52 protein-coding genes, 1 other RNA gene and 6 pseudogenes (2 of these 59 running past the window's edge) are annotated in these 55,532 nt (G+C 64.9%); 22 read left to right on the plus strand and 37 right to left on the minus strand.

Annotation, left to right across the window (positions count from 1 at the left end; all coding sequences use genetic code 11):
• The 7 genes from ACVWW1_RS33465 to soxX form a co-directional block, all read right to left on the minus strand.
• Positions 1 to 89, minus strand: the 5' portion of a protein-coding gene (locus tag ACVWW1_RS33465; protein ID WP_456658830.1) for a DsrE family protein. It extends 367 nt beyond the left edge of the window; the window shows 89 of its 456 coding nt (coding positions 1-89); its start codon is at positions 87 to 89; the stop codon falls past the left edge of the window.
• On the minus strand, positions 86 to 1,834 hold the full coding sequence (gene soxB / locus ACVWW1_RS33470; protein WP_456658831.1) for a thiosulfohydrolase SoxB: 1,749 nt from the start codon (positions 1,832 to 1,834) through the stop codon (positions 86 to 88). The genes ACVWW1_RS33465 and soxB overlap by 4 nt, the downstream gene beginning before the upstream one ends.
• Before the next feature lie 192 nt (positions 1,835 to 2,026).
• Positions 2,027 to 2,341 carry a hypothetical protein gene (locus ACVWW1_RS33475; protein WP_456658832.1) on the minus strand — a complete coding sequence of 105 codons (315 nt, stop codon included), beginning with the start codon at positions 2,339 to 2,341 and terminating at the stop codon, positions 2,027 to 2,029.
• Entirely contained in the window at positions 2,338 to 3,198 is an 861-nt protein-coding gene (soxA, locus tag ACVWW1_RS33480) for a sulfur oxidation c-type cytochrome SoxA (RefSeq protein WP_456658833.1), read from the minus strand. Before soxA ends, ACVWW1_RS33475 begins: the two co-directional genes overlap by 4 nt.
• On the minus strand, positions 3,195 to 3,506 hold the full coding sequence (gene soxZ / locus ACVWW1_RS33485; protein WP_050419904.1) for a thiosulfate oxidation carrier complex protein SoxZ: 312 nt from the start codon (positions 3,504 to 3,506) through the stop codon (positions 3,195 to 3,197). Before soxZ ends, soxA begins: the two co-directional genes overlap by 4 nt.
• 221 nt (positions 3,507 to 3,727) lie before the next feature.
• A complete protein-coding gene (gene soxY, locus ACVWW1_RS33490) occupies positions 3,728 to 4,222 on the minus strand; it encodes a thiosulfate oxidation carrier protein SoxY (protein WP_456658834.1) in 495 nt (164 codons plus the stop codon).
• Positions 4,223 to 4,254: 32 nt separating this feature from the next.
• Positions 4,255 to 4,539: a sulfur oxidation c-type cytochrome SoxX gene (gene soxX / locus ACVWW1_RS33495; protein ID WP_456660734.1), complete on the minus strand. Its 285-nt coding sequence runs from the start codon at positions 4,537 to 4,539 to the stop codon at positions 4,255 to 4,257.
• A gap of 372 nt (positions 4,540 to 4,911) precedes the next feature.
• Here soxX and ACVWW1_RS33500 point away from each other — a divergent pair, with 372 nt between their 5' ends.
• From ACVWW1_RS33500 to ACVWW1_RS33515, 4 genes are all read left to right on the plus strand, one after another.
• On the plus strand, positions 4,912 to 5,601 hold the full coding sequence (locus ACVWW1_RS33500; protein WP_456658835.1) for a DUF938 domain-containing protein: 690 nt from the start codon (positions 4,912 to 4,914) through the stop codon (positions 5,599 to 5,601).
• Positions 5,602 to 5,915: 314 nt separating this feature from the next.
• Positions 5,916 to 6,413, plus strand: a complete 498-nt coding sequence (locus ACVWW1_RS33505; RefSeq protein WP_456658836.1) for a type II toxin-antitoxin system HicB family antitoxin — start codon at positions 5,916 to 5,918, stop codon at positions 6,411 to 6,413.
• A gap of 290 nt (positions 6,414 to 6,703) precedes the next feature.
• A complete protein-coding gene (locus ACVWW1_RS33510) occupies positions 6,704 to 7,948 on the plus strand; it encodes an MFS transporter (RefSeq protein WP_456658837.1) in 1,245 nt (414 codons plus the stop codon).
• Between the two features lie 117 nt (positions 7,949 to 8,065).
• A complete protein-coding gene (locus ACVWW1_RS33515) occupies positions 8,066 to 9,283 on the plus strand; it encodes an MFS transporter (protein WP_456658838.1) in 1,218 nt (405 codons plus the stop codon).
• Positions 9,284 to 9,397: 114 nt separating this feature from the next.
• On the opposite strand, the gene ACVWW1_RS33520 is transcribed toward ACVWW1_RS33515, so the two are convergent.
• Positions 9,398 to 9,838, minus strand: coding sequence for a helix-turn-helix domain-containing protein (locus ACVWW1_RS33520; RefSeq protein ID WP_456658839.1), 441 nt, complete (start codon positions 9,836 to 9,838; stop codon positions 9,398 to 9,400).
• A gap of 95 nt (positions 9,839 to 9,933) precedes the next feature.
• On the opposite strand from ACVWW1_RS33520, the gene ACVWW1_RS33525 reads away from it, so the two are divergent.
• The 3 genes from ACVWW1_RS33525 to ACVWW1_RS33535 are packed head-to-tail and all read left to right on the plus strand — an operon-like array spanning position 9,934 to position 11,294.
• Positions 9,934 to 10,797: a class I SAM-dependent methyltransferase gene (locus ACVWW1_RS33525; protein ID WP_456658840.1), complete on the plus strand. Its 864-nt coding sequence runs from the start codon at positions 9,934 to 9,936 to the stop codon at positions 10,795 to 10,797.
• Complete coding sequence (locus ACVWW1_RS33530) at positions 10,790 to 11,074, plus strand: DUF2938 family protein (RefSeq protein ID WP_456658841.1); 285 nt, start codon at positions 10,790 to 10,792, stop codon at positions 11,072 to 11,074. The genes ACVWW1_RS33525 and ACVWW1_RS33530 overlap by 8 nt, the downstream gene beginning before the upstream one ends.
• Entirely contained in the window at positions 11,049 to 11,294 is a 246-nt protein-coding gene (locus ACVWW1_RS33535) for a DUF2938 family protein (protein ID WP_456660735.1), read from the plus strand. The genes ACVWW1_RS33530 and ACVWW1_RS33535 overlap by 26 nt, the downstream gene beginning before the upstream one ends.
• Before the next feature lie 106 nt (positions 11,295 to 11,400).
• Here the strand turns inward: ACVWW1_RS33535 and ACVWW1_RS33540 are convergent, their stop codons facing one another.
• Together ACVWW1_RS33540 and ACVWW1_RS33545 are read right to left on the minus strand one after the other, a co-directional pair.
• The gene (locus ACVWW1_RS33540; RefSeq protein ID WP_456658842.1) at positions 11,401 to 11,895 is read right to left on the minus strand and encodes a VOC family protein; all 495 of its coding nucleotides are present in this window, start codon (positions 11,893 to 11,895) and stop codon (positions 11,401 to 11,403) included.
• A 149-nt stretch (positions 11,896 to 12,044) separates the two neighbouring features.
• Positions 12,045 to 12,578, minus strand: a pseudogene (locus ACVWW1_RS33545) (carboxymuconolactone decarboxylase family protein); the annotation flags it as partial.
• A gap of 168 nt (positions 12,579 to 12,746) precedes the next feature.
• On the opposite strand from ACVWW1_RS33545, the gene ACVWW1_RS33550 reads away from it, so the two are divergent.
• Together ACVWW1_RS33550 and ACVWW1_RS33555 are read left to right on the plus strand one after the other, a co-directional pair.
• Positions 12,747 to 13,931: an acyl-CoA dehydrogenase family protein gene (locus ACVWW1_RS33550; protein WP_456658843.1), complete on the plus strand. Its 1,185-nt coding sequence runs from the start codon at positions 12,747 to 12,749 to the stop codon at positions 13,929 to 13,931.
• Positions 13,932 to 14,081: 150 nt separating this feature from the next.
• Positions 14,082 to 15,223 (plus strand): annotated as a pseudogene (locus tag ACVWW1_RS33555) (acyl-CoA dehydrogenase family protein).
• A 270-nt stretch (positions 15,224 to 15,493) separates the two neighbouring features.
• Here the strand turns inward: ACVWW1_RS33555 and ACVWW1_RS33560 are convergent.
• The 9 genes from ACVWW1_RS33560 to ACVWW1_RS33600 form a co-directional block, all read right to left on the minus strand.
• Positions 15,494 to 16,531: an amino acid ABC transporter substrate-binding protein gene (locus tag ACVWW1_RS33560; protein ID WP_456658844.1), complete on the minus strand. Its 1,038-nt coding sequence runs from the start codon at positions 16,529 to 16,531 to the stop codon at positions 15,494 to 15,496.
• 63 nt (positions 16,532 to 16,594) lie between these two features.
• Positions 16,595 to 17,188: a L,D-transpeptidase gene (locus ACVWW1_RS33565; RefSeq protein WP_456658845.1), complete on the minus strand. Its 594-nt coding sequence runs from the start codon at positions 17,186 to 17,188 to the stop codon at positions 16,595 to 16,597.
• A 170-nt stretch (positions 17,189 to 17,358) separates the two neighbouring features.
• Positions 17,359 to 17,487 (minus strand): DUF2474 domain-containing protein, encoded by a 129-nt coding sequence (locus tag ACVWW1_RS33570; protein ID WP_092122578.1) that lies wholly within the window; start codon positions 17,485 to 17,487, stop codon positions 17,359 to 17,361.
• 101 nt (positions 17,488 to 17,588) lie between these two features.
• Positions 17,589 to 18,599, minus strand: coding sequence for a cytochrome d ubiquinol oxidase subunit II (gene cydB / locus ACVWW1_RS33575; protein WP_456658846.1), 1,011 nt, complete (start codon positions 18,597 to 18,599; stop codon positions 17,589 to 17,591).
• Positions 18,596 to 20,002, minus strand: a complete 1,407-nt coding sequence (locus ACVWW1_RS33580) for a cytochrome ubiquinol oxidase subunit I (protein WP_456658847.1) — start codon at positions 20,000 to 20,002, stop codon at positions 18,596 to 18,598. The genes cydB and ACVWW1_RS33580 overlap by 4 nt, the downstream gene beginning before the upstream one ends.
• Positions 20,003 to 20,122: 120 nt before the next feature.
• Entirely contained in the window at positions 20,123 to 20,701 is a 579-nt protein-coding gene (locus ACVWW1_RS33585) for a redoxin domain-containing protein (RefSeq protein ID WP_456658848.1), read from the minus strand.
• 18 nt (positions 20,702 to 20,719) lie between these two features.
• Positions 20,720 to 21,415: a cytochrome c biogenesis CcdA family protein gene (locus ACVWW1_RS33590; RefSeq protein WP_176534114.1), complete on the minus strand. Its 696-nt coding sequence runs from the start codon at positions 21,413 to 21,415 to the stop codon at positions 20,720 to 20,722.
• 414 nt (positions 21,416 to 21,829) lie between these two features.
• Complete coding sequence (locus ACVWW1_RS33595; RefSeq protein ID WP_456658849.1) at positions 21,830 to 22,441, minus strand: sigma-70 family RNA polymerase sigma factor; 612 nt, start codon at positions 22,439 to 22,441, stop codon at positions 21,830 to 21,832.
• Between the two features lie 246 nt (positions 22,442 to 22,687).
• Positions 22,688 to 23,755, minus strand: a complete 1,068-nt coding sequence (locus ACVWW1_RS33600; protein WP_456658850.1) for an acyltransferase family protein — start codon at positions 23,753 to 23,755, stop codon at positions 22,688 to 22,690.
• Positions 23,756 to 23,970: 215 nt separating this feature from the next.
• Here ACVWW1_RS33600 and hrpB point away from each other — a divergent pair, with 215 nt between their 5' ends.
• The 3 genes from hrpB to ACVWW1_RS33615 all read left to right on the plus strand — a co-directional run bounded on the left by hrpB (position 23,971) and on the right by ACVWW1_RS33615 (position 28,999).
• Positions 23,971 to 26,439, plus strand: coding sequence for an ATP-dependent helicase HrpB (gene hrpB / locus ACVWW1_RS33605; protein WP_456658851.1), 2,469 nt, complete (start codon positions 23,971 to 23,973; stop codon positions 26,437 to 26,439).
• A 153-nt stretch (positions 26,440 to 26,592) separates the two neighbouring features.
• Positions 26,593 to 28,059, plus strand: a complete 1,467-nt coding sequence (locus tag ACVWW1_RS33610) for an NCS1 family nucleobase:cation symporter-1 (protein ID WP_456658852.1) — start codon at positions 26,593 to 26,595, stop codon at positions 28,057 to 28,059.
• Positions 28,060 to 28,498: 439 nt separating this feature from the next.
• A complete protein-coding gene (locus ACVWW1_RS33615) occupies positions 28,499 to 28,999 on the plus strand; it encodes a TIGR02281 family clan AA aspartic protease (protein ID WP_207840464.1) in 501 nt (166 codons plus the stop codon).
• A 293-nt stretch (positions 29,000 to 29,292) separates the two neighbouring features.
• Here the strand turns inward: ACVWW1_RS33615 and ACVWW1_RS33620 are convergent, their stop codons facing one another.
• Positions 29,293 to 29,778 (minus strand): hypothetical protein, encoded by a 486-nt coding sequence (locus tag ACVWW1_RS33620; RefSeq protein WP_456658853.1) that lies wholly within the window; start codon positions 29,776 to 29,778, stop codon positions 29,293 to 29,295.
• A gap of 9 nt (positions 29,779 to 29,787) precedes the next feature.
• Positions 29,788 to 30,513, minus strand: coding sequence for a hypothetical protein (locus tag ACVWW1_RS33625; RefSeq protein WP_456658854.1), 726 nt, complete (start codon positions 30,511 to 30,513; stop codon positions 29,788 to 29,790).
• Positions 30,514 to 31,192: 679 nt separating this feature from the next.
• Between ACVWW1_RS33625 and ACVWW1_RS33630 the strand changes: the two are divergent.
• Positions 31,193 to 32,693, plus strand: a pseudogene (locus ACVWW1_RS33630) (phosphomannomutase/phosphoglucomutase).
• A gap of 118 nt (positions 32,694 to 32,811) precedes the next feature.
• Here ACVWW1_RS33630 and ACVWW1_RS33635 read toward each other — a convergent pair.
• The 4 genes from ACVWW1_RS33635 to ACVWW1_RS33650 form a co-directional block, all read right to left on the minus strand.
• A complete protein-coding gene (locus ACVWW1_RS33635; RefSeq protein WP_456658855.1) occupies positions 32,812 to 33,312 on the minus strand; it encodes an Lrp/AsnC family transcriptional regulator in 501 nt (166 codons plus the stop codon).
• 76 nt (positions 33,313 to 33,388) lie between these two features.
• The gene (locus ACVWW1_RS33640) at positions 33,389 to 34,336 is read right to left on the minus strand and encodes a sugar kinase (RefSeq protein ID WP_176534106.1); all 948 of its coding nucleotides are present in this window, start codon (positions 34,334 to 34,336) and stop codon (positions 33,389 to 33,391) included.
• 80 nt (positions 34,337 to 34,416) lie between these two features.
• On the minus strand, positions 34,417 to 35,367 hold the full coding sequence (nudC, locus tag ACVWW1_RS33645) for an NAD(+) diphosphatase (protein WP_456658856.1): 951 nt from the start codon (positions 35,365 to 35,367) through the stop codon (positions 34,417 to 34,419).
• A gap of 6 nt (positions 35,368 to 35,373) precedes the next feature.
• Positions 35,374 to 35,793 (minus strand): HIT domain-containing protein, encoded by a 420-nt coding sequence (locus tag ACVWW1_RS33650; RefSeq protein WP_456660736.1) that lies wholly within the window; start codon positions 35,791 to 35,793, stop codon positions 35,374 to 35,376.
• A gap of 97 nt (positions 35,794 to 35,890) precedes the next feature.
• On the opposite strand from ACVWW1_RS33650, the gene ffs reads away from it, so the two are divergent.
• The 5 genes from ffs (at position 35,891) to ACVWW1_RS33675 (ending at position 39,470) form a co-directional block, all read left to right on the plus strand.
• Positions 35,891 to 35,987, plus strand: an RNA gene (gene ffs / locus ACVWW1_RS33655) — signal recognition particle sRNA small type.
• A gap of 112 nt (positions 35,988 to 36,099) precedes the next feature.
• Positions 36,100 to 37,947, plus strand: coding sequence for a DNA polymerase III subunit gamma/tau (locus tag ACVWW1_RS33660; RefSeq protein ID WP_456658857.1), 1,848 nt, complete (start codon positions 36,100 to 36,102; stop codon positions 37,945 to 37,947).
• Positions 37,948 to 37,968: 21 nt separating this feature from the next.
• Positions 37,969 to 38,289, plus strand: a complete 321-nt coding sequence (locus tag ACVWW1_RS33665; protein WP_092122614.1) for a YbaB/EbfC family nucleoid-associated protein — start codon at positions 37,969 to 37,971, stop codon at positions 38,287 to 38,289.
• Positions 38,290 to 38,895, plus strand: coding sequence for a recombination mediator RecR (gene recR / locus ACVWW1_RS33670; RefSeq protein ID WP_028335942.1), 606 nt, complete (start codon positions 38,290 to 38,292; stop codon positions 38,893 to 38,895).
• A gap of 146 nt (positions 38,896 to 39,041) precedes the next feature.
• On the plus strand, positions 39,042 to 39,470 hold the full coding sequence (locus ACVWW1_RS33675; protein ID WP_176534102.1) for a hypothetical protein: 429 nt from the start codon (positions 39,042 to 39,044) through the stop codon (positions 39,468 to 39,470).
• A 179-nt stretch (positions 39,471 to 39,649) separates the two neighbouring features.
• On the opposite strand, the gene ACVWW1_RS33680 is transcribed toward ACVWW1_RS33675, so the two are convergent.
• The 3 genes and pseudogenes from ACVWW1_RS33680 to ACVWW1_RS33690 form a co-directional block, all read right to left on the minus strand.
• A complete protein-coding gene (locus tag ACVWW1_RS33680; protein WP_456658858.1) occupies positions 39,650 to 41,014 on the minus strand; it encodes an AmpG family muropeptide MFS transporter in 1,365 nt (454 codons plus the stop codon).
• Positions 41,015 to 41,092: 78 nt separating this feature from the next.
• A pseudogene (locus ACVWW1_RS33685) lies at positions 41,093 to 41,391 on the minus strand (GIY-YIG nuclease family protein).
• A 72-nt stretch (positions 41,392 to 41,463) separates the two neighbouring features.
• Positions 41,464 to 42,672 carry a DNA recombination protein RmuC gene (locus ACVWW1_RS33690; RefSeq protein ID WP_456658859.1) on the minus strand — a complete coding sequence of 403 codons (1,209 nt, stop codon included), beginning with the start codon at positions 42,670 to 42,672 and terminating at the stop codon, positions 41,464 to 41,466.
• Between the two features lie 170 nt (positions 42,673 to 42,842).
• Here ACVWW1_RS33690 and def point away from each other — a divergent pair, with 170 nt between their 5' ends.
• The 4 genes and pseudogenes from def (at position 42,843) to ACVWW1_RS33710 (ending at position 46,487) form a co-directional block, all read left to right on the plus strand.
• Complete coding sequence (gene def / locus ACVWW1_RS33695) at positions 42,843 to 43,370, plus strand: peptide deformylase (RefSeq protein ID WP_342708391.1); 528 nt, start codon at positions 42,843 to 42,845, stop codon at positions 43,368 to 43,370.
• A gap of 167 nt (positions 43,371 to 43,537) precedes the next feature.
• Positions 43,538 to 44,475, plus strand: a pseudogene (gene fmt, locus ACVWW1_RS33700) (methionyl-tRNA formyltransferase).
• Positions 44,475 to 45,212 (plus strand): tRNA pseudouridine(38-40) synthase TruA, encoded by a 738-nt coding sequence (gene truA, locus ACVWW1_RS33705; protein WP_176534097.1) that lies wholly within the window; start codon positions 44,475 to 44,477, stop codon positions 45,210 to 45,212. The pseudogene fmt and the gene truA overlap by 1 nt, the downstream one beginning before the upstream one ends.
• A gap of 309 nt (positions 45,213 to 45,521) precedes the next feature.
• A complete protein-coding gene (locus tag ACVWW1_RS33710; RefSeq protein ID WP_456658860.1) occupies positions 45,522 to 46,487 on the plus strand; it encodes an IS110 family RNA-guided transposase in 966 nt (321 codons plus the stop codon).
• Positions 46,488 to 46,795: 308 nt separating this feature from the next.
• On the opposite strand, the gene dapE is transcribed toward ACVWW1_RS33710, so the two are convergent.
• The 9 genes and pseudogenes from dapE to yidC all read right to left on the minus strand — a co-directional run.
• Entirely contained in the window at positions 46,796 to 47,962 is a 1,167-nt protein-coding gene (dapE, locus tag ACVWW1_RS33715) for a succinyl-diaminopimelate desuccinylase (protein ID WP_456658861.1), read from the minus strand.
• A gap of 49 nt (positions 47,963 to 48,011) precedes the next feature.
• The gene (locus tag ACVWW1_RS33720; RefSeq protein ID WP_456658862.1) at positions 48,012 to 48,599 is read right to left on the minus strand and encodes a DUF805 domain-containing protein; all 588 of its coding nucleotides are present in this window, start codon (positions 48,597 to 48,599) and stop codon (positions 48,012 to 48,014) included.
• A 213-nt stretch (positions 48,600 to 48,812) separates the two neighbouring features.
• Positions 48,813 to 49,658, minus strand: a complete 846-nt coding sequence (gene dapD, locus ACVWW1_RS33725; protein WP_021079579.1) for a 2,3,4,5-tetrahydropyridine-2,6-dicarboxylate N-succinyltransferase — start codon at positions 49,656 to 49,658, stop codon at positions 48,813 to 48,815.
• Between the two features lie 127 nt (positions 49,659 to 49,785).
• Positions 49,786 to 50,475 (minus strand): pyrimidine 5'-nucleotidase, encoded by a 690-nt coding sequence (locus ACVWW1_RS33730; protein ID WP_456658863.1) that lies wholly within the window; start codon positions 50,473 to 50,475, stop codon positions 49,786 to 49,788.
• 183 nt (positions 50,476 to 50,658) lie between these two features.
• A complete protein-coding gene (locus ACVWW1_RS33735; protein ID WP_456660737.1) occupies positions 50,659 to 51,645 on the minus strand; it encodes a DUF1036 domain-containing protein in 987 nt (328 codons plus the stop codon).
• A 71-nt stretch (positions 51,646 to 51,716) separates the two neighbouring features.
• A pseudogene (gene argB / locus ACVWW1_RS33740) lies at positions 51,717 to 52,611 on the minus strand (acetylglutamate kinase).
• Positions 52,612 to 52,702: 91 nt separating this feature from the next.
• Complete coding sequence (locus tag ACVWW1_RS33745; RefSeq protein WP_456658864.1) at positions 52,703 to 53,071, minus strand: DUF423 domain-containing protein; 369 nt, start codon at positions 53,069 to 53,071, stop codon at positions 52,703 to 52,705.
• Positions 53,068 to 53,721 (minus strand): ribosome biogenesis GTP-binding protein YihA/YsxC, encoded by a 654-nt coding sequence (yihA, locus tag ACVWW1_RS33750; RefSeq protein ID WP_173639330.1) that lies wholly within the window; start codon positions 53,719 to 53,721, stop codon positions 53,068 to 53,070. Before yihA ends, ACVWW1_RS33745 begins: the two co-directional genes overlap by 4 nt.
• Before the next feature lie 157 nt (positions 53,722 to 53,878).
• Positions 53,879 to 55,532, minus strand: partial view of a membrane protein insertase YidC gene (yidC, locus tag ACVWW1_RS33755; protein ID WP_176534091.1) — the 3' portion only. Its footprint extends 218 nt past the window's final position; 1,654 of the gene's 1,872 nt are visible here — the last part of the coding sequence; the start codon falls outside the window, past its right edge; its stop codon occupies positions 53,879 to 53,881.

Raw genomic sequence — 55,532 nt, forward strand, 5'->3', positions numbered from 1 at the left:
TGCAACGGCGCGAGCTGGGCGCGGGCCGGCGGCGTTGCCAGCGCGATCGCCGCAAAGCCGAGCGCCGCGATGAACGCGCGCCGCGTCATCCGTGCCTCGCAATGCCCGGGTTGTCCTCGACGCCTTTCAGCGTCACGCCGGGTTCGTCGCGGTTCGGCGGCCGGCCGGAGCGCAGATGCCTGGCCACGACATCCCATATCGGTGCGCCGTTCTGCTGGTTGACCGAGGCCCAGCCCGCGACCTTGTAATGCTTGCCGGCTTCGAGATGCTTGCCGTTGCCGAGCTTCAGCTCGGAAATGCGCTTGCCGACGGTCTCGCCTGGCGTGCAGGTGTAGGCGAGGTCGCCAACACGGACCATGTCACCGCCCTGCTGATAATAGGGATCGACGTTGAACAAATTGTCGCAGACGTCTTCCAGCACATCCTTGATCTGGCTGCCGGTCATCGTGGCGACGTAGGTCTCGGGATAGGTGATCGCGGTTTCCGACAGCACGTCTTCCATGGTCAGCGGCTGGCCGGCGAGTGTGGTGAGGCCCCAGCGGAAGCCGGGCGACAGCGCGATTTCGGCGTTGAGCTCGTTCAGCAGCGCATCGCAGATCAGCTGGTCGATGGTGCCGGAGAAATTGCCGCGGCGGTAGAGCAGGCGGTCGGCCGTGCCGAGCTTGTCGCTCCATTCGTCGGCATGCGGATCGCGCATCTTGTCGATCAGCGCCTGCATCGCCGGATCGGGCTTCAAGAGCTCGGCAAACACCGGCAGCAGGCGATAGCGGAGATTGGCGACCTTGCCCTTGGCGAGCTCGAGATCGAGCACGCCGATGAACTTGCCGTTGGAGCCGGCATTGGTGACCAGCGTGACGCCGCCGGCATTGGTCACCGTGATCGGGATCGGGATCGCGTCATGGGTGTGGCCGCCGAGGATGACGTCGATGCCGGTGACACGGCTGGCGAGCTTGAGGTCGACGTCCATGCCGTTATGCGACAGCAAAATCACCGCCTCGACCTTGTCGTTGTTGCGATGGCCGTCAACGAGCTTTTGCAGCTCCTCATCGCGGATGCCGAACTTCCAGTCCGGCGTGAAGCGCTTGGGGTGCGCGATCGGCACGTAAGGAAAGGCCTGGCCGATGATCGCGACGCGATGGCCGCCGATCTCCTTGATGACAGACGGCTTGAACACCCGCCCCGAGGCTGGATCGAACGCCTTGGCGTCGTTGAACGCGGCTTCCTCGGTCAGGAATACGTTCTGCGCCAGAAACTCGCCCTTGAAGCGGGAGAGATTGTCGCGCAGCACCTGCTCGCCATAGGTGAACTCCCAATGCCCGGTCATTGCCTCGATGCCGAGCAGATTGGCGGCCTCCACCATGTCGGCGCCGTTCATGGCGTTGGCGAGCCCTGAGCCCTGCCAGAGGTCGCCGCCGTCGAGCAGGATCGAACGCTTTTCGCCGACATCGGCGCGCAGCTTGTCGATCAGCGTCTTGAGATGGGCAAAGCCGCCGAGCCGGCCGAAGCGGACGGCGGCCTTCTCGAACTCGACGCAGGTAAAGGCATAGGCATCGGCGCTGTCGGGCCGGATGCCGAAGCGGTCGAGGAACGCCTTGCCCACCAAATGCGGCGGCTGGCCGGCCATCGCGCCGACGCCGATATTGACGCCGGGCTCGCGGAAGAACACCGGCTTGAGCTGCGCATGCGTGTCGGTCATGTGCAGGATGCGGGCGTTGCCGAAGCGTTCGAAGTCGTAGACGCTGGCGGTATCGGCACTGCGCGCGAGCCGGGGCAGGCCGGCCACAAGCGTTGCGGCGGCCGAAGCTCTCAGGAAATCCCGGCGGCGGATGATCATCACTCTCTCCGCGCCCCTCTTCACCTCTCCCGCTTGCGGGCGAGGTCGTATCGCATCGCAGATGCGATACGGGTGGGGGCTCTTTCCACACAATGAACGGGGTGAATCGCGGCGAAACCCCCAGCCCAACCCTCCCCCGCAAGCGGGAGAGGGGGCGCAGGGAGCTCGCGGGTCAACCTCATCCCAAACTCATCAACGAACTTCCATGTCCTTCCAGCGTTCCTTTTCGCTGGTCGCCTGGAAGATCGATGCCTTTGCCAGCGCCTCGGCCTCCTTGGCCTGGGTGACTGCGGCGTCGAAATCACCAGCCTCACCGGCCTTTTTTGCGGCGGATAGCGTCGAGGCTGTCGTGGTCCACTGGTTGCGCAGCAGGCCTGCTTCCTTGTTGGCGGCCTCAGCCGCGGCGTAGGCCGCGTTGTAGTCGGCTTCGGAGGCGGCGAGGGCTGCGGTTGCCGTTGCGATCAGCAGGGCCGATGCCGCGAAGATGGCTCTGATGGCCGCGCTCATGGCCTTGCTCCCGGACCCGAAATCGGCAGGCCATTACTGACATAGGACAGGTAGTATTCGAGGTTGCGGTACTCGTCGTCCTGCGGATTGAGCGGCACGCCGCGGATCTGGCTGTTGCAGGTGGTGAAGCGGCGGCTGGTCGTGCCCATGCCTGACCATTCCGAGCGGTAGATCGGCATCGCGTTCAGGATGCCGAGCGCCGGCGCCAGCACCTCGGCGCGGATCCGTTCGCCCGGGCTCTGGATATGGCAGGTGGCGCAGGAGAAATTGAGCTGGCCGCGGCGGGTGTAGAAATACTCCTTGCCCTTCTGATAGGCCTCCAGCGCGCGCGGATCGTCCGGGATCTTGATGTCCATCGGCTTGCCGCGCGAGGTGAAGGCCATGTAGGCGGTGAGCGCCGCCATGTCGTCCTTCACATAGGAGAACGGCGCCTCGCCATTGGCCTCGCGGCAGCGGTTGAGCGCGAGCTCGAGCGTGACGACCTTGCCTTCCTTTTCGTCGAAATAGGGATAGTTCTGGCGGATGCCGATGCCCTGGTTCGGGAAGCAGTCGGCGTAGGTCTTGCCGTTCTTGAACGGCGTCGAGAACATTTCCTTGCCGGCCTCGAGCGAGAACTCGTAGGGCGGAAACTGTTCCTTCTCTTCCCACTGCTTGTGCAGGTCCTCATTCATCGAATAGGGACCGTTGACGAAATCCTCGGGCTTCAGCTTGGGGAATTTGCTGGTGAAGAATTTCTGGAACGCGGCCTTGTCGGCGGCGGGATCGACGGCGCCGGCTGCGTGCGCGGCCGGCGCCAGCGCCAGCACGCCGAGGGCGAGCGTGGCAATCGCTGCGCGGATTGCGGACCGCCGCGTCATTGAATCTTCGCCGTGGTGGTGTCGGTCGCGCCCTTGTTGTCGACCCAGCTGACCTTCAGATCGTCGCCCTTCTTGCCGCCCTTGAAGGCGAATTTGACATAGGGGTCCTTGGAGACGCCGCCGCCCCAGTCGGCGACGAACACCGGCTTGCCGTCATACTCGAAGGTCAGCACCTGGATGAAATGCGGCGGGATGATCTCGCCCTTGGCGTCCTTGACGAAGCCGGAATCCATCGGATGCTGGATCAGCGCCTGCACCTCGGTGGTGTCGCCGTTTGACGTGGCGCGCACGCGAATGCTCGATGCCATTTGGTTTATTCCTCTGTTATCGCAACGGCCCGTCCGGCGGGCTCGCTTCACCTCTCCCGCTTGCGGGGGAGGTCGGATCGCATCGCAAGATGCGATCCGGGTGGGGGCTCGCTCCAAACGAAGAGCATCTATCGTGGCAAAACCCCCACCCCGACCCTCCCCCGCAAGCGGGAGAGGGAGCGCAGCGAGTTTGCGGGTTCGATCGATGCTCATCATGTGCACTAGCCGCCGCAGCCGCCGACGGTGACCTTGATTTCCTTGCTCGCGCTGTAGAGCTTGCCGCCGGCCTCGACGATCACGGTGACGTTGCTGGTCTTGGCCATCTTGATGCGGTTGGCGACGCTCGGCAGCGTGCCGGCCGGAATCCTGTACGAGGCGATCAGCGAGATCGGGTTCTCGCTCACCAGGAACGAGATCGAGGTGACGTCGGCCAGCGTCGTGGTGGCGTTGATCGGCACCACGGCGCCGTTCTCGGCGATCTCCGGTGCGTCCATCTTGACCTTGTCCGAGGGCTCGGCGGTCTTGCCATAGAGCGCCTTGATCGCATCGGCCTCGTTCTTCTGCTTGAACGCCTCTTGCGGATATTTGTCGTTGGCGGCGGCGAGCGCCTGCGGCACGTCGAACGGAATGACGCCGAGGCCGATCAGCGCGGCGACGCCCGCGCCCTTCAACACCAGGCGGCGCGTTCCGGAAAATTCGCTGGTCGTGATGTTCATCGAGAAAATCTCCTCAAGCTGATGTCGCCGCGTCACAGCGTCTGCAGGAAGTCCACCACCGCGCCGATTTCCTTCTCGCTCAAAATCCGGTTTCGGCCGAACGGCGGCATCACCGTCTGCGGGTTGCGCTTGGTCTCGTCGGTCACGATCGCGATCAGCTCGTCGCGGCTGTATTTCGCCTTGAGGCCGGTTAATTCGGGGCCGATCGTGCCGGGCAGCTCGCCGCCCTTGATGACATGGCAGGTCAGGCAATTGCCCTTGCCGCGGTCGAAGGCGAGCTTCTGGCCCTCGGCGGCGGATTGGGCCTGCGCGGCCATGGCGGTGCCCGCCAGCAGCGCCAGGACAAGGGCTGGCTTGGAGAAAGTGGCGATCAAGGACGTTTCCCGGGCTTCAATCTCGATGATCCCATCGCAATATAAGAGTGGAAAGCACAAAGGCCATCGGCTGGCAACTCGGAGAATAGGCGCGTCGCGACGGGGTTAATGCCAGAGCGACATAGACGAAGTTAGACCCGTCACCCTGAGGTGCGAGCGGAGCGAGCCTCGAAGGGTCGACGGCCTGACTGTGGCCGATTCATCCTTCGAGGCTCGCAAGGGCTCGCACCTCAGGATGACGGGAAGGGCATCTGTCGGTTCCGTTTTGCCCATCGTGGCTGCACTGTCTACATTAGGCTAACAGGAGAAGGCGCGGTGGCGGAGTTTGTCGTGGAGTTCGGCAAGGACGGCAGGCCGGTCGAGGCGGACGGGCGGCTCGACGCGGCGGCATTCCACCGCAATCACCAGCCGATCTGGGCGGTCCTCAAGGACTACCTTGCCGGCCGATCCGGCGGCGTGCTGGAAGCCGGCAGCGGCACCGGCCAGCACGTCGTCTATTTCGCCGGTCGAACGCCCGACATCATCTGGTGGCCGAGCGACCTCCATGCGGCGCATCTGCGCAGCATCGAGGCCTGGCGCGTCCATGCCGGCTTGGCCAACATCCGACAGCCGCAGCCGATCGATCTGTCCGACCCCGCCTGGTCGCCGACGCCGTCGGACGGCAAGGGTCCGGACAAACTGCTCGCGATCTTCTGCGCCAATGTGATCCACATCGCGCCGTGGCGCGTCGCCGAGGGCCTGTTCGCCGGCGCCGCACGGCATTTGCGCGCTGACGGCCGGCTGTTCCTCTACGGCCCGTTCAAGCGCGGCGGCAAGCACACCGCGCTCAGCAACGCCGTGTTCGATACGTCGTTGCGCGAACGCGACGCCGAGTGGGGCGTACGCGACATCGCCGATGTCGAGGCTCTTGCGGAGAGTGTCGGCCTGAAGCTCGACGGCACCTTCGAGATGCCGGCCAACAACATGATCCTGATGTTCGTCCGGAAGGATGCGGCTCAATCGTAGAGGGATTAGCCGACTGCGTCCGCCGTAGCGCAGCGTGCGAAGGCGGAAGGCGTAATCCACCACTGTGACGTGCCGCGAACGATGGCGGGTTATGCTTCGCTAGCCCGCCCTGCAAGACCAATATTGGCTTAGCTATCAGCCGGGCACCATCAGTCCCCGCGCAGCCGGCAACGTTCGTCGGCAATCCCGGCACTGCTGCGTCACCTTCTGTCAGCCGCCGTCGTCGATCGCCAGGCTTTCCTCGTTGATCCAAGATGTGTCATTTGACACACCGGTAGTGTGTGAAATAGCATACTCGGACGACGGAGGCCAGAATGACGAGGCGACTTTATCCGGCCGTGCTGGAGCGCGGTCCGCGCGGCGCGTTCGGGGCGTGGTTTCCTGACTTTCCGGGTTGCGTTGCCGGCGGCAAGTCGCAGGAAGAGGCGATCGAGCGGGCCGAGCGGGCGCTGGCGCAGGCGGTCGACGGCTGGGTCGAGCAGGGCCACGGGTTGCCGGAGCCGACGCCGATCGAGCGGATCGTGCCGCCCAAGGGCTCCGACGTCGCCGCCTTCTTCATGGTCGGCGTAGATCCGCCCGATCCATCCGAGCGCGTCAACGTCTATCTGCCGAAAAGCCTGATTGCGCGCATCGACAGGCGCGCCGCCGAGCTCGGCATGAGCCGTTCGAGCTTCTTCGGCTTTGCGAGCTCGCTCGCGCTCGAATGGCCGGGCGGCTATCCGCGCGGCGCTCCAATCGCGCCGCGCTCCAAGGTCCACAAGACCGGAGCGCTGCGCGCCGAGAAGCGGCCGGGCAAGAAGCCGGCGCGGTAGGTGTCTCTCGTCAAGCTCTATCACCGTCACCCTGAGGAGCGCGTAGCGCATCTCGAAGGGTCGACGGCCCGGCTGGTGGCCGTGCATCCTTCGAGGCTCGCTCCGCTCGCACCTCAGGATGACGGGAATAATAGAGGTGCGGGCCTGCGATAGCGCGTGAGAGCAGGGCTAACCCTCGTGCGCCTCCCGCATGGCCTACGTCCGTTTGCGCCGGTTGATCGGCCTGCACCTGCTCTCCATAGTGCCCGCGATTTGGGGGCTCCCGCCGGGGCTTCAAGGCGGGACGACCGATGATCGACGTGACGGCTGCGGATGAGACGAGCGACGACGCGCGGGCGCGCAGCAATGTGTGGCGGCTTGCGGCGGCGCAGGCGCTGACCGGCGCCAATTCGGCCGTGATCTTCGCCACCGGCTCGATCGTCGGTGCGACGCTGGCACCCGACATCTCGCTCGCGACGGTGCCGCTCTCGATGTATGTGCTCGGGCTTGCCGCCGGCACGCTGCCGACCGGCGCGATCTCGCGCGCCTATGGCAGGCGGATCGCCTTCATCGTCGGCACCTTCTGCGGCACGCTCACCGGTGCGCTCGGCGCCTGGGCGATCCTGCGCTCGTCGTTCTGGCTGTTCTGCGGCGCGACCTTCCTCGGCGGGCTCTACGGCGCCGTCGCGCAGTCCTATCGCTTTGCCGCCGCCGACGGCGCCAGTGTCGCGTTCCGGCCCAAGGCGGTGTCGTGGGTGATGGCCGGTGGCGTGTTCGCCGGCGTGCTCGGGCCACAGCTCGTGCAATGGACCATGGATATCTGGCCGCCTTATCTGTTCGCGTTCTCCTTCGTGATGCAGGCGCTGGTCGCGCTGGTGGCGATGGCGGTGCTGTCGGGTGTCGACGCGCCGAAGCCCGCGGCGGCGGATCTGCATGGCGGCCGCCCTCTGCGCGAGATCGCCAGGCAGCCGCGTTTCATCGCCGCCGCGCTGTGCGGCGTGATCGCCTATCCGATGATGAATCTGGTGATGACCTCGGCGCCGCTCGCGATGAAGATGTGCGGGCTGGCGGTCAGCGATTCCAATTTCGGCATCCAGTGGCACATCGTGGCGATGTACGGCCCGAGCTTCTTCACGGGCTCGCTGATCGCCCGCTTCGGCGCGCCCGTCATCGTCGCGCTCGGGCTGGCGCTGGAGGCGGTCGCCGCGATGATCGGCCTGTCCGGCATCACGGCACCGCACTTCTGGGCGACGCTGTTCGTGCTCGGCATCGGCTGGAACTTCGCATTCGTCGGCGCCTCCGCGCTGGTGCTGGAAACGCACCGGCCGCAGGAACGCAACAAGGTGCAGGCGTTCAACGATTTCCTGGTGTTCGGCATGATGGCGATCGGTTCGTTCTCCTCGGGCCAGCTGCTCGCGCATTACGGCTGGAACGCCGTCAACATGGTGGTGTTTCCGCCGGTGCTGCTTGGCCTTGCCGTGTTGTCGCTGGCGTCATTCGCCAAGCGGCGGGCGAAATTGCGCGCGGTGGAAGAAGTCCCGGATCTCAGTCTTTGATCCCTGCTGCCAATTGCTGACACTTCGATCAGTTTCGAAATGACCGGCTTGCAAGGCTGCCCACATCGTGGGAACGGATTAGTCCGGTCCTGACGATGTGAGAAGCCAGAGCAAGAAATGGACGCATCATCACCCACGCTGCATGACGAATCCTCGCTCGGCTACGAAGGCTGGCGCATCGTCGTCGTCTGCTTCCTGCTTGCCACCTTCGGCTGGGGATTGGGCTTCTACGGACAGAGCGTCTATGTCGCCGAGCTGCAACGGCTGCACGGCTGGCCGGCGTCGCTGATCTCGTCGGGCACGACGTTCTTCTACCTGTTTGGAGCCGCGCTGGTGGCCTTCGTCAGCGAGGCGATCAAGGCGTTCGGTGCGCGCAGCTGCCTGATCGCGGGCACCCTCGCGATGGCGGTTGCGGCGGTTGCGATCGGCGAGGTGCGTGAGCCCTGGCAGCTCTATCTCGCCGACGCGCTATTGGCGTTCGGCTGGGCCGGCACCAGCCTCGGCATCATCACCAACACGCTCGGCCTGTGGTTCGACAGGAAGCGCGGCATGGCGATCAGCCTGGCGCTGAACGGCGCAAGTTTTGGCGGGATTATCGGCGTGCCGCTGCTGGTGGCGGGGATCGGCGCTTTCGGCTTCTCCGGCGCGATGATCGCGGCCGCCGTGCTGCTCGTCGTGGTGATGGTGCCTGTGATCCTGATCTTCGTCGGGCGGCCGCCGGTGCATCTGCACGCGGTGACTTCAGCGGCGGCCGATGCGCCGTCGGCGACCCAGGTGCGCGCCCGGGCACTGCGCGACATCCGTTTCCTCTCGGTCTCGATTGCCTTCGCGCTGGTGCTGTTCGCCCAGGTCGGCTTCATCGTGCATCTGATCGCCTATCTCGATCAGGTGATCGGGCGCGAGCGCGCGACGGTGGCGATGGCGCTGTTGACCGCGATGGCGGTGGTCGGCCGCGTCTCGTTTTCCTTCGTGATCGACCGGCTCAACCAGCGGCTGGCGTCGGCGCTGTCCTTTGTCAGCCAGGCGATCGCGCTCGTCATCATCATCAATGTGCACAACGACGTCGCGCAGATCGCCGCCTGTGCGCTGTTCGGCTTCTCCGTCGGCAATCTGATCACGCTGCCGGCGCTGATCGTGCAGCGCGAATTCGACCCGCGCGCGTTCGGGGTGCTGGTCAGCCTGATCACCGCGATCAACCAGATCACCTACGCCTTCGGCCCCGGCGTGATCGGGCTGCTGCACGACCTCTCCGGCAGCTACACGCTGCCGTTCTACGGCTGTATCGGTCTCGAACTGATCGCGGGGGTGACGATCATGGTCGGCCGAAAAACGTAGCCCGGATGAAGCGAAGCGTAATCCGGGAACAGTGTCACCTCATGGAGAGAACCCCGGATTTCGCGCAGCCTGTCATCGGGCGCGCGTTCGCGCGACCCGTTAGCTGCATCCGGGCTACGATCCCGACTTGCGTCGCGGTTTCTTCGCCTTCTTCTCACCGATCTTGCCGGCCGCCGCGACCCGCAGCAGGCGTCGGAACGTCGGACATTCCATGTGGCTCGGCGCGGGGCAGACGGCGGCGTGGCGCAGGCCGTCGCGCATCGCGTTGAGGCGGCGGATGGTGCGGTCGAGGTCGTCGGCCTTGGCAGCCAGCATCTTTCGATCGATGCGTGGCCTGCCGTCGGGTGCGAACATTCTCGCGATCTCGTCGAGCGAGAAGCCGGAGGCGCGCCCGAGCGCGATCAGCGCCAGCCGGTCCAGCACGGCCGGATCGAACAGCCGGCGCAGCCCGCGCCGTCCATGCGAGGCGATCAGTCCTTTTTCCTCGTAGAAGCGCAAGGTCGAGGCGCGAACGCCCGATAGTTGCGCCACCTCCGCGATGTCGATGTCCCGCATGGCCTTGACCTCAAGTTCACTTGAACTGGCAGTGTGCCGCCAGGCGCTTGCCTAAGGCAAGTATCAGGACGGGCAAATAGCAAAAGGACGAGATCATGAGTATCGCACCGCAGGCCGCGGACGAGCAGGCCAAACTCTGGAACGGCGCTGCCGGGCGCGCCTGGGTCGAGACACGCGATGTGCTGGAGGGGATGTTCAAGCCGCTTGAAGAGCTGCTCGTTCAGGCCGTACCCGCAGCCGCGGCCGGCCATGTGCTCGATATCGGCTGCGGCACGGGCGCCACGACATTCGCCGTCGCTCACGTGCTCGGCCCGCAAGGGCATTGCACCGGCATCGACATCTCCGAACCGATGATCGCGGCGGCGCGTGACCGCGCGGAGCGGGAAGGGTGGCAGGCCAGCTTCATCTGCGCCGACGCGCAGACCCATGGCTTTGCACCGGCGAGCTTCGACATCATCATCTCGCGTCTCGGCGTGATGTTCTTTGCCGATCCGGTGCAGGCCTTCGCCAATCTGCGCCGCGCGGCCCGGCCGGGTGCGGCGCTCCGCTTTGTCGCGTGGCGCGGTGCGGCCGAGAACCCGTTCATGACGACGGCGGAGCGGGCGGCAAAGCCGCTGCTGCCAGATCTCCCGCCGCGGCGTCCCGACGCGCCGGGGCAATTCGGCTTCGCGGACCGGAAGCGGGTCGAGCGCATCCTGGAGGACAGCGGCTGGGGCGCGATCGCGATCGAGCCGATCGATGTCGCCTTGCGCTTTCCGGCATCGGAGCTGACCCGTTATGTGAGCTGGCTCGGCCCGGTCGGCACGATGCTGCAGGGGATGGAAGAGCCGCGTCGCACGCAGGTGATCGAGGCCGCACGCGGTGCCTTCGATCGCTACGTCCACGGCAACGAAATTCGCTTCACCGCGGCCTGCTGGATGGTTGCAGCGCGAGCACCGGTGGAGGCTGCGCATGGCTGACGCCGTGGAATTTCTGGCGCGTGCGATGCTGATCGGGACCGGCGCGACGGGCGTGATGGATATCTGGGGACTGGTCCGTAAGCTCCTGCTCGGCATCCCGCCGCTGGACTATGCGTTGGTCGGCCGGTGGCTCGGCCATCTCGCATCCGGGCGCCTGCGCCATGACCGCATCGCGGCGTCGCCGCAGGTCGCGGGCGAACGGGCGATCGGATGGGCCGCGCATTATCTGATCGGGATCGGCTTTGGCCGGCGTGCTGCTTGCGATCTTCGGCCTTGAGTGGGCGCGGCAGCCCAGCATCGTTCCGGCCCTGATGGTCGGGATCGGCAGCGCGGCCGCACCGTTCCTGGTGATGCAGCCCGCGATGGGCGCGGGCTTTGCCGCGAGCCGGACGCCCCATCCATGGGCCGCGCGGCTGCAGAGCCTCCTGACGCATGCGGTGTTCGGCGTTGGGCTCTACGCGGCCGGCTGGATCGTCCACATCTTGCTGAACCTGTAGCCCGGATGGAGCGAAGCGCAATCCGGGAACGGTATCACTTCATGGAGGCGAACCCCGGATTTCGCTTCGCTTCGTCCGGGCTACAAACTCCTTCCGGGCTACGGAATTACGCCACGCGCTGCTTCAGCAGATCTTCTAGGTCCAGCCGCCGCGTGAACATCGAAAGCTTGCCGTCCGCGCTGCGCGGCCATTCGGCTTCGGGTCGGTCCCAATAGAGCTCGACGCCGTTCTCGTCGGGGTCGCGCAGGTAGAGCGCCTGGCTGACGCCGTGGTCGCTGGCGCCATCAAGCTGGACGCCGGCCGACAGCACCCGATGCAGCGCATCGGCGAGTGCCGGGCGGGTCGGATAAAGGATGGCGGTGTGGAACAGGCCGGTGGTGCCGGGCGGCGGCGGATGGCCACCCTTGCTCTCCCAGGTGTTGAGGCCGATGTGGTGATGATAGCCGCCGGCCGAGATGAAGGCCGCGTCCGCGCCCATGCGCTGCTGCAACTCGAAGCCGAGCACGCCGCAGTAGAAGCCGAGCGCCCGCTCCAGATCGGCGACCTTGAGGTGCACATGCCCGATCCGCGTGCCCGCGATGATGGGGGGATTTTCTGGCATGAGCTGGCTCCGTTGGCATCAATGCCGTGCCGTCAGGGGCAAGGCTTCGCCGCCTGATATAGTCCGGATTTGCCGGCGCCGGAGCAATCCATCCTGAAACGCAGCGTTTCCGAACGGCGCCACGGCCGGCTGCGCCTAGCAGAGCTCCACGACAACTCGCCGCCCGGCAGCTGGAACTCGAATGTGTTCAGCGTCATCGACACCATGGTGTAGTAGCCGCAGAGGCCGATCACCTCGACCAGGCCGCGCAGGCTCAGCACCTCGACCGCCTCGTCATACAGTCCCTTCGGCAGGCCATGACCTTCGTGCAGCGCCTTAGCGACGTCGTAGATCATCCTGGCCTTGGGATCGTCGAAGCTCGGCGTCCGGCGCACCCGAATGTCCTCGATGATCTTCGGATCGAGGCCGCCCTTCAGCGCGAGGCGCTTGTGGGCATACCATTCGTAATGTGCGGTCCAGTGCCGCGCGGTGACGAGGATCGCGATCTCCGACAGCTTCGGCGGGAAGACCGTGTCGAAGCGCAGCACCTCGCCGAGCCGCGTGGCATGCCGCGCCATCTCCGGGCTGTTGAGCCAGGCCATCATCGGTGCCGGTGGCGCGCCGCGCTTGCCCGAGATCGACTCGTCGTAGGTTTCTTTCTGGGCGGGGTTCATTTCGCTAGGCGAAAGCAGCTTCAGCCGCATGTCCGTTTCCTCTTGTTTTTCAATCGTTACCCCGTCTCGGCGATACACCCGATCGCGTGAGGTGAGTAGCGACGCCAGAGCATGGCGCGGCTGTGAGGCATATTGAACTCGGCGGCCGCGCGGGGCTAAGGTCGATTCCAATTCGACGATTTTGACTGGAAACGCACCATGGCTGACCTCGAGAAATTCCGCGCTGAGACCCGCGCCTGGCTGGAGCAGAACTGCCCGGCGGAGATGCGCAAACCGATGACCTCCGATGGCGACACCTTCTGGGGTGGCCGCAACACGAAATTCTCGTCGGACGCGCAGCGGCTCTGGTTCGAGCGGATGCGCGACAAGGGTTGGACCGTGCCGCATTGGCCGAAGGAATATGGCGGCGGCGGCCTCGACGGCGAGGAAGCCAAGATCGTGCGCCAGGAGATGGCGGCGATCGGCGCGCGGGCGCCGCTGACCTCGTTCGGCATCTCGATGCTCGGACCGGCGCTTTTGAAATACGGCACCGAGGAGCAGAAGAAGGAGCATCTGCCGAAGATCACCGCGGGCCTGATCCGCTGGTGCCAGGGCTATTCCGAGCCGAACGCCGGCTCCGACCTCGCCTCGCTGCAGACCCGCGCGGTGGGCGACGGCGACGACTACATCATCAACGGCCAGAAGATCTGGACGTCCTACGCCAACTATGCCGACTGGATCTTCTGCCTGGTGCGCACCGATCCCGCGGCCAAGAAGCATGACGGCATCAGCTTCATTCTCTTCGACATGAACTCGAAGGGGGTGTCGACCAAGCCGATCCTTTTGATCTCGGGCTATTCGCCGTTCTGCGAAACCTTCTTCGACAATGTCCGCGTGCCGAAGTCGCATGTCGTGGGCACCGTCAATCGTGGCTGGGATGTCGCGAAGTATCTGTTGCAGCACGAGCGCGCGATGATCTCGGGCATGGGCGAGCGCGGCGTCGGCCGTCCGCTCGGTCAGATCGCCGCCGACTCGGTCGGCGCGGACGCGCAGGGCCGGCTCGACGACGCCCAGCTGCGCAGCCAGATCGCGAATTTCGAGGTCGACGAGGCCGCGCTCGCCGCGGCGGCGGAGCGCGCGGTCGATCTCGCCAAGGCCGGGCAGTCGCATCCGGCGTTCTCGTCGGCGATGAAATATTACGGCACCGAGCTCAACAAGCGGCGCTACGAGATCCTGATGTCGGCGGGCGGCATCGACGCGCTGGAGTGGGAGAGCGACCGCTCCAGGGCCGGCGCCCGCCCGCGCGCCTGGCTGCGCACCAAGGCCAACTCGATCGAGGGCGGCACCTCGGAGGTGATGCTCGGCATCGTCGCCAAGCGCATCCTCGACCTGCCGGGCGCGTAAACTCTCCGCCGTCATGGCCGGGCTTGACCCGGCCATCCACGCCTTTGTGGCGGCAGGCCCAAAACGTGGATGCCAGGCTCAAGGCCGGGCATGACGACATCTTGGAATTCAACTGAACAAACGACTAACACAGAGTTACCGGATCCATCCATGGCCCTCGTCCTCACCGAAGAACAATCCATGCTGCGCGACAGTGCGCGCGGTCTCATCAGCGACAAGGCGCCGGTGGCGCATCTGCGCTCCTTGCGCGACAGCAAGGACACCACCGGCTTCTCGCGCGAGCTCTGGAAGACCTTCGCCGAGATGGGCTTCTCCGGCCTCCTGGTGCCGGACCAGTTCGGCGGCAGCGGGCTCGGCTGCGTCGAGGCCGGTATCGTCATGGAGGAGATCGGCCGCACCTTGATGCCCTCGCCATTCCTCGCGACCTCGGTGCTTGCGGCCTCGGCGCTGTCGCGCGGTGGCAGCGAGGCGCAGAAGGCGCAGCATCTGCCGAAGATCGTCGACGGCTCGCTGCTCGCAGCACTCGCGATCGATGAGGGCGCCAAGCATCGTCCGCTGCAGACCAAGTTGCAGGCCACGCGCTCCGGCAACGGCTTCAGGCTGTCAGGCGACAAGGCCTTCGTGGTCGACGGTCACACCGCCGATCTTTTGATCGTGGCTGCGCGCACGGCCGGCGGCGCGGGCGACAAGAACGGGTTGACGCTGTTCCTGGTCGATCCGAAGGCGAAGGGCCTCGCGGTCGAGCGCACCGCGATGGTCGATTCGCACAACGCGGCGCGCATCGTGTTCGACAATGTCGAGGTCAATGCCGACAGCGTGCTCGGCGAGGTCGATCAGGGGGGCGAGCTGCTCGAGGGCGTGCTCAATATCGGCCGCGGCGCGGTCGCGTCCGAAATGGTCGGTCTTTCCGAAGAGGTGTTCGGCCGCACCGTGACTTATCTTAAGGAACGCAAGCAGTTCGGCAAGGCGATCGGCGAATTCCAGGGGCTGCAGCACCGCGCCGCCGAGCTCTACATCGATATCGAGATCACCCGCGCCGCCGTTCTGAAGGCGCTGCAGGCGCTCGATGCCGATCTGGGCAAGGCGGGCAATGCGGTCGCCGTGGCCAAGGCGCGCGCGCCGGCACCACCGCGACGCTGGCGGTCCAGGAAGGCGTGCAGATGCATGGCGGCATGGGCATGACCGACCAATTCGACATAGGCTTCTTCATGAAGCGCGCCCGCGTCTGCCAGGAGCTGTTCGGCGACAGCAATTTTCACACCGACCAGCTGGCGAGCGGCAAGGGCTACTGAGCGCGGGCGACGGCGCCGCGCAACGCGCTGTCGCCACACAACAGGCTGTCATCGCCCGGCTCGCCCGGGCGATCCAATATTCCAGAGACAGTCGTATTTGAGCGGAGAAGCCGCGGCGTACTGGATCACCCGCTTTCGCGGGTGATGACAGCGGTGAGGTGGATCGGAATAGGCTCGTCATTGCGAGCGACGCGAAGCAATCCATCTTTCCACGTGCGGAGGAATGGATTGCTTCGTCGCTTCGCTCCTCGCAATGACGATGGAAAGAGTCTAGCGAATCGGCGGCGCGTATTGGACGCCGCCGGCGTTCCAGAGCTGGTTCATGCCGCGCGGAATCTTCAGCCTGGAATCGGCGCCGACGTTGCGGTCGTAGACCTCGCCGTAATTGCCGACGTGCTTGATGATGCGCACCGCCCAGTCCTTGGTCAGGCCGAGATCCTCGCCATAGGAGCCCTCGGTGCCGACCAGCCGCATCACCTCCGGCTTCTTCGACTTCAGCGCCTCGTCGATATTCTTCGAGGTGATGCCGAGTTCTTCGGCGTTGATCATGGCGTAGAGCGTCCACTTCACGATCATCATCCAGTCGTCGTCGCGCAGCCGGACCACCGGCGCCAGCGGCTCCTTGGAGATGATGTCGGCCAGGATGGTGTGGTCGTTCGGCTTGGAGAGGTTGAGCCGCAGCGCATAGAGCTGCGAGGCGTCCGACGTCAGCGTATCGCACTGACCGGTGTCATAGGCCTTCACGACATCGTCCAGCTTGTCGAACTTCATCTCCGTGTACTTCATGTTGTTGGCACGGAAATAGTCGGCGAGGTTGAGCTGCGTCGTGGTGTTGGCCTGCACGCAGACCTTGCTGCCGTTCAGGTCGAGCGCGGAATCGATATTGCGCGAGCGCGGCAGCATGAAGCCCTGGCCGTCATAATAGGCGACCGCCGGGAAATAGAGGTCGTAATTGGTCTCGCGCGACATGCTCCAGGTGGAATTGCGCGAGAGGATGTCGACCTTGCGGTTCTGCAGCTCCTTGAAGCGTTCGCTGGCGTCGAGCGGAACGAACTTCGCCTTCGACGGATCGTCGAAGATCGCCGAGGCCACCGCGCGGCAGAAGTCGACGTCGAAGCCGGTCCAGTTGCCCTTGTCGTCCGGGATCGAGAATCCCGGCAGGCCCTTGTTGACGCCGCACAGCACGTCGCCGCGGCGGACGGTGCGCTTCAGCGTGCGGGTGTCGTAGCGCTCATAGGTGATGGCGGCGGCCGCAACCAGCGTGGCGACCGCGAGCCCGATCGTCAGGCCGCCTCGAAATGTACGCATGGGTTCTCTCTCGCGAATGATCGGGGAAAAACAGGTCGGATATCGAAGGCGGGTGGGTCGAGATTACAGTTCGGGCTTCTGCCGAATGATCACCTTGGTGCCGACCGGAACGCGATTGTAGAGATCGGCGACGTCGGCATTGACCAGGCGGAAGCAGCCGGACGAGATCGCGGTGCCGATGGTGTCGGGCCGGTTGGTGCCGTGGATGCGGTACACCGTGGTGCCGAGATACATCGCGCGCGCGCCGAGCGGATTGCCCGGGCCGCCCGCCATGAAGCGCGGCAGATAGGGCTGGCGGGCGATCATTTCCGGCGGCGGGGTCCAATCCGGCCACTCGGCCTTGCGGGTGATGGTCACCAGCCCCTGCCACGTGAAGCCGTCGCGGCCGACGCCGATGCCGTAGCGGAGTGCGCGGCCGTTACCCTGCACGAGGTAGAGATGGCGTTCGGCGGTGGAGACGATGATGGTGCCCGGCGCCTCGTTGGTCCGGTAGTACACGACCTGCTTCTGCCATTCCGGATCGAGCTCGTAGCTGTCGTCGGCGACCAGGCCCGGCTCGTCGGCGTCCGGGCGGTTTTGGGCGAAGCCTTGCGACGTCGACAGCACGAGCGCGCTCGTGGCGATCAACATCCAGACCAGGTGACGAAGTTTCGTCATGCAAAGCTCTCCTTGTGGCGCGCGGCCAAATTGCTTGCTCCACCCAATTCGCGGGTGGCATCAAATCTCAGCGGCAGCTTGATGGCAAGTTTAGGGCGACGCTACAGGTATATCTCTGTAATGCCTCTGTTTTCTGTCATGGGGGGCTGGAGCGCGCCAGACTGGCGGCCTTATTTCGGCGCAATCCAGAGTCGCAACGCGAAAGAGACCAGGGTCACGGTGCCGACGCCGCCGAGCCAGAGCGCTGCGAACCACAGCAGGCGCTGGCCCAGCGGCCGCTGATTCGGCACGAGAGCCATTTCCGTTCCGATGGAATCGGAACGAGGCTCTCGATTCTCTTTTTGACGCGTTTTCTTGACGCGAACCGGAATCCACCTCGCTGGAAAACGCTCTGGTGGCATCAGTGGTATCCGTGGCCGGGGCGCACCTTGCCGCGGAACACCCAATAGGCCCAGGCGGTGTAGCCGAGGATCAGCGGCACCAGGATCGAGACCCCGAACAGCATGAAGATCTGGCTGTTCGCGGGCGACGCCGCCTGCCAGATCGTGATGCTCTGCGGCACGATGTACGGGTACATGCTGATGCCGAGCCCGGCATAGGACAGTGCGAACAGCGCCAGCGTCAGGAAGAACGGCTGGTGGTCGTTCTTGTTGCCGAGCGCGCGCAGCAACAGCGCGGTGACGGCGGCGACCGCGATCGGCACCGGCGCGGTGAGGATGATGTTGGGCCAGGCGAACCAGCGCTGGGTGTACTGCACGCTCAGGAACGGGGTTGCGATGCTGACGGCGCCGATCGCGCAGAGCATCGCGACCAACAACGTCCAGCTCAGATGATAGGCGCGCTCGCGCAGCTCGCCTTCGGTCTTCATCACCAGCCAGGTCGCCCCCAGCAGCGCATAGCCGATCACCAGCGCAATGCCGGTCAGGACGCTGAACGGCGTCAGCCAGTCCCACCAGCCGCCGGCGTAGTGGCGCCCGTCGACATGGATGCCCTGCAGGATGGCGCCGAGCGCGATGCCCTGCGCCAGCGTCGCGACCAGCGAGCCGCCGGCGAAGGCGAGGTCCCATTTGTTGCGCGCCTTCTGGGTCCGCCAGCGGAATTCGAAGGCGACGCCGCGGAACACGAGGCCGAGCAGCATCGCGATCATTGGCGTGTAGAGCGCCGGCATCAGCACCGCATAGGCCAGCGGAAACGCCGCCATCATGCCGCCGCCGCCGAGCACCAGCCAGGTCTCGTTGCCGTCCCACACCGGCGCCACCGTGTTCATGATGACGTCGCGATCGGTCTTTTGCGGAAACAGCGGAAACAGGATGCCGAGGCCGAGATCGAAGCCGTCCATCACGACGTAGACGAACACGGCGAAGGCGATGATGAAGGCCCAGATCGTGGCGAGGTCGATGGGGATGCTCATCGCACGCCCTCCACGGCTGCACCTGCCGCCGGCGTGATGCCGGCCGCACGGGCGGGAAGGTCCTTTGTCGGGCCTTGCTCGCCGGGATGCGGCGGCTGCGCCATCAGCCGCAGGATATAGATCACGCCCGCGGTGAACACGGCGAAATAGACGATGATGAAGGCGATCAGCGAGGAGCCCACCGCCGGCGCTGCCAGCGGCGATGCCGAATCGGTGGTGCGCAGCAGGCCGTAGACGGTGAACGGTTGCCGCCCGGTCTCCGTGGTGATCCAGCCGGCGAGCACCGCGACGAAGCCGGCCGGGCCCATCAGGACCGCGAAGCGATGCAGCAGCGGTGACTGGTACATCATGCCGCGCCAGCGCATCAGGAGGCTGAACAGGCCGAGCCCCATGATCAGGAAGCCCAGGCCGACCATGATGCGGAACGACCAGAAGGTGATCGGCACCGGCGGCCAGTTTTCACGCGGCACGGTGTCGAGGCCGGCGAGCGGCGCGTCGAGCGAATGCTTCAGGATCAGCGACGACAGCTTCGGCACCTCGATCGCATATTTAACTTTCGCATCGGCCTGGTCCGGCCAACCGAACAGGATCAACGGCGCGCCGTCCTTGTGGCTCTGGTAGTGGCCTTCCATCGCCATCACCTTGGCCGGCTGGTGCTCCAGCGTGTTGAGGCCGTGCTGGTCGCCGGCGAGGATCTGGATCGGCGCCACCAGCGTCGCCATCCACATCGCCATCGAGAACATCACGCGCGGACCCGCCAGATGCTGGTCGCGCAACAGGTGCCAGGCGCCGACCCCGCCGACCACCAGCGAGGTGGTGAGGTACGCCGCCAGCACCATGTGCACGAGGCGATAGGGAAAGGACGGATTGAAGATCACCTTCAGCCAGTCGGCGGCGACGAACTGGCCGTCGGCATTGACGGCATGACCGGCCGGCGTCTGCATCCAGGAATTGGCCGACAGAATCCAGAACGCGGAGATCAGCGTGCCGATCGCGACCATCAACGTCGCCACGAAATGCAGCCTGGGGCCGACGCGTTCGAGCCCGAACAGCATCACGCCGAGAAAGCCCGCCTCGAGGAAGAATGCGGTCAAGACCTCATAGGCCATCATCGGGCCGATCACCGGCCCGGTCTTGTCGGCAAAGGACGACCAGTTAGTGCCGAACTGGTAGGACATCACGATGCCCGAGACCACGCCCATGCCGAACGCGACCGCGAAGATCTTCAGCCAGTAATTGAACAGGTTGATGTAGACCTCGCGCCCGGTGGCCAGCCACAGCGCTTCGAGCACCGCGAGATAGCTCGCAAGCCCGATCGAGAATGCGGGAAACACGATGTGGAACGACATCGTGAAAGCGAATTGCGCGCGGGCGAGTACGACCGCATCCCAGCCTTCGAACATCACGCACCGTCCGTCATTCATGTCGGGCGCGATCACGTTCGGGAATCGCGCATTCCCGGCGGTGAGCCTATCATGCCGGGAATGACGGCGGATTGTCCAATTAGCTGACAAATTGTCCAATCAGCTATCGGCGTTGAGCAGCCGGGCGACGGTGCGGTCGATCTCGTCGTACTGGCCCTCGCCGGCGTGCTGGAACACGATCTTGCCGTTCTGGTCGATGATGTATTGCGCCGGCCAGTACTGGTTGCCGTAGGCGTTCCAGGTCTGCGAATTGTTGTCCTGCGCCACCGGATAGAGGATGCCGTGCCGCTTCAGCGCCGCCTGCACGTTGGAGGCCGAATGCTCGAACGGGAATTCCGGCGTGTGGACCCCGATCACGACGAGGCCGCGATCCCGGTACTTTGAATAAAGTTGGGTGACGTGCGGCAGCGTGTTGACGCAGTTGATGCAGCCATAGGTCCAGAAATCCACCAGCACGACCTTGCCGCGCAGGTCGGCAAGTTTGAGCGGCTGCGAATTGAACCAGTTGCTGATCCCGGCGAATTCGGGCGCGGCCTGGCTCTGCGCGGGGGTCATCGCGGTGGCCATTGGAACGGGCACGGCCGGCGCGTTCGACTCGGTGCAGAGGCCGGGGATGACGGCGCCGCCGAGGCCAAGGGCCGCCACCAGAGCGGATACAGCAATCAAGCGCAGGGACATCGATCTCTCCTTATGAGCTCACAGGCCGATCTGGCCGTTGGGATAGAACTGGGTCAGCCACGCCACGATCAGCGTGTCGTATTGCAGGTAGGACAGCGCGGCGAAGGCGATGATCACGACGCCGAAGCCTTGCTGCAGGCGCGGCGCGATCCGCGCCATGCTGCGCACGCGGGTGGTGACGGCCTGCCCGCCATAGGCAATGGCAAGCATCGGGATCGCGGCGCCGATCGCATAGGTCACGAGCTGCAGGCTCGCCCACGCCGTGTCCTTCGAGGTCGCGACGATGGTCAGGATCGAGCCGAGCACGGGACCGGCGCACGGCGTCCATACCAGGCCGAGCGTAGAGCCGAGCACGAAGCCGCCGAACAGGCTCGGCGACGGCCCGGCCTGACTGAGGCTGCCGGTGGCGCCGGTCAGCCGGGTCGACAGCCATTCGAACGGCGCCGGCCAGATCATCAACAGGCCGAAGCCTGCGAGCAGGATGGCCGCGCCGGTCCGCAGCAGGTTCGGATCGAAATCGAAGGCACGCGTGATCGCACTCAGCAGCAATGCCACCGCAGAGAATGACATCACGAAGCCGAGCGCGATCATCGCGGGCCGCGCCTTGCCGGTCTGGCCTATCGATACCCCGAGCAGGATCGGCAGCATCGGCAGGGTGCAAGGGGCGGCGACGGTGGCGACACCGGCAAGCAGGGCAAGGGCAAGGCTGAGCATCGTCGTCCGTCCATCAGAAGTCCCGGCGCGCCAGAGGGCCGTGCCGGGTACGCCTGATGTTCTTCGCCAGGACGGCGTGGCCGTTACGGCGGAGCGGTCCCAAGCGCCGTCACGTCCGTGTGAGACGAGCCGTGTTCGGCTTCACGACCGCGCGCCAAAAACAGAGCGACCCGGCTGGGGGGCATCCCGGCCGGGTCGTTGGAGGTTACTTGGGAGGTTAGAACTAGGGAGGTATCGAAACCTGGGTCAGTGAATTGGGGTTGGGGTTGCGTCGTTGGATATTGGTATAGAGATCGCGTTTTTCCGGGTGATGTCGTCGATTGTTTCAATTGTTTCGTCGCCGACCTTTTTTGGCTTCGTGGACAATTGCCCCGGTTGCTCGATCTCCTTCTAAATACCTGAATTTGCTTTATTTTAGGCCGCAACGCTGTCCACGCCGGCGCCCCTCAGGAGGTCGGCCAGCTGCTTGCGGGCATAGAACATGCGGGTCTTCACCGTGCTCTGCGGGATACCGATGATCTGGCCGGCCTCCTCGACCGACTTCTCATGGTAGTAGACCAGATTGATGATCTCGCGGTGGGCTGGCGACAGCTTGGCCACGCAGGCGCGCAGGATCTCGCTGGTGGTGGCGCGATCGAGCGAGGTTTCCGGCGTGTCGGCGCCGTCGGCGATCTCCAGCACGTCGTCCTGGTCGATGTCCTCATGCCTGCGCTGACGCAGCGCGGTCAGCGCCTTGAAGCGGGCGATCGACAGCAGCCAGGTCGAGACCTGCGAGCGGCCCTCGAACTGGGCCGCGGTGCGCCAGACGTCCAGGAACACCTGGCTCACCAGGTCCTCGGCCATTGTGGTGTCGCGCACCATGCGGAGCACGAAGCGGTAAACCCGGACGTTGTGACGGGCATAGAGCGTGTGCATCGAGGTGCGGTCATTCTTGGCGATATGCGCGAGCAGCTTTTCATCCGAGGTCGCGCGTGCAGCGTCGATGTGCTTCTTGGCTGCAGAGTTGATGGCGATGACGTTCGGCATGACAGGCTCCCAGTTCGCCGTTGGGCGGCGGTTCGTTGGGAGAATTGTTAGTTAGCGCCCGTTTCCGGATGTCTGCGCGAAAGGCGGAAAATGGTTTCGTGACCGGGAGAATTGTTTCGTCGCGGCCCCGGCGACGAAACATTCGGGACCAAAAAGCCAGTCATTTCAACATACGGAAAATTGGAATGGCTGGATTCGCCGCTGCTGGAACGAATCCGGCCCATGACTTCCGGCACTACCCGCGGCCTATTCGGCCGCCTGCAGCGTGGGCGCTGCCCTTTTCGGGGCGATCCAGAACGCGTCGGGCCGCTCGAACAGGAAATTGGCGCGGGCCGCCAGCGCCAGCCGCCAGATCAGGAGCGCGCCGGCGACGCCGACCGCGGTGACGATCAGCGCGACCAGGCCGATGTCGTGGATGACATCGGACCGCAGCAGAAGGGTGCGCGTCGCGGCCATCGGCAGGAAGAAGGCGAGGTAGATCACGATCGAGTGCTCGCCGCAGAAGCGCAGGAAGCCGAGCCAGTGCGCGCGCGCCAGCAGCGTGCCGGTCACGATGATCGCGCAGGCGCCGGCCAGACCGAGTGCCAGCGAGACGACCGGCCACTCACTGATGTCGAGCGCGACCAGGCTGCCATTGACGAGCGCCCAGAGCCCAAGCCCGAGCAGCGCAAATGCGGGCCGCGCCCGCGCGCGGTCCGACAGCGCGAACACGTAAGCAGCGAGCACGTAGCCGGTGAAGAAGTAGACGAAGCGGGCGCAGAATTCGTCGATCACGGTCCAGCGGGTCACGACATGCGCGCTCTCCAGCGCCGCGGCGACGAGCCAGATCGCGAGCGGGTGGACATTGCGCGTGAGCTTGGTGACGACGAAGAAGATCGGCAGCAGATAGATGAACCACAGCGTGCCGAACGGCTCGATGAAGGCCTCGAGATATTGCAGCCCGACCGCGGCCCAGCCTGCCTCAGCGGCCAGCGACGGTGCCTTGAAGCCGAACTGGATCGTCACCCACAGCACGTAGAAATAGGCGAAGTGCATCACCTTGCGGTCGAGATAGGTGCGCCAATCGCGATCGATCACGACCGACAGGAACAGCCCCGAGATCAGGAAGAAGTCCGGCATCCGGAACGGTTTCGCGAACATCACGACATAATGCATGAAGCCGGTCTGCTCGGCGGCCTTCTCGACCCCCAGCACCGAATGCATCATCACGACCATGACGATGCAGATGCCCTTGGCATAGTCGACCCAATCGACGCGTGCGGCCGCGTTCCCGGCGGAACGATCTGTCGCAGCCTGTGTGCCGTTTGTGGTCATCCTTGTCCCGTTCCGGCGTGATCGGGCTCATCATCGGCCCGATTGGTTGCTTTCTCCTTTATCCATACAAAGGATGTGCCGCCGAACCCGGGGACCTTTCCCCGGTTCCCTGGACCGGGCGAATGGTCTAAGAGGCCCTGAAATCCTAGAAGAAGCCGTGTTTTGTTAACCACAGGACGCAGGTCGGCCGAGGGCCGCTGCCGCGATGAGACTCCTTGCCGCACCATTTCGATAGCCCGCTGCCGATCGACGCCGTGCTCGATGAACTCGACCGCACGCTCGATCGCCGCAATGCCGCCGTGCTGGTCGCGCCGCCGGGCGCCGGCAAGACCACGCGCGTGCCGCTGGCGTTGCTCGATGCGCCGTGGGCCAAGGGGAAGAAGATCATCGTGCTGGAGCCGCGCCGCATCGCCGCGCGCGCCAGCGCCGAGCGGATGGCGAAGACGCTCGGCGAGCGGCCCGGAGAGACCGTCGGCTATCGGGTGCGCTTCGGCTCAAAGGTGTCGCGCGCGACGCGGATCGAGGTCGTGACTGAGGGCATCTTCTCGCGCCAGATCCTCGACGATCCCGAGCTCAACGGCGTCGCCGCGGTACTGTTCGACGAATTCCACGAACGCTCGCTCGACGCCGATCTCGGACTGGCGCTGGCGCGCGACGCGCAAACCGGCCTGCGCGAGGACCTGCGCATCCTCGTGATGTCGGCAACGCTCGATGGCGCGCGCGTCGCAAGGCTGCTCGGCGACGCGCCTGTTGTCGCGAGCGAGGGCCGCGCCTTCCCGGTCGAGACACGTTACGTCGGCCGCAAGGTCGACGCGCCGCTGGAGCGGCAGATGGCCGAGACGATCGCGACCGCGCTGCGCGCCGATGCCGGCTCGGTGCTGGCCTTCCTGCCGGGTGCGGCCGAGATCCGCCGCACCCAGACCTTCCTCGCCGAGCGCGTGCACGACGCCTCGGTCGAGATCGTGCCGCTGTTCGGCGCGCTCGATGCCGCCGTGCAGGATCGCGCCATCGCGCCGGCGCCGAAGGGGATCCGCAAGGTGGTGCTGGCGACCTCGATCGCCGAGACCTCGCTGACCATCGAGGGCGTGCGCATCGTGGTGGATTGCGGCCTGGCGCGGGTGCCGCGCTACGAGCCGGACATTGCCTTGACCCGGCTCGAGACCGTGCGGGCCTCGCGCGCCGCGGTCGATCAGCGGCGCGGCCGTGCCGGCCGTACCGAGCCCGGTGTCTGCTACCGGCTCTGGGACGAGCCGCAGACCGCATCGCTCGCGGCCTACACCGCACCCGAGATCCTCTCCGCCGATCTGTCCTCGCTGGTGCTCGACCTCGCGCAATGGGGCATCAGCGATCCCGCAAGTCTTGCCTTCCTCGATCCGCCGCCCGGGCCGGCGCTGAAGGAAGCGAGATCGCTGCTCGGCGAACTCGGTGCGCTCGACGATGACGGCCGCATCACCGAGGAGGGCAAGAGCCTGCGCGCGCTGGCGCTGCCGCCGCGGCTGGCGCGCATGATCGTGGACTCCGCGCGCTTCGGTGCGGGCGAGGAGGCGGCCGAGATTGCGGCCGTGCTGAGCGAGCGCGGGCTCGGCGGCGACAGCGTCGATCTCGACCACAGGCTCGACCAGTTCCGCCGCGACCGCTCGCAGCGGGCATCGAGCGCGCGGAGCATGGCCGCGCGCTGGGCCTCGCAGGTGAAGGCGGCGGTGAGCGAGCAGAAGGATCTCTCGACCGGCGTCATGCTGGCCTTCGCGTTTCCGGATCGCGTTGCCAAGAACCGCGGCAATGGCAGCTTCGTGCTGGCCAATGGCCGCGGCGCCGCCGTGGAGCAGACCGCGGCGCTGGCGCGGCTGCCCACTATCACGGTTGCCGAACTGACCGGCACGGCGGCGAGCGGCCGCATCCTGCTGGCGGCGCCGATCACCCAGGAGGAGATCGAGCAGCGCTTCGGCGACCAGATCGAAAACGTCGAAGAGGTGGCGTTCGACCGCGGCGCGATGGCGCTGCGCGCGCGCCGCCGGCGTTCACTGCACGCGATCACGCTGTCGGAAGCGCCGATGCCGCTCAAGCCGTCGGCCGAGACCGCGCGCGTGTTCGCCGACGGCTTGATCGCTGTGGGTCTCGACCGGCTGCCGTGGTCGAAGCATTCGAAACAGTGGCGCGACCGAATCATGTTCCTGCGCAAGGCCGAGGACGACAGTTGGCCCGATCTGTCGGACACGGCGCTCGCCGCGCGCGCCGACGACTGGTTGGTGCCCGCGCTCTACGACAAGACCGCGTTGAAGGATCTGTCCGCCGGCGACCTGTCTGACGCGCTGACGGCGCTGTTGCCGTGGGACCTGCGCGCGCGGCTCGATCGCGAGGCACCGACGCATTTCGAGGCGCCGACCGGAACGCAGCTTGCGATCGATTACGAGGCCGAGCAGGGCCCGACCATCGCGGTGCGGCTGCAGGAGCTGTTCGGGCTCAACACCCATCCCTCGATCGCCAAGGGCGCGGTGCCGCTGGTGCTGGAACTGCTGTCGCCGGCGCAGCGGCCGGTGCAGGTGACGCGCGATCTGCCGGGTTTTTGGCGCGGCAGTTACGCTGCGGTGCGTTCTGACCTGCGCGGCCGCTATCCGCGCCATCCCTGGCCGGAAGATCCCGCCAGCGCGATGCCGACCAGGCGCGTGAAACCGCGCGGCACCTGATATCAGCGCAAACGCGCAGCGGTTGTCGCGCGCGCAATCCGGTCCCCACTTTTCCCGATCATGCTGATCGGTTGCGCTGGCGAGCGCCGGCAAACGGTGGTTAGATTTGCATGCTGGGATGGGATCACGGGCTCGCACTTTGGGGAGGCCGCCATGGACTTCAAGAACCTGGAGATCAAGAACGCATCGCCGTCGCTCTACAACGAAGACCTGGCGCCGGCCAAGGAACGCAACTGGGGCGCCTTCAGCATCTTCAACGTCTGGACCTCGGACGTCCACAGCCTCTGGGGCTATTACCTCGCCGCCAGCCTGTTCCTGCTCTGCGGCAGCTTCGTCAACTTCATCCTGGCGATCGGCGCCGGTTCGCTGGTGATCTTCGTGCTGATGAGCCTGATCGGCAATGCCGGCGTGAAGACCGGCGTGCCCTATCCGGTGCTGGCGCGGGCCTCGTTCGGAATCTGGGGCGCCAACATTCCGGCGCTGGTGCGCGCCATCGTCGCTTGCTTCTGGTACGGCGCGCAGACCGCGGCGGCCTCGGGCGCCATCGTCGCGCTGCTGACGCGTATCGACAGCTTCAAGGCGTTCCACCAGTCCAGCCATATGCTCGGCCATTCCGGGCTCGAGGTGATCTGCTTCGTCGTGATCTGGGCGCTGCAGCTCCTGATCATCCAGCGCGGCATGGAGACGGTGCGCCGCTTCCAGGACTGGGCGGGGCCGGCGGTGTGGTTGATGATGCTGATCCTCGCGATCTATCTCTGCATCGCGGCCGGCGGCATCTCGCTCACCGCGCCGATCCCGCAGGATGTGCTGCTGGAGAAGACCAAGGATGCCGGCGTGCCCGGCGAACCCGGCACCTTCCCGGCGCTGTGCGCCGTCGCCGCGACCTGGATCACCTATTTCGCGGCACTCTATCTCAATTTCTGCGACTTCTCGCGTTACGCGCCCGACGCCAAGGCGCTGCGCAAGGGCAATATCTGGGGCCTGCCGGTCAATCTGATCCTGTTCTCGCTGGTCGCCGGCGTCACCACGATCGCAGCGTTCAACGTCTATCACGAGGTGCTGCTGCATCCCGACCAGATATCGGCGAAGTTCGACAGCTGGTTCCTGGCGCTGCTCGCCGCGGTCACCTTCGCGGTGGCAACGCTCGGTATCAATGTGGTGGCCAATTTCGTCTCGCCGGCGTTCGACTTCTCGAACGTGTTTCCACGGCATATCGACTTCAAGAAGGGCGGCTACATCGCGGCGCTGATCGCGCTGGCGCTTTATCCGTTCGCGCCCTGGGAGGGCAGCGCCGCCTCGTTCGTCGGGCTGATCGGCGCGACCATGGGGCCAATCTTCGGGATCATGATGGTCGACTATTATTTGATCGCCAAAGGTCGCGTGAACGTGCCGGCGCTGTACCAGGAAGATGGCGAGTATCGCTTCCAGAACGGCTGGAACGTCAGCGCGCTGATCGCGGCCGCGATCGGCGCCCTGTTCTCGTCGGTGCTGCCGAACTTCACCTCGATCCTGCCGGCCTGGTGGGCGGTCTATGGCTGGTTCTTCGGCGTCGCCATCGCAGGCGCGGTCTACTACGCGCTGCGCGTTGCGATGCCGAGCCCGGTCGCGAAAACGGCCTGAGAGGCAGGTCGCCTGAAAGGCGGCCTAAAGCAAGATGAGTCTGGGTTGAACAGGGTCCGCAGACTGGGTTTACCTCTCCCCATTGGGGAGAGGTCGATTTGCGCAGCAAATCGGGTGAGGGGCCGCGGCTCCAACGAGAGAGCGTAACCCCTCACCCGGCGCTACGCGCCGACCTCTCCCAAGGGAGAGGTGAACTTCCGTCGCCGCTACAGATCAAACCTAATCTCATCATGCATTAGGGACCATCTGGGGACCGGCAAATTCCCTCTAGAGGAGGCGGCCGATGACATTCGGCCGCCTCAGCGCGGTCGCATTAACTCTTCGCTCATCCTTTTCGCCAAAATGGCAGCCTCGCGCTGCCGCCCTCGCTCGCGGCGGGGCGGCTGGCGTGGTGAAATTGCGTGTTCGGTTTTCCGAGTATGGTGTCATGCGTAACCTGATGATTTTCGCGGCCATCCTGATCGGGCTGGGCACTTTCATGGCCCAGATGGCCAGCAAGATGTCGCCCGCCGCCGCGACCACCGCAAAGCAGACCATGGCCCCCGCCGTCGCGGTGGCGCAGGCCAGCGCCCGCACGCTCAGCATTGCGCCCGATCCGCGCGGTCACTTCGCGACCGACGGTCGGATCGACGGCCAGCGCATCAACTTCATGGTCGACACCGGCGCCTCCGTGGTGGCCCTGAACGAGACCTCGGCAGCGCGCTTCGGCCTGCGCCCGGTGCCGGGCGATTACACTTCGCGTGTCACCACCGCCAATGGCACCATCAAGGCGGCGCGGGCGCACCTTGCCATGATCGAGATCGGCGGCCTCACCGTGCGCGACGTCGATGCGCTGGTGCTGCCGGACGAGGCGCTGTCCGAAAACCTGCTCGGCCTGTCGTTCCTCTCGAAGCTTAAGCGCTTCGAATACGCCAACGGAAAGTTGTTGCTGGAGCAGTAGGGCCGATTGGCATCAGAGCCCTATGCAAGTCTTCCGCTATCCAAGTCTTCCGCTGGATGTCTTTCTCCGCGATGCGAATCGTCTCCTCAGAACGGCAGAAAATTCCGCTGAAACTGAGGAGGGTGGACATCCAAGGAGCCTCGAGGGAGTTCAGAGCGCTGCTTGTTCACATTTTGGGAATGAGAGGGCATCGAGTCGATCTTCGCGACGGCGCGGCATTTGCGCCAGACGTTCGCGGACAACATCGGACCTGAAGCGCTTTCGCAGGGTGTCGAGTCGATCTCCCGGCATGCTCACCGCAAATCCCGACTGCACTCTCTAATATAGTCGGGCGGATCGTCGAGATTCGGGCAGCGCACGACCTGAGAGCAAAAGACTTCGTCACCGTGTTTGAATATCGAGACTTTTAAACCCTCGTCTCTCTCCGTCGGTTTCCCAATAATAGCTATGCCTAGACCGCGATCGTCACCTGATAGCGACACCTCATCTACGCCAAAAGCAAAAACGGATAGACACTCTTTCGGCACATCGGTCCATTGCCCATTGTGTTCAATGCGCATCGACCGTTCCAGGCCTACCCCAAATCCTTTTTCTTCCGGGTTTCGGTCGCAAACTGCGTTGATGGTGCGAAGTTCGATCTTCGCAAGATTCCCGCCTTGTTGATTTTTGAAAGTCAAAGTCACGACATCCGGCTTACACCAGGGGACAGAGTTTGCTTTGCATACCGTTGAACCGGAGAGCAGAAGGCATAAGGCTCCAGCGAGCGCGAACATTTTCATCGAGGTGCCTCAATATTTGTAGCGATTCCAATCAGGCATCCTCGCCCCCGTCGGCTTGCCGTTATGCCAATACAATCTGCTCCCATACCGAGATCCAACCCACGCTTGGTAACCTGGAGTTTTCTGAGAATAAGCCTCCGCATTTCTTAGATCTCCATCACTTTCGAACTGATCTTTCCAGTGCATGTGCCCACGTGCGATCGCACCGTTGTCGCCAAGCCCCACACCACCGGCTAGCGCTCCGTCTTGGAACCCGCGCACTATTTGATCGTAGTAATATAGTCCGCCACGCTTATGAATTTCCACGCCCAACTCCGGGATAAAGCCCCCACTCTTGGTCTCTTCCGGGTAATGTTGGGTACCAAGGTCTATCATTTCCTTGCGGGCAGTGTCCCATGCGCGTTCCGCGCTCTCGAAACCGATCCCCGCATTGCGGCTCGGATTGTCACCACCTTCGTCGCCGCCGAAACGCTTGATGCCGACGATGCCACCCGATCCGCTGGGGCTGTTGCCAGTCGCCGGCCCATTGACGCCGGGCTGACCGGCTCCTGTCGCGGGCTGTTGCGGCGGGGTTTGCGGCTGTGGCTGCGCTGGTTGAGTCGGTGTCTGCGGCTGTTGAATCTGCGCCAGTTGAGCAGAGCCATCCGCGGCGAACGGATCGTGGTCAACGGGAACGAGCGAGTAGTCATCGAAATCCGGCTGATGGTCCACCGGCACCAGAGAGTAATCGGGCATTGATCATCACCTACAGATATTGCGGACAGCTTCGGGTGAGCCCGTGCGTGACCGCACCTCGCGGAGAGGGCTGGGTTGGCTTTAAGTGTTTGAAGGCAAGTGTTTGAAGGATGGCTTGGGCGATGGCGCGGAAGTGTCGCTTCCGATTCGGCTTGCCCATCGTCTTCGCCGGGCGCCCGCCTGTCGGCGGGGGGCGGCCCTGGCTATCAGCCAGTTCGGCTCGCTGCGGTGGCCAATTTCGGCGTGCTCGGCAGTGTGTTGGCCGACAGCGGCCTGTCCGATTGAAAAAGCCCGCAGCGGATTTTCCGGTGCGGGCTCAATTGTTGCGACGATGAAAATATATCGGGGAGTTGCCCGACGTGTCAATTGTTCGACGCGCAGATTGCCGAGCGCCGGGAGCGGCTGAAATAGCAACCGCAGGGCAATGCCTGTCGATGCCTGGCGCCACCCTGCAGAAACCATGCTGGGTCGGAGCGATTAGCGGTCAAGCAGCTCGTAGGGCGCAACAGCGTGCATATTGCGCCGCCGGGCAAGGATGGGTGGATGACGACAGTATTTCGCCGACGCCAAATCTGCCGTAATTATTAGCCACAAGCCGTCAATCCTGCCTTCCGCTGCGGTGATGCATTCGCTAAAGCCAGCGGCATTGTTCCTCCGCATTCCCACGAGGCTATTCCTGATGTTTCCCAAGCCGAAATCCGCGCTGGTCCCGAACACCTATGCCTTCGAATCCGAGCCGATGGTGAAGCCGACCGGGTTTCGCGAATACGACGCGCGCTGGCTGTTCAACAAGGAGATCAATTTGATGGGCGTGCAGGCGCTGGGCATGGGGCTCGGCGCGCTGATCGCGGAGCTCGGCGTCAAGCAGGAGATTGTCACCGGCCACGATTTCCGCGGCTATTCCGCCTCGATCAAATACGCGCTGATCTCGGGCCTAATGGCGGCCGGCTGCAAGGTGCATGACATCGGGCTCGCGGTGACGCCGATGGCCTATTTCGCGCAGTTCGATCTCGACGTACCCTGCGTCGCGATGGTCACCGCTTCGCACAACGACAATGGCTGGACCGGCGTGAAGATGGGCGCCAACCGTCCGCTCACCTTCGGCCCCGACGAGATGACGCGGCTGAAGGAGATCGTGCTCAACGCCGCGTTCGACAACAAGGCCGGCGGCTCCTATCAGTTTCACGAGAATTATCCGGCGCGCTACATCGCCGACCTCACCAACCGGCCGAAGCTGAAGCGCAGGCTGAAGGTGGTGGCGGCCTGCGGCAACGGCACCGCGGGCGCGTTCGCGCCGCAGGTGCTGGAGGCGATCGGCTGCGAGGTGATCCCGCTCGACACCGAGCTCGATCACACCTTCCCGAAATACAATCCGAATCCCGAAGACATGGAGATGCTGCACGCGATCCGCGACGCGGTGCTGGCGCACAAGGCCGATGTCGGTCTCGGCTTCGACGGCGACGGCGACCGCTGCGGCGTGGTCGACAACACCGGCGAGGAGATCTTTGCCGACAAGGTCGGCGTCATGCTGGCGCGCGACATGTCGGCGATCAACGCCAACGCGCAGTTCGTCGTCGACGTGAAGTCGACCGGGCTCTTCGTGACCGATCCCGTCTTGCAGAAGCACGGCGCGAAGACGGTCTACTGGAAGACCGGGCATTCCTACATGAAGCGCCGCACCAATGAGCTCGGCGCGCTCGCCGGCTTCGAGAAGTCCGGCCACTTCTTCTTCAACAAGCCGTTCGGCCGTGGCTATGACGACGGCCTGGTGTCGGCGATCGCGATCTGCGAGATGCTCGACCGCGCGCCCGGCAAGTCGATGGCCGACCTGAAGGACGCGCTGCCGAAGACCTGGTCGTCGCCGACCATGTCGCCGCATTGCGCCGACGAGGCGAAGTACGGCGTGGTCGACGCGGTCGTGAAGCACTTCGAGACGCTGCAGCAGAACGGCGCGCAGGTCGCAGGCCAGAACATCCGCGATCTCGTCACCGTCAACGGCGTGCGCGTCACGGTCGCTGACGGCAGCTGGGGGCCTGGTGCGCGCATCCTCCAACAAGCCGGAGCTCGTGGTCGTGGTGGAAAGCCCGGTCAGCGAGCAGCGCATGCGCGACATGTTCGAGGCGATGGATTCGGTGCTGCGCACGCATCCCGAGGTCGGCGCGTACAATCAGAAGATCTGAGGCGGGGCCTTCCGCAAGGCGGTTGTCGTCACCCGCGAAAGCGGGTGATCCAGTACGCCGCGCTCTGGAATACTGGGTCGCCCGGCCAAACCGGGCGATGACATCTAGGGAGCGGCGCTTACGCCGCCGGCACCGGCAGCGCCGTCACCGACTTGATCTTCTCCATCGCGAAGCGCGAGGTGACGTTCTTCAGCGGCACGGCCGAGATCAGCTTCTTGTAGAACACGTCATAGGCCTGCATGTCCGCGACCACGACGCGCAGCATGTAGTCGACGTCGCCGGCCATCCGGTAGAACTCCATCACTTCGGGCATGGCGCTGACGGCGTCGGCGAATTTGCGCAGCCAGGCTTCCGAATGGTCGGCGCTCTCGACCGAGACGAACACCGAAATCCCGAGCCCGATCTTGTTCTGATCGACCAGCGCCACGCGGCGCAGGATGACGCCGTCGGCCTCCAGCCGCTGGATGCGCTTCCAGCACGGCGTCGACGACAGCCCGACCCGGTCGCCGATTTCGGCGACGGAGAGCGAGGCGTCCTCCTGCAACACGGTCAGGATCTTACGATCGATGGCGTCGAGGCGGCGGCTGTTGTCATGAAGCTGAATGGCGGCATCGGTCATAGAAGAAAGTTCCACATGAAGGTTCAAACTCCCTCATATAGAGAAAAATCTTCCAAATCAAGCGGGCCGTGGCCGGTCAGGCCGGCCGGGCGTCGGCGTGTTCGCCCAAAAACGCTTCAACTTCAGCACGTTGCGGTGCGGCATAAGCGCCCCCGAAGCGGGTGCATTTCAGCGCTGCGGCAGCCGAGGCAAAGCGGAGTGCCTGTCGCAGCTCCTGCTTCTCGGTGATGGCGAGGGCAAACGCCCCGTGGAAGACGTCGCCGGCGCCGAGCGTGTCGACGGTATGGACCGGGAAGGCCGGCGTCTCCTCGAGCCCGCCCTTCTCATTGAGCCAGATCGTGCCCTGAGGGCCGCGCGTGCCGGCCAGGAAGGAAGGCGTGAGCTTGGCGAGCTTTTGCAGTGCCTGGCCGTCGTCGGTGACGTCGGCGGTCTGCTGCAGCGGCTCGCTGGAAAACACCAGATGGGATGAGGCGGTGAGCAGCCCTTCCCGCATCGACATCGCGCGGTCGACGTCGACCACCACGGGAATGCCGCGCTTGACCGCCTCGGCGCAGAGCTCGGTGCAGAACGGCGCGCAGCGGCTCTCGGTCAGGATCGCCGCGCAATCCTCCAGCAGCAGCTCGGTCGGCGGCAGCTTGACCTTCCAGAGCTCGGGATCGCGGAAGGTGACGATGGTGCGCTCACCGGTGTCGTCGATCATGATCGCCGAGATCGGGGTGACCAGGTCCGGCATGTGGATGAGATGGTTGGTTTCGATGCCTTCCTGGGCCAGCTTGTCGAAGATGTAGCGGCTCGAGGTCTCCCGCGAATCACCCATCGGCCCGCAGATCGAGGCGCGGCCGCCCAGCCGGACGATGCCGATGGCGGCGTTCAGCGCGTTGCCGCCGCAGATCTCGTCGAAATGGGTCGCGTTCTCCTTGGAGCCGCGGGCCGGTACGTTGACGCGGAAGGTCAGGTCGCGCACCGGCAGGCCGATGCAGAGGATGCGGGGCGGGACTTTCGTGGCGTCGTTCTGAAAATTCATGCAGGGGTCCGTCGCAATGGTTCCGTCAACTGCCACAAGCTGTGTGCAGGTCTAATCGGCAGAACGATGTCCGGTTCCCGCTATTGGTCCAACGGATTTCGGTGGTGCACCCAGCGGCCGAGCAAATGATGGGCAATCGCGAACGGATGCGGCCCGGCCAGGCCGTCGGGATGCTGGCGCTTGAGCATCAGCGTCGCCTCCGCGTGGTCGAACCAGCGCGCGTCCTCGAGCTCGGTGCGGTCGACCACGATGTCCTCGTTGGTCGCGCGCGCGGTGCAGCCGATCATCAGCGATGACGGATAGGGCCAGGGCTGCGTCATGTAATAATTGACGTCGGTGCAGCGGATGCCGGACTCCTCGAAAATCTCGCGCCTGACCGCGTCCTCGATGGTTTCGGCGGCCTCGACGAAGCCGGCGAGGCAGGAATACATCCCGGGCATGAACTGCTTCTGCCGGCCGAGCAGCACCTTGTCGCCGGACGTGACCAGCATGATCACGACCGGATCGGTGCGCGGAAAGTGCTCGGCCTTGCAGCTCGGGCATTCGCGCTTCCAGCCGCCGTCCTTCATCGCCGTGCGGGTGCCGCAGTTCGGACAGAAGCCGTGGCGCTGATGCCAGGTCACCATCGATTTCGCCATCGCGATGGCCGACAGTTGCTCGGGCGGCACCACGCCCTGCATCGCCATGCCGCGCAATTCGGTGATCGCGACGTCGGCGCGGCCGACCAGCTTCTCGGCCGCCTGCGGCGCGATCCCCATGCCGAAGATCGGCGCGGCATCGCGTAGCCCCAGGAAGATCGTGCCGGGATTGGCGCCAAAGGCGCGGGCCTCCTCCAGCGAGAGCAGGGCGCGGGCGCCGCCTTCCTCCTGCTTCACGACCAGCGAGTCGCGATAGATCACATAGGCTCTGGCCTCGCGATGGCCCTCCAGCGCGAACAGCTTCTCGTCATTGCTGCGCAGATGCGCGGCGCGGTCCAGCACATGGGTGACGAAGGCCGGCTGGCCAAGCGGAAATGAATCGGATGCAGACATCGAAAATCAACCCAACCAGATCTTGCGGCGAAGCGCGTTGATGAAATTCTGCACTTCCTCGGGGTCATGCGCCAGCGGCGGCATCACGCCCCAAACGGGACGCGGCCATGCAGCGTCGCTGGTGCGGCGCGCGATGACGTGGACGTGGAGCTGCGGGACGAGGTTGCCGAGGGCTGCGACATTCAGCTTGTCGCACTTGGTGACCTCTTTCAGGGCCCGCGAGACGCGGGTGATCTCCGTCATCAGCTGCGCCTGCTCGACCTCGTCGAGGTCGATGATCTCGACCGCGCCGTCGCGCCGCGGCACCAGCAGCAGCCAGGGATAGTGCGCATCCTTGATGACGAGCACCTTGCACAGCGGCAGGTCGCCGATGTCGATGGTGTCTTTCTTGAGCTGCGAATGCAGCGACCAGTTGGAGGCGGGCATGAGGCGCAAGTAATGCCTTTCCGTGTTCCCAGACAAGCCCCACAAAGCCCGGTCAGGCCGCTTGCTTTCCGGCGGTTTTGGCCCCAAATAGGGACCGGGAGATTGGCGGTGGACGAGCCACTCGCCAACCGGGTCAGGTCCGGAAGGAAGCAGCCCTAACGAGGTCCGGATCGGGTCGCTCGTCAGTCTCCTACCTGTTTTTCCGGGCGAATCGCGCTGGAACGGCGGTCTCCGCGCCCGGCGCTTGATTTCGGCTCTTATCCGCACGCCGGTTGACGAGACAATTCCCAAGTTGCGGATCGATGCATGAATGACGCTGGCGACCCCTCCCAACCGTCCGACGGCGCAGGCAAAGCAAGCCTTGATGGCGGTTTTGATTTGGGCGGCGCGCCTGATACGGCCAAGCCGTACCGCGTTCTCGCCCGCAAATACCGCCCCTCCAGTTTCGAGGATCTGATCGGCCAGGAGGCCATGGTACGCACCGTCTCGAACGCGTTCGAGACCGGGCGGATTCCGCAGGCCTGGATCCTGACCGGCGTCCGCGGGGTCGGCAAGACCACCACCGCGCGCATCCTCGCCCGTGCCTTGAACTACGCGAAGCCGGACGGCTCGGTGAAGGGGCCGACCATCCACATGCCCGACCTCGGCGTGCACTGCCAGGCGATCATGGAAAGCCGGCACATGGACGTGCTGGAGATGGACGCGGCCTCGCACACCGGCGTCGACGATGTCCGCCAGATCAACGACAGCGTGCGCTATGCGCCGGCCAGCGCGCGCTACAAGGTCTACATCATCGACGAAGTCCACATGCTGTCGACGGCGGCCTTCAACGCCTTCCTGAAGACGCTGGAGGAGCCGCCGGAGCACGCCAAGTTCGTGTTCGCCACCACCGAAATTCGCAAGGTTCCGATCACGGTGCTGTCGCGCTGCCAGCGCTTCGACCTGCGCCGGGTCGAGGCCGACGTGCTGATGAAGCATCTCGGCAACATCGCGGCCAAGGAAGGCGTCGAGGTCGAGCCCGAGGCGCTCGGCATCATCGCGCGCGCCGCCGAAGGTTCGGTGCGCGATTCGCTGTCGCTGTTCGACCAGGCGATCGCGCATGCCGCAGGCCTCGTGAAGGCCGACGCGGTCAGGCAGATGCTCGGCCTCGCCGACCGCACCCGGGTCATCGATCTGTTCGATTCGCTGGCGCGCGGCGATCTCACCGGCGCCTTCGCCGAATTCCGCGCGCAATATGATGTCGGCGCCGATCCGGTGGTGGTGCTGTCCGATCTTGCCGAGTTCGTCAATTTCGTCACCCGCGTGAAGTTCGTGCCGGGAACCGCGGACAACGTCGCGTTCGGCGAGACCGAGCGGGTGCGCGCGCGTGAATTCGCCGCAAAACTGTCGACGCGGGTGCTGTCGCGGATGTGGCAGATGCTGCTCAAGGGTATCGCCGAGGTGCAGACCGCGACGCGGCCTGCCGCTGCCGCCGAGATGGTGCTGGTGCGGATCGCTTATGTCGCCGACCTGCCGACGCCGGATGAGGCGATCCGGATGATGATCGAGCAGAATGGCGGCGGCGCGGCGCCCGCGACGTCGGGCTCCGCCGCATCGTCAGCGCCACGCGGCGCGCCGGCCTCGATGTCTGCCATGCCGTCGGCGCGGGCACCGCAGGGCGCGCCGCGCGCCGATCTCGCCGCGCGTCCGCAGATGGCGGCCCCAGTCGCCGATGCCGCGCCGGCGCTGCGCATCACCAGCTTTCCGCAGCTGATCGCGCTCGCCGGCGAGAAGCGCGATATCATGACCAAGAGCGCGCTGGAGGCCGATGTGCGGCTGGTGCGCATCGAGGATGGCCAGCTCGAGATCGCGCTCGAGCCGAAGGCACAGCGCGCGCTCGTTACCGATCTGTCGCGCAAGCTCGAATTGTGGACCGGGCGGCGCTGGACCGTGATCATCTCCAACGCGGCCGGCCAACCCACGGTGCGTTCGCAGAACGAATTGGCGCGCAGCGAGCATCAGCGTGCCGCGGAGGCCGATCCGCGCGTGCAGGAAGTACTGGCGCGCTTCCCCGGCACCAAGGTGGTCGAGGTCCGCCGCCTTGCCGCCGAGGTTCCGGTGGCGGATGCGACCGGCGAAGACCCGATTGAAACTTCCGACAGCGACGACGATTGATCTGACGATAGGAACGCACGCATGGCTGATTTTCTCGGCATGATGAAGCAGGCAGCGCAGCTGCAATCCAAGATGCAGGCGATGCAGGAAGAGCTCGGCAATGTCGAGGTCGAGGGCATCTCCGGCGGCGGCCTGGTCGCCGTGCGCATGACCGCGAAGATGGAAGTGAAGGGCATCAAGATCGATCCGTCGCTGATGAAGCCGGAGGAGCGCGAGGTGCTCGAGGATCTGCTCGTCACCGCACATGGCGATGCCCGCCGCAAGGCCGAGACCGCGATGCAGGAGAAGATGATGGCACTTACCGGTGGGCTCGGCCTGCCGCCGGGATTTGGTCCGACCTAAATGGCTGCAAGCGTTGCCGGCCCCGAGATTGAACGCCTGATCCAGCTGCTGGCGCGGCTACCCGGGCTCGGGCCCCGTTCGGCACGGCGCGCGGCGCTGCATTTGATCAAGAAGCGCGAGGCCCTGATGACGCCGCTGACCGCGGCGCTGCAGGTCGCGATCGACAAGATCCAGGTCTGCAAGACCTGCGGAAACATCGATACACAGAACCCCTGCACGGTCTGCACCGATCCGCGCCGCGATCCCTCGATCATCGTCGTGGTCGCCGATGTCGCCGATCTCTGGGCGCTGGAACGCGCCAATGCGACCAATGGACGCTATCACGTGCTCGGCGCAACGCTGTCGCCGCTCGACGGTGTCGGCCCGCAGGATCTCACCATCGATCAGCTGGTGGCGCGCGCGCATGCGCCCGAGGTCAGCGAGATCATTCTGGCGCTCAATGCGACCGTCGATGGCCAGACCACCGCGCATTACATTACCGACCTCTTGTCGGAGGCCAATGTGCGGGTGACGCGTCTGGCGCATGGCGTGCCGGTCGGCGGAGAGCTTGATTACCTCGACGAAGGTACGCTATCGGCTGCGATGCGGCAGCGGACGCTGTTCTAGCGCGCGCTCGAAAGCCGGACGCAACGGCGTTTGCCGGTCGATCCTTCATAAGTCGAAAAGATCGCACTGAAACAAAACGATAGGGTGGATGAAGTTTCGGGGACGGTCATCCACGCTCTGACGAATCAAGTACGGAACCACTGCAAATGACGACACACCGATTCGGCGTACGCTTGGGCGTTGCGCTTCTGGCGGTCACCTTCGCCGCGCCCTGTGCGATCGCGCAGCAGAGCGACGCGCCGCAGAAGCCCGGCAAGATGATCCGGGCCGGCGACGTGCTGTCGGGGGAACTCGGCGTCATGAAGGTGCGCGACACCAAGAATCGCGGCAAGCGCGTCGCGACCTACCAGATCACCAGCGAGCCGCGCCGCCTGCCGCCGCCGAACGGTCTCTGCAACCTCGAAACCGGGCCGGAAACTTTTCAGCTGATTCCGACCAACGACGCCCAGGCCGCGCAGCTCAAGAGCCTCTCCGGCAAGGCCATCTCGGTGAAGGTCGACGAGATCGCCTGCGCCAAGGACGCCGGCGAGATGAGCGAAGCCATCGTCACCAAGTGGAGCGTGGTGGCGAAGTAAGCTGTCATCGCCCGGCTTGCCGCCTTCGCTGAAGCTTCGGCGCGCCAATGATCGCGGCCTCGTCGAAGCCTTGGCGTAGACGGGACCGGGCGATCCAGTACGCCGCGGCCTTTCCATCGAAGCAACGGGCGTCTCTGGAATACTGGGTCACCGCCTTCGCGGGTGACGACAGTGGAGGACTAAACCTTCACCGGCCCCAGCTCATCGAAATGCCCGCGCCGCTGCAGCCAGGCGAGCAGGATCAGGCTCGGGATCGCGACCAGCACGCAGATCACGAAGAACATTTGCCAGCCGACGGCCTTGGCGACATAGCCAGCGCCCGACGACAGATAGGTGCGGCCGACCGCCGCGAGCGCCGTGAGCAGCGCGTACTGGGTCGCGGTGTGCAGCGGATTGCGGCACAGGGCCGAGAGGTAGGCGACGAAGATCACGGTGCCGATGGCGCTGGTGAAATTCTCCGCCGTGATCGCAAGCGCAAGCGCCCATTGATCGACGCCGACATGCGCGAGCCAGGAGAACGAAAGGTTGGCGACCGCCTGCAGCACGCCGCCGATCCAGAGGCTGGTCGCGAGCGAATAGCGCCGCGCCACGAAGCCGCCGGCAAAGCCGCCGATCAAGGTCGCCGCAAGGCCGACGCCCTTCACGATCGCCGCGTAATCGACCTTGGAAAAGCCGATGTCGATCACGAACGGTGCGGTCATGGTGCCCGAGAAGGCGTCGGTGAACTTGAACAGCACCACGAAGGCGAGCGCCGCGAGTGCGTCCTTGCGGCTGAGGAATTCGGAGAAGGCGCCGAGCGCCGCGTGCAAGACGCGTTCGGCTGCGGTCTGCGCATGCGTGGCCGCCTCTGCGCCTTTCGATTGCGCCGGCTCGGTCGCAGCAAGTGCGGTGACGATGCCGATCATGACCAGCGCGGCCATCACCACATAGCCCCACATCCACGCCGACGGTCGCGCGACGCCGGCGGTTTCGAAACCGCTGACGACGAACAGCGCGCCTGCGGTGGAGACCAGCATGCCGATGCGATAGGCCGCGACATAGGATGCCATGCCGGCGGCCTGCTCGCTCTCAGGCAGGCTTTCGACGCGGAAGGCATCGACCACGATGTCCTGCGTCGACGACGCGGTCGCGACCAGCAGCGCGGCGAAGGCCGCGAACCATGGCGATCGTGCGGGATCGGCCAGCGCCAGCACCAGGATCGTCGCGATCAGCAACAACTGCGAGAGCAGCAGCCAGCCGCGGCGCCGACCGAAGACCTGCGTGAACAGCGGCACGTGCAGCGCGTCGACCAGTGGTGCCCAGAGGAATTTCAGCGTGTAGGGCGTGCCGATCAGCGCGAGCAGCCCGATGGTGCCGAGATCGACCCCGGCTTCCTTCATCCAAACCTGCAGCGTCGAGCCCGATAGTGCCAGCGGCAGGCCGGAGGAGAAGCCGAGCAGCAACACGATCAGCACCCGCGGCTGCAAATACACCGCGAAACTGTCGCGCCAGGAGGTTGGCACCGGCTTTGCAATCGTGTCTGACGTCGCCTCGGGTGCTGTCATGGGCCGTTGGTAGCAGATTCGAGCCGCGAAAAGGGTGTCGTCGCCCGGCTTGACCGGGCGATCCAGTATCCCAGAGACCTATCCGCCACCTGCGGCAATTTCCGGGTAGAGATCGTTCCAGTCCAGATTATCCTTCTCGATCAGCGAGATTTTCCATGCGCGCGGCCATTTCTTCAGCCGCTTCTCGCGCCGGATTGCCTGCTCGATATCTTCGAAGTCTCGAAATAGACCAGCCGATTGACGTCGTACTGTTTCGTGAAGCCGTCGGCGATCTTCAGCTTGTGCTCACCGACGCGACGAATGAGGTCATTTGTCACACCGATGTAGAGTGTGCCGCCAATGTGGCTCGCGAGGATGTAGACGCTGCGTGTCCCCATCTGCCACCTCTGGGATACTGGGTCGCCCGGTCAAGCCGGGCGATGACACGGAGTTTGTCGCGAAGCTAGTGCTTACTCCCCGGCCTGCAGCTTGCGCGGGGCTGGGAACAGGTCGGTGGCGGCGGGTTTGACGAAGCGGGGGACTTCGATCGGGGTCTCGGACTTGCTGAAGTCGAGTTCCTCGATGCGGCCGGCGCGCTTCTCGATCTTGTCGGCGGAGATCAGGATCTGCCTGACGTCCTCGTTCACTTGGCCGAAGTGATTTTGCAGCTTGAGCACGCGGTCGCGCAGGCGGCCGAGGTCGTCGCCGAGATGCATCACCTCGTTGCGGATCTGGTCGGCGGCGTCGCGGATGCGGGCGTCCTTCAGGATCTGCTGCATCACCTGGATCGCCAGCATCAAGAGCGAGGGCGACACCAGCACGACGCGGGCGCGATAGGCCTTCTGGACCACGTCGTCGAAGCCGTCATGGATTTCGGCATAGACCGATTCCGACGGCACGAACATCAGCGCGGTGTCCTGGGTCTCGCCCGGGATCAGGTATTTCTCCGCGATGTCGCTGACATGCTTGAGCACGTCGGCGCGCAGCCGCTGGCTGGCAAATTTGCGTTCCTCGTCGCTGCGCGCATCGTGCAGCGCGGTCATGGCCTCCAGCGGGAACTTCGCGTCGATGCAGAGTGGGCGCTGGTCGGGCAGGAACACGACGCAGTCCGGCCGCTTGCCCGTGGTCAGCGTGTACTGGAACTCGTACGAGCCCTTCGGCATGCCGTCCTGGACGATCGCCTCCATCCGCGCCTGGCCGAACGCGCCGCGCGACTGCTTGTTGGCGAGCACGTCGCGCAGCGTCGTCACCTGGGTGGTGAGCTCGTTGAGGTTCTTGTGCGCGTGATCGATGATGCCGAGCCGCTCGTGCAGCACGCGCAGCGAATCCATCGTGTTGCGCGTCGATTGTTCCATCGACTGGCCGACCCGGTGGGTCACCGAATCCAGCCGCTCGTTGACGGCGCGGGCCATCTCGGCCTGGCGGCCGGCCAGCGTCTGCGCCATGGCGTCGACCCGCCCGGAGGATTCGCTCTGGGCCCGCAGCATGTCGGCAAGCCGCTCCTCCAGCTCGTCGGCGCGAATGGCCTGGGCCATCGCGAGTTCCGCGCCGCGCCGGCTGGCGCGCGCGATCACCACCGCGATCGCGAACAGCAGGATCAGCGCCAGCGCACCAAGGCCGATCAACGCGTCGGAGACACGGACCGGCAGGTCGCCAATCGTGAGGAGAATCTCGTTCATGCCATCAGTTGTAGCCGATTCGGCGTCGCCATCGAACGAAAAGGGAACATTTATGGTAAACACTCCCTTAAATTTCCTGGTTAACGTTGCGTGAAGAAACGTGGTTAAGGCTGTCTTAACCGGTTCCTGAGCGCATTGACCCCATGAAGTCAGCAGCTTAAATCGCCGCCATGGCATTACGAGAAATCATCATCCTGCCGGACAAGCAGTTGCGTCTGGTGTCGAAACCGATCGAGAAGGTGACGCCGGAGATCCGCAAGCTCGCCGACGACATGCTCGAGACCATGTATGACGCGCCGGGCATTGGGCTGGCGGCGATCCAGGTCGCGCAACCGCTGCGGCTGATCACCATGGACCTCGCCAAGCGCGACGAGAATGGCGAGACCACGCCGCAGCCGCGGGTGTTCATCAACCCGGAGATCATCTCGCATTCGGAAGAGCTGTCGGTCTACGAAGAGGGCTGCCTGTCGATCCCCGAATATTACGAGGAGGTCGAGCGCCCGGCGCGGGTCCGCCTGCGCTTCACCGACCTCGACGGCAAGCTGCACGAGGAGGATGCGGATGGGCTCTATGCCACCTGCATCCAGCACGAGATCGACCACCTCAACGGCGTGCTGTTCGTGGACTATCTGTCGAAGCTGAAGCGCGACCGCGTTTTCAAGAAATTCGAGAAGGCCGCCAAGCGCGCGGCGGAGTAGGCGTTGCCGGCTCCTCAGACGCGTCATGGCCGGGCTTGACCCGGCCATCCACGTCTTGCTTCGCTGATACGAAAGACGTGGATGCCCGGGGCTTCTGATGCGAAGACGCGCTTCGCGCTTGAGCCCGTGCATAACGGAGCACTCCAAATGCCATCGAGCCCTGTCTGATGCCTCTCCGTCTGATCTTCATGGGTACGCCCGATTTCGCGGTTCCGACGCTGCTGGAACTGGTGGCCCATGGCCACGAGGTCGTGGCCGTGTACACCCGCGCGCCGAAGCCCGGCGGGCGGCGCGGCTTGCAGTTGCAGCCGACGCCGGTCGAGCAGGAGGCGCGCCGCCTCGGCATTCCCGTGCTGACGCCGAAGACCCTCAAGACGGACGAAGCGCTCGAGGAGTTTCGCGCGTTTGACGCAGATGCCGCTGTCGTGGTCGCCTACGGCATGATCCTGCCGCAGGCCATCCTCGATGCGCCGAAGCTCGGCTGCTTCAACCTGCATGCCTCGCTGCTGCCGCGCTGGCGCGGCGCCGCGCCGATCAACCGCGCCATCATGGCCGGCGACGCCGAAAGCGGCGTGATGGTGATGAAGATGGATGTCGGCCTCGACACCGGCGACGTCGCGATGGCCGAGCGGCTGCCGATCTCGGACAGTATGACGGCATCCGACCTGCACGGGACGCGCTGGCGCCGCTCGGCGCCGATTTGATGGTGCGCGCGATGGGCGCGCTGCAGCGTGGCGGGTTGCAGCTGACGAAGCAGAGCGCGGACGGCGTCACCTACGCCGCCAAGATCGAGAAGGCCGAGGCGCGGATCGACTGGAAGCAGCCGGCGCATGCGGTGCTGCGGCACATTCACGGGCTTTCGCCGTTCCCCGGCGCCTGGTGCGAGCTCTTAGGCGAGGGCGAGCCGGTGCGGCTGAAAATCCTGCGCTGCGAACTGGCCAAAGGCTCGGGCGAACCGGGCGATGTGCTCGACGACAATCTTGCGATCGCCTGCGGCGATGGCGCAATCCGGATCCTCGAACTACAGCGCGCCGGCAAGGCGCCGATGAAGGCGGCGGACTTTTTGCGCGGCACGCCGCTGAAGCCGCCGGCGCGGCTCGCCTGATGCCGCGCTACAAGCTCACCATCGAATATGACGGCACGCCGTTTTCCGGCTGGCAGATCCAGGACAATGCACCGACCGTGCAGGGCGCGCTGGAGACGGCGGTCAAGGCAATTTGCGGCGAGGACGTGCGCGTCCACGGCGCAGGGCGTACCGATGCCGGCGTGCATGCGCGCGGCCAGGTCGCGCATTGCGACATCGCCAAGCATTTTCCGCCTGGCCGCTTTCGCGACGGGCTGAACGCGCATCTGCGGCCCAATCCGATCGGTGTGCTCGCGGCCGATATCGTGCCCGACGATTTCGAGGCGCGGTTCTCGGCGATCAAGCGGCACTACCTCTATCGCATCACCAACACCCGCGCGAACCTCGCGCTCGACATCAGTCGCGTCTGGCGCGTGCCGCGTGCGCTCGATGCCGACGCGATGCACAAGGCGGCGCAGCGGCTGCTCGGCAAGCACGATTTCACCACCTTTCGCGACACCGAGTGCCAGGCCAAGTCGCCGGAGAAGACGCTCGATCAGCTCGACGTCACGCGCCAGGGCGACGCGATCAACATCGTGACGTCGGCGCGTTCGTTCCTGCACAGCCAAGTGCGCTCGATGGTCGGCTCGCTGGTCTGGGTCGGCGAGGGCCGCTGGAGCGCAGACGATCTCTTTGGCGCGCTCGCCGCCCGCAACCGCGCCGCCTGCGGCCCCGTGGCGCCGCCGGACGGGCTCTATCTGATGCGGGTGGATTACTAGGCGGTCGCCGATGATTTCGTAGGATGGGTGGAGCGAAGCGATACCCATCACTTCGAATCCGCGGTGCGCATGATGGGTTTCACTGCGCTCTACCCATCCTTGTATTAGCGCGCTGGATTAGACTGGCCTCGTTCCGAGAGGAATGGCCCAGCTCGGGTGGCCGCCCGGGCTGGGCCGCTGATCGATCGGATCGATACCCATCGAAGCCTTGAGGGCTGTCGTTCGTAGCAAGATCGCGATCGGCACTTCATCGGGACCCGCATGGTTGAACGAACTCTAGGTTCGCATCACAAGGGAGGGTCGAGGAAGATGGCCAAGCGTATCACAATCTGTGCCGGAATCGATATCGGCAAACGGAAGCTCGACGTGGCGCTCGCCGACGGCTCGGACCAGCTGCAGGTGGAGAACACGGCGGATGGTTACAAGACGCTGTTGGAGTGGCTTGGGCGCCACAAGGTCAGGCGGGTTGGGATCGAGGCGAGTGGTGGCTATGAGCAGCCGGTCGTCGTCGAGCTGCGGCGCAAGCGGTTTGTCGTCGTGGTGTTCCAGCCGGCGCAGGTGCGTGCCTATGCCAAATACCGCGGGCAGCGCGCCAAGAACGATCGGATCGATGCCGCGCTGATCGCCGCCTGCACCGCTGCGGTCAAGAAGATCCACCCGGCACCCGACGCCAGATTACCGCCCTTGGCCGGACATCTGACGCTGATTGATCAGATCGGAGAAGATATCGCGCGATTCAAGAACCGGCTCGAGAGCTGTCGCGACGCGCGTATCCAAAAGCTATGGAAAGACGACATCGCTCGTCTGGCCAAGCGCGAACGGGTTGAGTTCAAGGCTCTGGTGGCGGCGATCCGCGAGCAACACGATCTCGCCGCCCGGCTCGACCTGATCCACAGCGTCGGTGGGGCCGGGCTGCCGACTGCGGTCGCCGTCCTGGTCCGGATGCCCGAGATCGGCCAGGTCAGCCGCGAGCAGGCTGCAGCACTTGCGGGCCTTGCGCCGTATGACGACGACAGCGGCGAACACATCGGCGCTCGTCACATCGACGGTGGACGCAAGCGTCTGCGCCAGGCGCTCTACGCTGCGGCGCTGGCGACGTCCTTTCGCTGGAATCCGCAGCTCATCGCCCTGTACAAACGATTGATCGCCGCCGGCAAAGGCCACAAGCGTGCCCTGATCGCCTGCGCCAGGAAGCTGCTCATCTTCATCAACACCGTGGTGGCTCGAGCGATCCCTTGGCAAGCTCACTTGCCAGTCGTCGCTCCGGCAAGCTGAAGCGTTTCTTTGTTCGATCGGGGCACCGTTTCTTCGTCCCGACCTGCCGTCACGAGGACGCCGCGCACAGCGGCCGTCAAGGATGGCCGTCGCTCAAATGCCGCCACATCCCCACTCTCGCCAGGCCACGCCTTGATGGCCGCGAGCACGGCGTCAGTCTCAACGGCGATCGGGCAATTCAATCGCACGCAATCGGAAACGCTAATGGTTGCTACAGACTGTATCTGGTGCAGGTGGACTACTCGCGACCCCAATCCCTACTGTGCATGGGGTTGTTTTCGATATTTTTGTCCAGCCACGCGATTGGATTACGCAAAATACCTGTCCAACACGCCCCGGTAGATCCGCGTCAGCTTCTCCAGATCGGCCACCGGCGTGCGCTCGTCGATCTGGTGCATGGTCTGGCCGACCAGGCCGAACTCGATCACCGGGCAATAGCTCGAGATGAAGCGCGCATCCGAGGTGCCGCCCGAGGTGGACAGCTCCGGCTTGCGGCCTGTGACTTCCTCGATCGCGGCGACTGCGAGATCGGTGAACGGGCCGGGCTGGGTCACGAACACGTTTGAATTCGACGGCTGCCAGTCGATGTGGGCACGGATGCGGTTGCCGCAGGCTTTCGCCAGCCGCTCGTCGACCAGCTGCCGCAGGCTTTCCTGGGTGTGGTTGTCGTTGTAGCGGATGTTGAACTTCGCCCGCGCCTGGCCGGGGATCACATTGCCCGCGGTGTTGCCGACATCGACCGTGGTGAATTCGAGATTGCTGGCCTGGAATTGCGCGCTGCCGTGATCGAGCGGCTCGTCGCTCAGCGCGACGATCAACCGCGAGATATCAGGCACCGGGTTCGAGGCGCGGTGCGGATAGGCGACGTGGCCCTGCACGCCGTCGACGACCAGGGTGCCGGATTGCGAGCCGCGCCGGCCGATCTTGATCATGTCGCCGAGCACCTCGACATTCGACGGCTCGCCGAGCACGCAATGGTCGAATTTTTCGCCGCGCTCGGCGCACCATTTCAACAGCTTGACGGTGCCGTTGATCGAGACGTCTTCCTCGTCGCCGGTGATCAGGAAGGAGATCGAGCCGTTGCCATTTTCTTGCGGCTTGCCGCCATGGTCGCTGAGATATTGCAGGACGGCGGCGACGCTGCAGGCGATGCCGCCCTTCATGTCGACGGCGCCGCGGCCGTAGAGATAGCCGTCCTTGACCTCGCCGGAGAACGCGCCGAGCGTCCACGCCGCTTCATCGCCGGGCGGCACCACGTCGGTATGGCCGGCAAAGGTGATGTGCGGCGCCGAAGAGCCGATGCGGGCATAGAGATTGTCGATATCGGCGGTGCCGGGTTCGGAGAACGTCACGCGGTGGACGTCGAAGCCTGCGCTTTTCAGCAAATTTTCAAGAACGCCAAGCGCGCCGGCGTCGGCCGGGGTGACGGAGGGGCAGCGAACCAGATCGCGGGCAATCGAGACAGCATCACTCATGCGCCTCGCTTAACACGTCACGCCGTGGGTGGACCAGCTTTGTGCAGCATCATTCGAGCTCGCTCTGCTGATCCCAGCCCTGCCTGGAGCGCGACCCGCTGCCGCGGCCGCCGCCTCGGCTCACATGGGTTTTTCCAAGCGGATTGGGACCGTAGCGATTCGGGTAAGAGGTGCCGGGCAGAAAGGCGAGCTCGATGAAGCCCCAGATATACAGCACGAAGACGATCGCGCCCGCGGCCATCACCCAATAGGAATCATCGGGAAGCCGGTCCGAGAATTGGCTCATGAGGCCGGGCAGGGCGAAGTAGGGGACCATCCACCAGCCGCTCTTGTCGCGGTCGTGCAGGCGCTTGATCGAGACCGCGATATAGACCCAGACGAACAGTGCCGTTCCGCTGGCCTTGACCAGCAGCGCGGGCAATCCGGCGGAGGTCAGCGATTTGTAGCTGTCCGGGTCGAACGCCCGGAAGATGTCGTCGACACTGAAGCCGAACGACGCACCCTTGCCGCCGAGGCCCGCCAGGACCACCAGCGCGGCCAGGAACATCATCCAGCAGACGATGATCAGCGCCCCGAGCCAGAATTTGGCCCGGTTGACGCGGCCCTTGAAGCCGAACAGGTAATTGACCCAGTTCATGAAAAAACTCCGGGCAGCGGCAATTCTTCGCGGCCCGGAGTTTTGTCGTCTTAAATGGATACTTGGTTCGATCCTTTGGGTCCCGTCATCCTGAGGAGCGCGAAGCGCGTCTCGAAGGATGCACGGCCACCAGCGGGGCCGTCGACCCTTCGAGGCTCGCTTTCGCGAGCACCTCAGGGTGACGGTGATGCATCTATTTTCTGCGGGCGCTTCTCAGTCCCGCAGCAGCTCGTTGATGCTGGTCTTGGCGCGGGTGCGCTCGTCGACGCGCTTGACGATCACGGCGCAGGCGGTGGCAGGTCCCGGCTGGCCGTTCTTCAGCGGCTTGGCCGGCAGGGTGCCCGGCACCACGACGGCATATTCCGGGACTTCGCCGACAAAGATTTCGCCGGTCTCGCGGTCGACGATCTTGGTCGAGGCGCCCAGGAACACGCCCATCGACAGCACCGCGCCCTTGCGCACGATCACGCCTTCGGCGACTTCGCTGCGCGCGCCGATGAAGCAGTCGTCCTCGACGATCACGGGCTCGGCCTGCAGCGGCTCGAGCACGCCGCCGATGCCGACGCCGCCGGAAATGTGCACGCGCTTGCCGATCTGGGCACAGGAGCCGACCGTCGACCAGGTGTCGATCATGGTGGCTTCATCGACATAGGCGCCGAGATTGACGAAGGAGGGCATCAGCACGACGTTGCGGGCGATGAAGGCGGAGCGGCGCACGATCGCGCCCGGCACGGCGCGGAAGCCGGCGTCGCGGAAGCGGTTCTCGCCCCAGCCCTCGAACTTCGAGGGCACCTTGTCCCACCACGAGGCCTTGCCCGGGCCGCCCGCGATCTGGCCCATGTCGTTGAGGCGGAACGAGAGCAGCACCGCCTTCTTCAGCCACTGATTGACCTTCCACTTGCCGCTCGCCTCGCGCTCGGCGACGCGGGCCTCGCCCTTGTCGAGCAGCTCCAGCGCGTGATCGACGGCCTCGCGGACCTCACCCTTGGTCGAGGTCGAGATGCCTTCGCGGGCGTCGAACGCGGTGTTGACGGTGGTTTCGAGGGCGGACAGCGACATCGGGACAATCCTTGGGCGTATCGGGGATATGATGGGAATTTTGCAGGGCTTTTTCGGAATTTGGGGCCATGGAGTCAAGGCAAACCCCACGTCGTCCTGGCCTTCGCCGGGACGACATGGGGAGAGATCAGGGCTTCAGCCGCTGCAAGAACCCGGTGAGATCGTCCGTGACATGGTCAAGATAAGCGGCGTCGCGGCCTTCGAGCTCCCAGGTCTCGCGCACCACCTCCTGGCTGCCGTCGGGCACCACCAGCACGGTGGTCATGCCGAGCTCATGCGGCACCACCAAATTGCGCGCGAGGTCCTCGAACATCGCAGCCTTCGCCGGATCGACGTCGTGGAGTCTCAGGAACTTCTGATAGGTCTGCGGCGCCGGTTTCGGCTCGAGATCGGCGGCGATGATGTCGAACACGCCATCGAAATGATGGCCGATGCCAAGCCGGCCCAATACCGCATCGACATGATCGACCGAGCCGTTGGTCAGGATCAGCTTGCGCCCCGGCAGCTTGGCGATCGCAGCGCCCATCGCCGGATTCGGCTGCAGCGGCGAGTGGTCGATCTTGTGCACATAGGCGAGATAGTCGTCCGCCTGCACGCCGTGCTCGGTCATCATGCCGCGCATGGTGGTGCCGTAGCGCAGGTAATAGTCCTTCTGCAGCCGCCGCGCTTCCTCGGGCGAGATCTTCAGCCAGTTGCCGACGAACTCGCCGATCCGCGCATCGACCTGCTGCCACAGATTGACGTGATGCGGGTACAGCGTGTTGTCGAGGTCGAACACCCAGGTCTCGACATGGCCGAAGCTGCGGGGAGTTTTCATGTTATCTTTCCGTCGTCGTCCTGGCGAAAGCCAGGACCCATACCGCGTGATCCATCAAATGAAGCGCGGTGCCAATACCGCGCAACGGTCGGTCACTACCAGTCTTCGCCAAATGATTGCCTGTGGTAATGGGTCCTGGCTTTCGCCAGGACGACGGTGATCCATGTGGCGCCACTGTCTTCATCACGGCATCGCAAAGCGCAGCGTCTTGCCGCCGCTGGTCATGTCGACGGTGGTGAAGCCGAGCGCGGTGAGGCCGCGGGTGGCGCAGTCGCCCTGCTCGTTGACCTCGAACTTGCTTTCGCGGGTGCAGAGCTGGACCGCGCCGCCCCAGTTCAGCGGCTTGTCCTTGATGCGGATGGCGCGGTTGTCGCCGTCGACGGCTTCGGCGAAGGAATAGATCTGCTTAGGCGTGCCCGACACGTCGGGATGCAGGCATTTGCCGGGGTCGATCCGATACCAGCCGCGGCTGGTCACCATCTTGCCGTCATCGGTCGCAACCGCGGCCATCACCTTGTGCGGCGTGTCGTTGCACCAGGTCAGCCCCGACGGCGAGGGCTTCTGCACGGCATCGACCATGGTGGCGAAGAAGTTCGGCGACTGCACGATGTCGCTGCCGAGCCCGCGGCTCCTAAGGAATGCCGACAGCGCGCTCTGGGTCTTCGGCCCGTCGACGCCGTCGATCGGCGCCGCGTCGTAGCCCGCGATCACCAAGAGGCGCTGGATGCCGGCGAGCCGCGCCTGCTCGTCGTCATACTCGCTGTCTTCGGCGAGATAGGCAACGAGGTTGCCGTCATCGGTCTGCGTCGGCGTGATCTGGGTGAACTGCGCCGGTGTCTGGCCGGAGCGGCATTGGCGCGCGGCCGCGATCACGAAATTGTCCTGCGCGACGCAGAGCGTATCCGTGCCGTTCTGCGGGATCGGCGACGCACCGTAGACGCCGAGCGCGCGGGCATTGAGCAGCACGCGGTCCGCGGTCAGCGCGCCCTGCACCACGACGCGGCAGGTCGCGGGATCGATCCGGAACCAGCCGCGGGTCGCCGTTGCGGCCTTGTCGTCGATGCCGATCGCGGCCTCGATTACATAGCTCATGCGGTTGCAGAGCTTGAGATCGGCATGCGCCGGCGCCGACGAGAACAGGAACGACACCAGCGCGGCCGGCAGCGACATCGCGAGCCGCGCCGGCGGCGACCGGCGAGGTATCCTCGCCGCGCGTCCCGCGATGACGACCTCGTCTGCCATTACTTATGGATCAGCGTGCCGGTGCCCTGGTTGGTGAAGAGTTCGAGCAGCACGGCGTGCTGCGTCTTGCCGTCGATGATGACGACGCCCTGCACGCCCTGTTCGAGCGCGTAGATGCAGGTCTCGACCTTCGGGATCATGCCGCCGGAAATCGTGCCGTCGGCGATCAGCTTGCGGGCTTCCTTGATCGACAGGTCCGGAATCAGCTTCTTGGACTTGTCGAGCACGCCGGGCACGTCGGTCAGCAGCAGCAGGCGCTTGGCCTTCAGCGCGCCGGCGATCGCGCCGGCGAAGGTGTCGGCGTTGATGTTCAGGGTCTGGCCGTCCTGCGAGGTCGCCAGCGGTGCCAGCACCGGGATCAGCTCATAGCCGATCAGCTGATTGAGCAGCGTGAGGTCGACCTTCTCGGGATCGCCGACGAAGCCGAGATCGACCGCCTTCTCGATGTTGGAATCGGGATCGACCATGGTGCGCGTCGTCTTCGACGCCTTCACCATGTTGCCGTCCTTGCCGGACAGGCCCACGGCCTTGCCGCCGGCCTCGTTGATGTAGCCGACGATCTGTTTGTTGACCGAGCCCGCCAGCACCATCTCGACGATCTCGATGGTCGCGGCGTCGGTGATGCGCAGGCCGGCGGCGAACTCCGACTGGATACCGAGGCGCTTCAGCATGGTCGCGATCTGCGGGCCGCCGCCATGCACGACCACCGGATTGATCGCGGTCTGCTCGAGCAGCACGATGTCGCGCGCAAATGCCTTGGCGGTGTCCTCGGCGCCCATGGCATGGCCGCCATATTTAATGACGATGGTTTCCTCGTCATATTCCATGCATGTGCGGCAGCGCCTCGGACAGGATGCGGGCCTGATCGAGCGGGCTGATGTGCTGGTCGGTCATGGGGCTGGTCTCACGTCAGCGGAGGGACGGGCGCGGTTCTATCTGATTGCCGGGCAAGGCGCAAAGCGGGAGAGGTATTCCGGGCGACGGATCAACGCTTCGGCCACATGGCCGAAACCGCCAGCACCAGCCAGCTTAGGATCAGCAGCGTTCCGCCGGTCGGCGCCGCCATCGGAAACACGCCATGGCCACCATATTGGCGCAGCACCAGATCGCCCGCGAACAATGACGCTGCGATGACGAAGCCTGCCGCCGCCACGATGCCGAGCCTTGCATGGATGATCGCGCGCTCCGCGACCGCAATGGTCACGATGGCGGCGGTCGCATGGAACAGCAGCATCGAGGACGCTGCCGCCAGCCGCGATGCGTCCGGCAGATGGGCCGCGGCCGCCGCCAATATCACGCCGCAGGCGCCCATGATGGCGGCAAGGCCGATCAGGAGGCGGGATGCGCCGTTCATCGGCGCCGCTCCTCGATCAGGCGCACCATGGCGGCACGCAGCTCCGGCATGCCGTCGCCGGTGCGCGACGAGGTCACCAGCACTTCGGGGAACGCGGCGGGATGTTTTGCCAGCGTCGCGATGGTTTCGGCGGTGACGGTCTTGAGTTCACCGGCCTTGACCTGGTCGGCCTTGGTCAGCACGACCTGGTAGCTGACCGCGGACTTGTCCAGCGTCTTCAGCACGTCGAGATCGACGTCCTTGATGCCGTGGCGGGCGTCGATCAACACATAGACCCGCGCCAGCGTCGCGCGCCCGAGTAGGAATTTGTGGATCAGCGCCGTCCATGACGCCACCTTGGTCTTCGGTGCCGAGGCGTAGCCGTAACCGGGCATGTCGACGAGACGAATGTCCGCGTTTTCCGGGCCCTCGAAGAAGATCAGTTCCTGGGTGCGGCCCGGCGTATGCGAGGTGCGAGCTAGCGCATTGCGGCCGGTCAGCGCGTTGATCAGGCTCGACTTGCCGACATTGGAGCGGCCGGCAAAGGCGACCTCGAGGCCGGCCATCGGCGGCAGCGTCTCGATCGAGGGCGAAGCCCAGATGAAGCGCCAGTCGCCGGCGAACAGCTTTCGCCCCTGCTCGATCAGCTCCGCATCAGGTTCGGCGGTCATGCGAAGGATCCCATTTCATCGTGGCCGGGCGAAAGCCCCGGGCGCAGCGTTGGCGTAAGACGACCCGGCCATCCCCGTCAATGTTTTGCTGCCCTCCAATACGTCGATGCCCGGCACTCGGCCGGGCATGACGCAGTGATAGATCGGGCGCAGGAAGCTATGTCGGCTTCTTGGCGAAGGTCGACTTCAGATTGTCGAATAACTCCACCTTGACGCCATTCTTGCGCATGATGAAGCTCTGCTGCAGCACGGAGAGCGTGTTGTTCCAGGCCCAGTAGATCACGAGGCCCGCCGGGAAGCCGGCCAGCATGAAGGTGAAGATCAGCGGCATCCAGTCGAAGATCATCTTCTGGGTCGGATCCGGCGGCGCCGGGTTGAGCTTCATCTGCACCCACATCGTGATGCCCATGATGATCGGCCAGATGCCCATCACCAGATAGGCCCCGATGTGCGGTCCGAGCAGCGCGATCGGATCGAACGGAATCAGCCCGAACAGCGTGAACAGATTGGTCGGATCGGGCGCCGACAGGTCCTTGATCCAGCCGAAGAACGGCGCGTGCCGCATTTCGATGGTGATGAACAGCACCTTGTAGAGCGAGAAGAACACCGGGATCTGCAAGGCGACGGGAAGACAACCGGCGATCGGGTTGATCTTCTCCTTCTTGTAGATCTCCATCATCTCCTGCTGCTGCTTCACGCGGTCGTCAGGATAGCGCTCCTTCAGCGCCTGCAGCTGCGGCTGCACCGACTTCATCTTCGCCATCGAGGCGTAGGACTTGTTGGCGAGCGGGAAGAACAACAGCTTCACGATCACGGTCACCAGCAGGATCGCGATGCCGAAATTACCGACCAGGCGATAGAACCAGTCGAGTGCCAGGAACATCGGCTTGGTGATGAAGTAGAAATGGCCCCAGTCGATCAGAAGATCGAAATGGTTGAGGCCGAGCTGCTTGTTGTAGCCGCCGAAGCCGACCAGCGGGAAGTTGAGGCCGACCGTGGCGGCCTCCTTCGCGCCGGCGAACAGCCGCGCATTGGCAACGCCAGTGCCGCCGATCGGAATGGTCTGCGCGCCGAGCATGTAGTCGGCCTGATAGCGCTTGTCGCCGGTAGTGAAGCGGGCGGTGTCCAGCGTCGCATTGGTTTCCGGCAGCAGCGCGGTGGCCCAGTATTTGTCGGTGATGCCGAGCCAGCCGTCGGTGACCTTCGAGAACACGATGCCGCGTGAATTTCCGCCGGTCGGGGTCTTGGCCTCGTCGAGGTTCTTGTAGGTGTATTCCTGCAGGCCCTGTTCGCCGAGATAGCCGATCGGGCCTTCGTGCAGGATCGCGTAGCCGGAGACCGGCGGCTTGCCGCCGCGCGAGATCAGGCCGAACGGATACAGCGTCACCGGCGCGCTGCCGAGATTGTTGACCTCATCCTTGATGCTGAAGAGGTAGCGATCGTCGATCGAGATGGTGCGGCGGAAGGTCAGGCCCTGGCCGTTGTCGTATTTCAGCGTCACCGGGGTGCTTGGCGACAGGCTGTTCGAACCCTCCTGCTGCCAGACGGTTTCGGCGTTCGGTGTCTTCACCGACGAGCCGTTGGCGGTCAGCCACAGGAACTCGGCATAATAAGGCTCGGCGGTGCCCGACGGCGACAGCAGCACGACGGCCGGAGATGTGGGGTCGACCGTCTCGCGGAACTGGACCAGCGCCAGATCGTCGATCCGGGCGCCCTTCAGCGCGATGCTGCCGATGACGCGCGGGCTCTCGATCTTGATGCGCGGGCCGGCCGCGAGCACCGTCTCGCGGCTCGCCACCGGAGCGTCGGCA

The sequence above is a fragment of the Bradyrhizobium sp. JR3.5 genome (assembly GCF_054057015.1).

Coding starts and splice junctions, on each gene's coding strand:
- soxB (WP_456658831.1), bottom strand. CDS start 1,834: ATGATCATCCGCCGCCGGGATTTCCTGAGAGCTTCGGCCGCCGCAACG.
- ACVWW1_RS33475 (WP_456658832.1), bottom strand. CDS start 2,341: ATGAGCGCGGCCATCAGAGCCATCTTCGCGGCATCGGCCCTGCTGATC.
- soxA (WP_456658833.1), bottom strand. CDS start 3,198: ATGACGCGGCGGTCCGCAATCCGCGCAGCGATTGCCACGCTCGCCCTC.
- soxZ (WP_050419904.1), bottom strand. CDS start 3,506: ATGGCATCGAGCATTCGCGTGCGCGCCACGTCAAACGGCGACACCACC.
- soxY (WP_456658834.1), bottom strand. CDS start 4,222: ATGAACATCACGACCAGCGAATTTTCCGGAACGCGCCGCCTGGTGTTG.
- soxX (WP_456660734.1), bottom strand. CDS start 4,539: ATGGCCGCGCAGGCCCAATCCGCCGCCGAGGGCCAGAAGCTCGCCTTC.
- ACVWW1_RS33505 (WP_456658836.1), top strand. CDS start 5,916: ATGACGAGGCGACTTTATCCGGCCGTGCTGGAGCGCGGTCCGCGCGGC.
- ACVWW1_RS33510 (WP_456658837.1), top strand. CDS start 6,704: ATGATCGACGTGACGGCTGCGGATGAGACGAGCGACGACGCGCGGGCG.
- ACVWW1_RS33515 (WP_456658838.1), top strand. CDS start 8,066: ATGGACGCATCATCACCCACGCTGCATGACGAATCCTCGCTCGGCTAC.
- ACVWW1_RS33520 (WP_456658839.1), bottom strand. CDS start 9,838: ATGCGGGACATCGACATCGCGGAGGTGGCGCAACTATCGGGCGTTCGC.
- ACVWW1_RS33525 (WP_456658840.1), top strand. CDS start 9,934: ATGAGTATCGCACCGCAGGCCGCGGACGAGCAGGCCAAACTCTGGAAC.
- ACVWW1_RS33530 (WP_456658841.1), top strand. CDS start 10,790: ATGGCTGACGCCGTGGAATTTCTGGCGCGTGCGATGCTGATCGGGACC.
- ACVWW1_RS33540 (WP_456658842.1), bottom strand. CDS start 11,895: ATGCCAGAAAATCCCCCCATCATCGCGGGCACGCGGATCGGGCATGTG.
- ACVWW1_RS33550 (WP_456658843.1), top strand. CDS start 12,747: ATGGCTGACCTCGAGAAATTCCGCGCTGAGACCCGCGCCTGGCTGGAG.
- ACVWW1_RS33560 (WP_456658844.1), bottom strand. CDS start 16,531: ATGCGTACATTTCGAGGCGGCCTGACGATCGGGCTCGCGGTCGCCACG.
- ACVWW1_RS33565 (WP_456658845.1), bottom strand. CDS start 17,188: ATGACGAAACTTCGTCACCTGGTCTGGATGTTGATCGCCACGAGCGCG.
- ACVWW1_RS33570 (WP_092122578.1), bottom strand. CDS start 17,487: ATGGCTCTCGTGCCGAATCAGCGGCCGCTGGGCCAGCGCCTGCTGTGG.
- cydB (WP_456658846.1), bottom strand. CDS start 18,599: ATGAGCATCCCCATCGACCTCGCCACGATCTGGGCCTTCATCATCGCC.
- ACVWW1_RS33580 (WP_456658847.1), bottom strand. CDS start 20,002: ATGTTCGAAGGCTGGGATGCGGTCGTACTCGCCCGCGCGCAATTCGCT.
- ACVWW1_RS33585 (WP_456658848.1), bottom strand. CDS start 20,701: ATGTCCCTGCGCTTGATTGCTGTATCCGCTCTGGTGGCGGCCCTTGGC.
- ACVWW1_RS33590 (WP_176534114.1), bottom strand. CDS start 21,415: ATGCTCAGCCTTGCCCTTGCCCTGCTTGCCGGTGTCGCCACCGTCGCC.
- ACVWW1_RS33595 (WP_456658849.1), bottom strand. CDS start 22,441: ATGCCGAACGTCATCGCCATCAACTCTGCAGCCAAGAAGCACATCGAC.
- ACVWW1_RS33600 (WP_456658850.1), bottom strand. CDS start 23,755: ATGACCACAAACGGCACACAGGCTGCGACAGATCGTTCCGCCGGGAAC.
- ACVWW1_RS33610 (WP_456658852.1), top strand. CDS start 26,593: ATGGACTTCAAGAACCTGGAGATCAAGAACGCATCGCCGTCGCTCTAC.
- ACVWW1_RS33615 (WP_207840464.1), top strand. CDS start 28,499: ATGATTTTCGCGGCCATCCTGATCGGGCTGGGCACTTTCATGGCCCAG.
- ACVWW1_RS33620 (WP_456658853.1), bottom strand. CDS start 29,778: ATGAAAATGTTCGCGCTCGCTGGAGCCTTATGCCTTCTGCTCTCCGGT.
- ACVWW1_RS33625 (WP_456658854.1), bottom strand. CDS start 30,513: ATGCCCGATTACTCTCTGGTGCCGGTGGACCATCAGCCGGATTTCGAT.
- ACVWW1_RS33635 (WP_456658855.1), bottom strand. CDS start 33,312: ATGACCGATGCCGCCATTCAGCTTCATGACAACAGCCGCCGCCTCGAC.
- ACVWW1_RS33640 (WP_176534106.1), bottom strand. CDS start 34,336: ATGAATTTTCAGAACGACGCCACGAAAGTCCCGCCCCGCATCCTCTGC.
- nudC (WP_456658856.1), bottom strand. CDS start 35,367: ATGTCTGCATCCGATTCATTTCCGCTTGGCCAGCCGGCCTTCGTCACC.
- ACVWW1_RS33650 (WP_456660736.1), bottom strand. CDS start 35,793: ATGCCCGCCTCCAACTGGTCGCTGCATTCGCAGCTCAAGAAAGACACC.
- ACVWW1_RS33660 (WP_456658857.1), top strand. CDS start 36,100: ATGAATGACGCTGGCGACCCCTCCCAACCGTCCGACGGCGCAGGCAAA.
- ACVWW1_RS33665 (WP_092122614.1), top strand. CDS start 37,969: ATGGCTGATTTTCTCGGCATGATGAAGCAGGCAGCGCAGCTGCAATCC.
- recR (WP_028335942.1), top strand. CDS start 38,290: ATGGCTGCAAGCGTTGCCGGCCCCGAGATTGAACGCCTGATCCAGCTG.
- ACVWW1_RS33675 (WP_176534102.1), top strand. CDS start 39,042: ATGACGACACACCGATTCGGCGTACGCTTGGGCGTTGCGCTTCTGGCG.
- ACVWW1_RS33680 (WP_456658858.1), bottom strand. CDS start 41,014: ATGACAGCACCCGAGGCGACGTCAGACACGATTGCAAAGCCGGTGCCA.
- ACVWW1_RS33690 (WP_456658859.1), bottom strand. CDS start 42,672: ATGAACGAGATTCTCCTCACGATTGGCGACCTGCCGGTCCGTGTCTCC.
- def (WP_342708391.1), top strand. CDS start 42,843: ATGGCATTACGAGAAATCATCATCCTGCCGGACAAGCAGTTGCGTCTG.
- truA (WP_176534097.1), top strand. CDS start 44,475: ATGCCGCGCTACAAGCTCACCATCGAATATGACGGCACGCCGTTTTCC.
- ACVWW1_RS33710 (WP_456658860.1), top strand. CDS start 45,522: ATGGCCAAGCGTATCACAATCTGTGCCGGAATCGATATCGGCAAACGG.
- dapE (WP_456658861.1), bottom strand. CDS start 47,962: ATGAGTGATGCTGTCTCGATTGCCCGCGATCTGGTTCGCTGCCCCTCC.
- ACVWW1_RS33720 (WP_456658862.1), bottom strand. CDS start 48,599: ATGAACTGGGTCAATTACCTGTTCGGCTTCAAGGGCCGCGTCAACCGG.
- dapD (WP_021079579.1), bottom strand. CDS start 49,658: ATGTCGCTGTCCGCCCTCGAAACCACCGTCAACACCGCGTTCGACGCC.
- ACVWW1_RS33730 (WP_456658863.1), bottom strand. CDS start 50,475: ATGAAAACTCCCCGCAGCTTCGGCCATGTCGAGACCTGGGTGTTCGAC.
- ACVWW1_RS33735 (WP_456660737.1), bottom strand. CDS start 51,645: ATGTCGCTGCCGGCCGCGCTGGTGTCGTTCCTGTTCTCGTCGGCGCCG.
- ACVWW1_RS33745 (WP_456658864.1), bottom strand. CDS start 53,071: ATGAACGGCGCATCCCGCCTCCTGATCGGCCTTGCCGCCATCATGGGC.
- yihA (WP_173639330.1), bottom strand. CDS start 53,721: ATGACCGCCGAACCTGATGCGGAGCTGATCGAGCAGGGGCGAAAGCTG.